At 59.4% G+C, this 43,720-nt stretch carries 34 protein-coding genes and 2 tRNA genes; 17 read left to right on the top strand and 19 right to left on the bottom strand.

Translation table 11 applies throughout. The annotated features are described in order from the left end of the window. From glmS to Q0J81_RS02820, 5 genes are all read left to right on the top strand, one after another. Positions 1–1,107: glutamine--fructose-6-phosphate transaminase (isomerizing) (gene glmS / locus Q0J81_RS02840; protein WP_294445928.1), on the top strand; the 1,107-nt coding region annotated here is incomplete at its 5' end. Between the two features lie 119 nt (positions 1,108–1,226). Further along, the gene (locus Q0J81_RS02835; RefSeq protein ID WP_294445927.1) at positions 1,227–1,892 is read left to right on the top strand and encodes an outer membrane beta-barrel protein; all 666 of its coding nucleotides are present in this window, start codon (positions 1,227–1,229) and stop codon (positions 1,890–1,892) included. A 66-nt stretch (positions 1,893–1,958) separates the two neighbouring features. Further along, positions 1,959–4,058 (top strand): capsular polysaccharide biosynthesis protein, encoded by a 2,100-nt coding sequence (locus tag Q0J81_RS02830; RefSeq protein ID WP_294445926.1) that lies wholly within the window; start codon positions 1,959–1,961, stop codon positions 4,056–4,058. Then, on the top strand, positions 4,058–5,296 hold the full coding sequence (locus Q0J81_RS02825) for a capsular biosynthesis protein (RefSeq protein WP_294445925.1): 1,239 nt from the start codon (positions 4,058–4,060) through the stop codon (positions 5,294–5,296). Before Q0J81_RS02830 ends, Q0J81_RS02825 begins: the two co-directional genes overlap by 1 nt. Before the next feature lie 72 nt (positions 5,297–5,368). Further along, positions 5,369–6,076 (top strand): outer membrane protein, encoded by a 708-nt coding sequence (locus Q0J81_RS02820; RefSeq protein WP_294445924.1) that lies wholly within the window; start codon positions 5,369–5,371, stop codon positions 6,074–6,076. A 367-nt stretch (positions 6,077–6,443) separates the two neighbouring features. Here the strand turns inward: Q0J81_RS02820 and Q0J81_RS02815 are convergent. Continuing rightward, positions 6,444–6,519, bottom strand: a tRNA-Val gene (locus Q0J81_RS02815). 327 nt (positions 6,520–6,846) lie between these two features. Between Q0J81_RS02815 and hutW the strand changes: the two genes are divergently transcribed. The 10 genes from hutW (at position 6,847) to Q0J81_RS02765 (ending at position 16,663) form a co-directional block, all read left to right on the top strand. Beyond that, complete coding sequence (gene hutW, locus Q0J81_RS02810) at positions 6,847–8,265, top strand: heme anaerobic degradation radical SAM methyltransferase ChuW/HutW (RefSeq protein ID WP_294445923.1); 1,419 nt, start codon at positions 6,847–6,849, stop codon at positions 8,263–8,265. A 215-nt stretch (positions 8,266–8,480) separates the two neighbouring features. Further along, positions 8,481–10,676, top strand: coding sequence for a TonB-dependent receptor (locus tag Q0J81_RS02805; RefSeq protein ID WP_294445922.1), 2,196 nt, complete (start codon positions 8,481–8,483; stop codon positions 10,674–10,676). 60 nt (positions 10,677–10,736) lie between these two features. Then, entirely contained in the window at positions 10,737–11,279 is a 543-nt protein-coding gene (locus Q0J81_RS02800) for an MptD family putative ECF transporter S component (protein WP_294445921.1), read from the top strand. Then, positions 11,257–12,060 carry an energy-coupling factor transporter transmembrane protein EcfT gene (locus tag Q0J81_RS02795; RefSeq protein WP_294445920.1) on the top strand — a complete coding sequence of 268 codons (804 nt, stop codon included), beginning with the start codon at positions 11,257–11,259 and terminating at the stop codon, positions 12,058–12,060. The genes Q0J81_RS02800 and Q0J81_RS02795 overlap by 23 nt, the downstream gene beginning before the upstream one ends. A gap of 29 nt (positions 12,061–12,089) precedes the next feature. Then, complete coding sequence (locus Q0J81_RS02790; RefSeq protein WP_294445919.1) at positions 12,090–13,580, top strand: ABC transporter ATP-binding protein; 1,491 nt, start codon at positions 12,090–12,092, stop codon at positions 13,578–13,580. Further along, positions 13,577–14,095 carry a heme utilization cystosolic carrier protein HutX gene (hutX, locus tag Q0J81_RS02785; RefSeq protein WP_294445918.1) on the top strand — a complete coding sequence of 173 codons (519 nt, stop codon included), beginning with the start codon at positions 13,577–13,579 and terminating at the stop codon, positions 14,093–14,095. Before Q0J81_RS02790 ends, hutX begins: the two co-directional genes overlap by 4 nt. Positions 14,096–14,184: 89 nt before the next feature. Next, positions 14,185–14,697 (top strand): flavodoxin family protein, encoded by a 513-nt coding sequence (locus tag Q0J81_RS02780; protein ID WP_294445917.1) that lies wholly within the window; start codon positions 14,185–14,187, stop codon positions 14,695–14,697. A gap of 113 nt (positions 14,698–14,810) precedes the next feature. Continuing rightward, positions 14,811–15,437 (top strand): MotA/TolQ/ExbB proton channel family protein, encoded by a 627-nt coding sequence (locus Q0J81_RS02775; protein WP_294445916.1) that lies wholly within the window; start codon positions 14,811–14,813, stop codon positions 15,435–15,437. Next, positions 15,424–15,822, top strand: a complete 399-nt coding sequence (locus Q0J81_RS02770; RefSeq protein WP_294445915.1) for a biopolymer transporter ExbD — start codon at positions 15,424–15,426, stop codon at positions 15,820–15,822. The genes Q0J81_RS02775 and Q0J81_RS02770 overlap by 14 nt, the downstream gene beginning before the upstream one ends. Positions 15,823–16,042: 220 nt before the next feature. Next, complete coding sequence (locus Q0J81_RS02765; protein ID WP_294445914.1) at positions 16,043–16,663, top strand: energy transducer TonB; 621 nt, start codon at positions 16,043–16,045, stop codon at positions 16,661–16,663. A gap of 174 nt (positions 16,664–16,837) precedes the next feature. On the opposite strand, the gene Q0J81_RS02760 is transcribed toward Q0J81_RS02765, so the two are convergent. From Q0J81_RS02760 to Q0J81_RS02685, 16 genes are all read right to left on the bottom strand, one after another. Next, on the bottom strand, positions 16,838–17,386 hold the full coding sequence (locus tag Q0J81_RS02760) for a metal-dependent transcriptional regulator (RefSeq protein ID WP_294445913.1): 549 nt from the start codon (positions 17,384–17,386) through the stop codon (positions 16,838–16,840). A 16-nt stretch (positions 17,387–17,402) separates the two neighbouring features. Further along, on the bottom strand, positions 17,403–18,791 hold the full coding sequence (locus Q0J81_RS02755) for an MATE family efflux transporter (RefSeq protein WP_294445912.1): 1,389 nt from the start codon (positions 18,789–18,791) through the stop codon (positions 17,403–17,405). Positions 18,792–18,909: 118 nt separating this feature from the next. Beyond that, on the bottom strand, positions 18,910–20,256 hold the full coding sequence (locus Q0J81_RS02750) for a replication-associated recombination protein A (RefSeq protein ID WP_294445911.1): 1,347 nt from the start codon (positions 20,254–20,256) through the stop codon (positions 18,910–18,912). 211 nt (positions 20,257–20,467) lie between these two features. After that, a complete protein-coding gene (locus Q0J81_RS02745; protein ID WP_294445910.1) occupies positions 20,468–22,156 on the bottom strand; it encodes an L-lactate permease in 1,689 nt (562 codons plus the stop codon). A gap of 248 nt (positions 22,157–22,404) precedes the next feature. Continuing rightward, positions 22,405–24,555, bottom strand: a complete 2,151-nt coding sequence (ldhH, locus tag Q0J81_RS02740; RefSeq protein WP_294445909.1) for an L-lactate dehydrogenase (quinone) large subunit LdhH — start codon at positions 24,553–24,555, stop codon at positions 22,405–22,407. Between the two features lie 2 nt (positions 24,556–24,557). Then, entirely contained in the window at positions 24,558–25,184 is a 627-nt protein-coding gene (locus Q0J81_RS02735; RefSeq protein ID WP_294445908.1) for a lactate utilization protein, read from the bottom strand. 227 nt (positions 25,185–25,411) lie between these two features. Then, on the bottom strand, positions 25,412–26,722 hold the full coding sequence (locus Q0J81_RS02730; RefSeq protein WP_294445907.1) for a (Fe-S)-binding protein: 1,311 nt from the start codon (positions 26,720–26,722) through the stop codon (positions 25,412–25,414). Between the two features lie 2 nt (positions 26,723–26,724). Further along, positions 26,725–28,110: an FAD-linked oxidase C-terminal domain-containing protein gene (locus tag Q0J81_RS02725; protein ID WP_294445906.1), complete on the bottom strand. Its 1,386-nt coding sequence runs from the start codon at positions 28,108–28,110 to the stop codon at positions 26,725–26,727. A gap of 366 nt (positions 28,111–28,476) precedes the next feature. Then, on the bottom strand, positions 28,477–28,785 hold the full coding sequence (locus tag Q0J81_RS02720) for a hypothetical protein (RefSeq protein WP_294445905.1): 309 nt from the start codon (positions 28,783–28,785) through the stop codon (positions 28,477–28,479). A 204-nt stretch (positions 28,786–28,989) separates the two neighbouring features. Further along, complete coding sequence (locus tag Q0J81_RS02715; protein WP_294445904.1) at positions 28,990–30,285, bottom strand: amidohydrolase; 1,296 nt, start codon at positions 30,283–30,285, stop codon at positions 28,990–28,992. Positions 30,286–30,385: 100 nt separating this feature from the next. Then, on the bottom strand, positions 30,386–31,300 hold the full coding sequence (locus tag Q0J81_RS02710; protein ID WP_294445903.1) for a DUF2333 family protein: 915 nt from the start codon (positions 31,298–31,300) through the stop codon (positions 30,386–30,388). 166 nt (positions 31,301–31,466) lie between these two features. Next, entirely contained in the window at positions 31,467–32,543 is a 1,077-nt protein-coding gene (locus Q0J81_RS02705; RefSeq protein WP_294445902.1) for a Xaa-Pro peptidase family protein, read from the bottom strand. A gap of 69 nt (positions 32,544–32,612) precedes the next feature. Next, entirely contained in the window at positions 32,613–34,094 is a 1,482-nt protein-coding gene (locus tag Q0J81_RS02700) for a helicase HerA-like domain-containing protein (RefSeq protein ID WP_294445901.1), read from the bottom strand. A 250-nt stretch (positions 34,095–34,344) separates the two neighbouring features. Then, positions 34,345–35,484 (bottom strand): glutamine-hydrolyzing carbamoyl-phosphate synthase small subunit, encoded by a 1,140-nt coding sequence (gene carA, locus Q0J81_RS02695; protein WP_294445900.1) that lies wholly within the window; start codon positions 35,482–35,484, stop codon positions 34,345–34,347. Next, positions 35,481–38,738, bottom strand: coding sequence for a carbamoyl-phosphate synthase large subunit (gene carB / locus Q0J81_RS02690; protein ID WP_294445899.1), 3,258 nt, complete (start codon positions 38,736–38,738; stop codon positions 35,481–35,483). The genes carA and carB overlap by 4 nt, the downstream gene beginning before the upstream one ends. Before the next feature lie 282 nt (positions 38,739–39,020). Beyond that, on the bottom strand, positions 39,021–39,839 hold the full coding sequence (locus Q0J81_RS02685) for a hemolysin family protein (RefSeq protein ID WP_294445898.1): 819 nt from the start codon (positions 39,837–39,839) through the stop codon (positions 39,021–39,023). A 430-nt stretch (positions 39,840–40,269) separates the two neighbouring features. Here Q0J81_RS02685 and Q0J81_RS02680 point away from each other — a divergent pair. Both Q0J81_RS02680 and Q0J81_RS02675 read left to right on the top strand, forming a co-directional pair. Next, a tRNA-Leu gene (locus tag Q0J81_RS02680) sits at positions 40,270–40,356 on the top strand. Between the two features lie 296 nt (positions 40,357–40,652). Then, entirely contained in the window at positions 40,653–41,399 is a 747-nt protein-coding gene (locus Q0J81_RS02675; protein ID WP_294445897.1) for a hypothetical protein, read from the top strand. A 162-nt stretch (positions 41,400–41,561) separates the two neighbouring features. Here the strand turns inward: Q0J81_RS02675 and Q0J81_RS02670 are convergent, their stop codons facing one another. Both Q0J81_RS02670 and Q0J81_RS02665 read right to left on the bottom strand, forming a co-directional pair. After that, positions 41,562–42,893, bottom strand: a complete 1,332-nt coding sequence (locus tag Q0J81_RS02670) for an outer membrane protein transport protein (RefSeq protein WP_294445896.1) — start codon at positions 42,891–42,893, stop codon at positions 41,562–41,564. An 83-nt stretch (positions 42,894–42,976) separates the two neighbouring features. Next, positions 42,977–43,489: a transposase gene (locus tag Q0J81_RS02665; RefSeq protein WP_294445895.1), complete on the bottom strand. Its 513-nt coding sequence runs from the start codon at positions 43,487–43,489 to the stop codon at positions 42,977–42,979. Between the last annotated feature and the right edge of the window lie 231 nt (positions 43,490–43,720).

Genomic DNA, 43,720 nt, shown 5'->3' with positions numbered 1-43,720 from the left:
GCCGCGGCCAAGGGCGGCTACAAGCACTTCATGCTCAAGGAAATCATGGAGCAGCCGCGGGTCATCACCGACTGTCTCACCGGCCGCGTGACCGAAGAGCCTGACGGGAGTCTTTCCGTGCATCTTCAGGAGCTCGACGGCATTCCCGTGCCTTCGCGTCTGCACATCGTGGCCTGCGGTACGTCGTACAACGCCGGGCTGTGGGGTCAGCAGCTTCTGGAAAACGTGGGCGGCATTCCCACCGATCTCGACATAGCCTCGGAGTTCCGCTACCGCGATCCTATCATTCTGCCGGGCGAGGCGGTCATGGTCATCAGTCAGTCCGGCGAAACGGCGGACACGCTCGCCGCGCTGCGTCTGGCTAAAGAGAAGGGCGCAAAGGTGATAGGTCTGTGCAACGTGGTGGGGTCCTCCATCGCGAGAGAGGCCGACGTCGTGCTCTACACTCAGGCCGGACCGGAAATAAGCGTGGCCTCCACCAAGGCCATGTGCAGTCAGATGGTGCTCATCGCGCTCATGGCGCTCTATTACGGGCAGCGCCGCAGCCCGGCCGTGTTCGACAGGAATCTTCTTGTGGCGCTGCGCGAGCTTCCCGAAAAGCTTGCCGCCGCGCTTCCCGCCATGCAGAAGCGGGCAGAGCAGCTCGCCCTGCGCTTTGCCTCCTCGCGCAGCTTCTTCTATCTCGGCCGCGGGCAATATAATGCGCTGGCGCTGGAAGGTGCGCTCAAGCTCAAGGAGCTTTCTTATATTCACGCCGAAGGATACGCTGCAGGTGAAATGAAACACGGCCCCATTGCGCTCATCGACCCGCAGTTCCCCACCTTCGCTTTGGCGATGGATGATGATGTGTTTTTTCCTAAAGTGAAGTCCAACATTCAGGAAGTGTTGGCCAGACAGGGGCGTGTTATTGCTCTTGTTCAGGAAAAAGGACGTTCACTGTCTTCCCTTGGAGTTGAAGACATATGGCGTCTTCCTGACTCTTATCCAGTCATTTCCTGCTTTTTTGCGTTATCCGCTCTTCAATTGTTCAGCTACTGCATGGCTGATGTTCTTGGTAAGGATGTGGATCAGCCACGAAATCTTGCAAAGAGTGTAACCGTAGAATGACTTTAATAATTATTTCTCAATATATAGTATTAATATAATATAAATAATCATTAGTATCATTGTTCTCTCAAAGAAGTATGCCATGTTTTTGACAGACATGCTTTCTTTGGGAGGATGATGTGAAAAACGTTATAGTTATTATTTTTGTATGGACAGGTATAATGATGTCTTCCTCTTTAGTTTATGCTGCGGATAACAGTAATTACGGCGTCTATCTTGCGCCGAAGTTTGCCGTGTCCGTGCTGCATACCAGGGGAACTCTTGATCTGACTGCTTCCACATGGGGGCCGCGCAGAGTATTCGGGGCCAGAGCGGGAGGCGCTCTGGCTCTTGGATACGATTTCTGGCGAAAGTGTCGGGTGCCGTTCCGTCTGGAGCTGGAGTATGGGACTTCCGAAAGTGTGTCGAAAACGGCGTCCGTCAAGGTGTTCAGGATGCGTTTTCCTTTTCGGGCAAATATAGGCGTGCAGACGCTGTTCATGAACGCCTATGTGGATATGCCGAACAGCAGCGGATTTACTCCCTATATCGGGGCTGGCGCAGGCATGGCTTTCATTGATGTTGAAGGGCGCAGCATGGGAATGTCGGCTTCCGGCCATGCGAGGGTTCCCGCGGGACAGCTTGGCTTGGGATGTTCCTATGCCTTCAACAGGAACGTTTCGGTGGATATCGGATATCGCTTTGTGATTATGCGCAACACCGATGCTTCATGTAATTCCATGCGTCTGAATCTCCAGAAGAACTACATGCATCAGGCCATGCTTGGTCTGCGAATTACCTTTTAATAATCGGCTCTGAGGCTGAAACTTTTTGGTGGCGCTGTCATGGATACTTTGAACGGGAAGAACGGAATGAAGACAAAGCTGATGCATGCTGAAGGGCATGAGCATTTTCTTGCTTTCTCCCGTACGTTTTCCCGTATTCCTCACCTTTCAATTTTTCTCGGTGGTGAGGTGAGTCTTGCCGGATTGAGAAGAAGAGTAATATGTACGGCCGTAGCAGGATGGGGGCACAAGCCCAGAGCCGACAAAGCCCGGCGTTATGCCGCGAAACGCGGCCTGCCCTACGTTGCCGTGGAAGACGGCTTTCTGCGTTCCCTGCGTCTCGGCTGCGAGGGGGCGGAGCCGCTTTCCCTGGTGGTGGATCGTACCGGCATTTACTACGACGCCACCGGTCCTTCGGATCTGGAGAACCTTTTGAATTCAGGCGGCTGGGAAGCGCCTGCGCTCATGGCCTCGGCGGAAAAGGCTCTTGCCGCTATCATTCACCATGGTCTCAGCAAGTACAATCATGCACCGGATGCTTCGCCGCATCTCTTGGGAGAGGCGGCCCCGGATTCTCCCCGCGTACTCATTATCGACCAGACAGTGGGGGACGCCTCGGTCTCCCTCGGACTGGCGGATGCTTCATCTTTTGCCGCCATGCTGGCCGATGCGAAAACCCGTTTCCCCGGAGCGCGGATCTTCGTAAAAACGCATCCCGACGTTCTGGCCGGAAAAAAGCAGGGCTATCTTACGGCGCAGGCGAAAGCGGAGGGCGCAACGCTCATTGCCGAGGACGTGTCTCCGCTGTCTCTTCTTGCTCAGGCGGATGAAGTGTATACGGTGACTTCTCAGATGGGCTTTGAGGCGCTCATGCTGGGCAGGCGCGTACACTGCTTCGGCATGCCGTTTTATGCAGGCTGGGGACTTACGGAAGACGCCGTTTCCTGTTCCCGCAGAACGAAGAAGCGTACGCTTCTGGAAGTGTTTGCGGCGGCCTATCTTTTGTATGCCCGCTATGTGAATCCCGTGACCGGCAGGCGCTGCGACATCCACGACACTATCGAGAGGCTTGCCGTGCAGCGGGAGAAGAACGAACAGAACCGCGGGTTCCATGCCTGTTTCGGTTATTCTTCCTGGAAACATCCGCACGCTCGGGCTTATCTGCAGAGTACGGGAGGGTCTTTTCGTTTTTTCAAATACTTCCACGGTGAAGAGCATGCCGTAACCTGTGCGGCGTGCCACGGCGGCGACGTGGTAGCGTGGTCGTCGAAGTGCGCGGACGGGAGGCTTGAAGAGCTCTGCCGACGTGCGGGCGTTCCGCTTGTGCGCATGGAAGACGGCTTCATCCGTTCCGTGGGTCTCGGTTCGGAATTTCAGTGGCCGTATTCTCTGGTGCTGGACCGGCGGGGCATTTACTACGACCCTACGCAGCCGAGCGATCTTGAGGTCATGTTGCAGGGCATGCCGGAGAGGGAAGGGCACGACGTTTTATGCGCCCGTGCCCGGGCGCTTCGTGAATATATCGTGGCCAAGGGACTCACCAAGTACAACGTAGGGCAGCGCACGCTTTCCCGGGATAACTGGCCTTCGGATCGCCGTGTGCTGCTGGTTCCCGGTCAGGTGGAGGATGATGCTTCGGTGCGTCGCGGCGGCTGTGGCATCCGGGGAAATCTGGAACTGCTCAGAGAGGTGCGCCGGCGCAATCCCGGGTCTTTCATCATCTACAAGCCGCATCCTGACGTGGAAGTGAAGAACCGCAAAGGCAGGATAGACGATGCCGAGGCGCTTCGCGTGGCCGACGAGGTGGTGCGCGACGTGCGCATGGACGCGCTTCTTGCCGTGGTGGACGAAGTGCATACGCTCACGTCCCTGACCGGCTTTGAAGCTCTTTTGCGTGGCGTGAAAGTGTGTACCTACGGCGGCCCGTTCTATGCCGGGTGGGGACTGACGGAAGACTGTGCGGAGGAGCGAGCCTTTCTTGCACGGCGCACGGCGCGCCTTACGCTGGATGAGCTTACGGCGGGAGTGCTTCTGCTGTACCCGAGTTATTACGACTGGCAGACGGCGAGCTTCTGCACGGCGGAAGACGTGTGCAACCGACTGCTGCAGCCGGGCGGCCAGATGCACGGCAAGTATATGGTGCGAGTGTTTGCCGCGCTGCGCGCATGGGTAAGGAAGGTGTTCTGATGGCGAGTTTCCTTTTTCTTCAGGGGCCGCACGGACCGTTCTTCCGGCTTCTCGGCGAAGAGTTGCGCTCCCGCGGGCACGAGGTGATGCGGGTGAATCTCTGCGGCGGCGATGTGCTGGACTGGCCGCACGGCGCGCTTTGCTATCACGGCCGCACATCGGACTGGAGTGCCTGGGTGCACAGGCTCATGATGCGCAGGAAGGTGACGGATCTTATGGTGTTCGGAGACTGGAGGCCGCATCATCGTGAGGCGGTACATATTGCGCGGCTGAACGGCATACGGGTGTGGGCTTTCGATGAAGGGTATCTTCGCCCGCACTGGATAACCATGGAGCGGGGAGGGGTGAACGGCAACTCCACGTTGCCGCATACGCCGGAAGAGGTGCGGGCAGAAAGCCGCCGCTATGCCGAGCCGTCACGCCCTGAATCGTCTCCCAATCCCATTGCGAGCCGTCAGCTTCAGGCCGTGCTCTATGCCGGGGCGTCCATTCTGTCCATGCCGTTTTTTCCGTTCTACCGCACGCATCGTCCGTATGGCCATTTGAAGGAGCTTTTCAGCGGCTGGGTCCCGCACTTTTTTACGCGTCGCCGTCGCATGAAGCTGTCGGAAAAGGCGCTGTCCCATATCAATGATGCGCCGTTCTTTCTTTTTCCGCTTCAGCTCGATTCCGATTCGCAGGTGCGGCGTTATTCGCCGTTCAGCGGCATGAAGGAGGCCATAGCCTGGGTGATGACGTCCTTTGCCAAAGACGCGCCCAAAGAGACGCATCTTGTCATCCGCAACCATCCTCTGGACAGCGGACTTATCCGCTACGACCGTTTTATCCGCAGCTTCAGCGAGGCGTGCGGCATAGCGGATCGCGTGATTTTTGTGGAGAGCGGCAACGGCATGGACATGATACGAAAAAGCCGTGCCGTGGTGCTTTTGAACAGCACCATGGGCATGCAGGCCTTGGAGCAGGGCAAGGCGGTGTACTGCGTGGGCAAGTCCATCTATGCCATGCCCGGTCTTGCGCAGAGTTCTAAGGAATGCAGTCTTTCCCGGTTCTGGACGGCATACCGCACGCCGGATGCCGGGCTTTTGCATGACTTTGAAAAGCTGCTTCTGTGCCGCGCTCTCGTGAACGGAAACTTTTACTTCGGCAGGGGCCTTGAGCTGGCCGTAAGGGGCTGTGCCGACAGGCTGGAAAAAAGTGCTGCCTCATCGCGGTCTGCTGCCGAAATAATACCCCGGTGAGCGGTTTGCCGGGAAAGAGCAGTTCCGCCCTTCTTTCCGTGGCGGATAACCTTCAACACGAGGAGACTCGTTATGAAAAAGTTTTGTTTGAGTGCCATTCTGGCCGCTGTTCTCATGTTGCCCTGCGCACAGGCCGCGTCCGCTGCTGAAGATACCATGGGCGTGTATGTCGCTCCCCGCGTCACGCTGAACGTTCAGCACTTCCGCGGCAACGTGTACGGCGATCAGGGCCTTGCCTACACCCATTCCACGCACGACGTGAGCGTGGGCGGCGGTCTGGCCGTGGGTTACGACTTCAGCCGCAACCTCGACATGCCCTTCCGCATGGAACTCGAATACGCCGCCTACGGCTCCGTGTCCGACAACTTCCATGACGACGGCCATACGTCCGCCATCGAGCTGGAAGAAAGCCTGCAGACCGTGCTGTTCAACGTGTACTGGGATCTGCATGACCTCACCTTCTACCAGATCACTCCCTATGTGACCGCCGGCGCCGGTGTGGGTATTCTGAAGAGCGAATACAGCTGGAACAACGGCGTGGAAAACTACGGCGGCGGCGCGAGCGACACCAAGGCCGTGTTTGCCGGTCAGATCGGCCTTGGCTTCTCCTACGCCATCAACGACACCTTTGCCGTTGATCTCGGCTACCGCTTCCTCATGATGGGCGAAGGCTTTGCCCGCGGCAGCCTCTCCGATGCCTCGCAGAGCATCCGCGCCAACCTGAACACCGACCGCAACTTCGCTCATATGGTGAGCCTCGGTCTGCGCGCCACCTTCTAATACCTTCGGGTACAACATCGGCCCCGGGGCGCGTTCTGCGTTCCGGGGCTCTGCCCCGGACACGTGTCGAACTTCGCACGTTCCCGGGGCTTTTTCATGGTGTCAGGCGTCCGACGTTCCGATGGGGATATCTGCGCCGCCTGCGGGCAGCTTCGATGTATAGGGGCAGAGCACGTGATGCCGTCTGCCATGGAGCGTGGCCCGTATCGGAAGGCCTGCTGCCTGTGAAAAGGGAAGTTTTGACGGCGTTTTCCGCCATACGGGGATCATGCCCCGTTACGGAATGGAGCGCTGGGCCGGAAGTCACGAGTGCAACGCAAAAACCCCGCAGTCGGCAACCGACTGCGGGGTTTTCATGAACGTTCTCTGGTGGGCAGTGAGGGACTCGAACCCCCGACAGTCGGTGTGTAAGACCGATACTCTACCAACTGAGCTAACTGCCCGCGCCTTGTTTTTTCTAGGGGAAGCCGCCTGTTCTGTCAAGCATGGAACAGCCATGGTCTGCATTCTGCTTTTCGGCGGGGCGCGGAACAGGGCGATTCCTTCCTTACGGACGGAGGCGATCATATTGCAGGCACGGCGCATTGTTTTTTTACAAGAACATGGCGGCGCTTTGTGCCGAAGCACGGTTAAACATTCTCGGGAGGCAGAGAAATTTCGGGATTTAAGTTGACAATGAATTTCAATTTCTTTATCACCGAGAAAAAGTTTGATGAATAAAACTTTTCTTTCGCCTACCAACCTTGAGCGAGGAATGCATGAGCGCCGTCATGGAACAGAATATTCAGGAACGGCTGGATTCCGAGGCTCCGCGCATGAACGGCATGGCCTTTGCCGTTTCCGGAGCAGGGGAGCGCCGGAGTCTGGAGAAGTATTTTGCAAGGGAAGGGGCAGACCCTCTTTCCCGTGCGTTTGATGGAAAGATAGCGGTGCATCCCGGCGTGGGCGGCTGCATGGTTGCGCCTGACGCCGTGGAGGAAAACCTTGAGCGTCTTCTCGACACGCCGAGGAGCAGAGACAGCGTGGCCTATGTCCACGTGCCGTTCTGCGAGACGCACTGTCTGTACTGCGGCTTCTACAACCGGGGCTACAGCCGGGAGGAGAGCGCCCGCTATGTGGACACGCTGCTTCGGGAACTTCGTCTCTGGGAAAGCCGCGCCGCGCAGCGGCAGGGGCCCGTGCATGCCGTGTACTTCGGCGGAGGCACGCCCACGGCGCTGGAAGCGTCAGACCTGGAGCGTCTTTTGAAGGGCGTGCGCGCGCATCTGCCTCTTGCCAACGACTGTGAGATCACCGTTGAAGGACGCCTGCACAATTTCGGGCCGGAAAAGATGGAAGCCTGTCTTGCCGGAGGAGCCAACCGCTTTTCGTTGGGCGTGCAGAGCTTCAATACGAAGATACGGCAGAGCATGGGGCGTCTGGCCGACCGGGATGAGGTGTTCCGCAGGCTGGAACGGCTGACGGGCTACAATCAGGCGGCCGTCATCGTCGATCTTATTTTCGGTTTTCCCATGCAGAGCATGGATATATGGCTGGACGACATTGCCGCGGCCTGTTCCGCCGGACTCGACGGCATGGACTGCTATCAGCTCAACGTGTACGACCGGACTCCGCTCGGCCGGGCCATACGGGAAGGCAGGCTTCCTCCCGCAGCGGACATTCCCATGCAGTCGGCCATGTTTGCCGCCGGAGTGCAGGCGCTGGAAAAGGCCTTTTATCGTCGGCTTTCGCTCACGCACTGGGCGCGCACCAGCCGGGAGCGCAATCTTTACAATCTCAAGGTGAAGGGCAGCGCGAACTGTCTGGCCTTCGGGCCCGGAGCGGGCGGCAATCTGGGCGGCTGGTTCTACATGAATGAGGGCAGCTATCCGAAGTGGATCGAGAGCGTGAACGCCGGCCGCAAGGCCGTGACGGCACTCGTGCGTCCGGACCGGCATTTTTATTTCTTCCGTGCCGTGGCGGCGGCCATGGAGCAGGGCTGGATGGATCTTGCGGCCCTGGAGAAGGACCACGGCGTTGCGCTCCAGGCTTTGCTTGAGCCGCTCCTTGAGCAGTGGAGCCGCGCGGGTCTTGTGGAAATGCGTGAAGGCGTGATGGTGCTTACCCTTGCCGGTCAGTTCTGGCAGGTGAATCTTTCCCAGCTCATGCAGGATTTTCTCAAGCATGAACTGGACGGATCGGGCAGATGAGAGAAGGAAGATCCCTCTTGCCGTCGGGGGCAGGGCGGCGGAGGGAGCGCCTTCAGAGGAACGTCCGGAGAGCTTCGGCAGAGCAGCCGGCTGGCCGGGTGACGCTTTGGCCTCTCCGAAAGGTTTTGCAGCGCGGATGCGGCGTTTTTCGGAACGGACGTTTCTGAGGCGGTAAACGACGTTTCCCGCAGGAAACGCAAAGAAAGGAATGGACGATGAAGAAGACGATGATGACGTGGGCAGGCTTTTCGACGGTACTGCTTGCCTGCGCCCTGCTCCCCGCCCCTTTTGCCCTTGCGGAGGAGACCGTAAGGGCCGGAGACGTATATGTGACGGCGACCAGAGTGGAAAAGGAATTGCAGCAGGTGCCCATGAGCGTGACCGTGATGACCGCGGATGACGTGAGAAAATCCGGTGCGCGCACGGTGGGCGAGCTTCTGGAGGATGTGCCCGGCGTACAGGTGCAGAATGACGGCTCCCAGGGGCTCAAGCGCATTTCCATACGAGGAGAAGACGCCTTTCGCACGCTGGTGCTCATAGACGGACAGAAGATTTCCGAGCACAAGTCCATGTCCGGATCCCCCATGCTTATCGACGCCTCGCGCATTGAGCGCATCGAGGTGATCAAGGGTCCGGCATCCGTGCTCTACGGTTCCGACGCCATAGGCGGCGTGGTGAACATCATTACGAAGAAGGGCGGCGAAAAGCCCGTGGAAGGCGAAGTCTGGACGGGCTTTTCCGGCGCGTCCCGGGGCTTTTCCGAAGGGGCGGCCGTGCGCGGCAACATTGACGGCTTCAAGTACAGTCTGTCCGGTTCCCACTCGGATCAGGGCGATATTCATACCCCCGAAGGAAAGCTCGACAACACGAATTTCCGTCAGACCGACGCTTCGGCCTTTCTGAGCTACGACTTTTCCGAGCATTTCACCCTCGGCGCGGGACTGGACTACTACAAGGGCGCGTTCAACTCCACGTCCATGAATGACAACGGAAACGGCAACCGTTTCTTTGTCAGAGTGCCCAAGTGGGCGCGCACCAAATATTATATGTTTGCGGAAGGCAGAGACATAAGCGAGTACCTGAGCCGCGTGCGCTTTGACGCCTGGTATCAGAAGAACGAAAAGGACATGAGAAATTACGTGGGGCAGGCGAGCGGGCCGGGCTCTACGAGCATGAACGGCATGCCGGTGTCCTACATGGCCGCCGACGTGGTCATGGACAACTTTGCCCACAACATCATACGAAGCCGCGGCCTCTCGCTGCAGACGGACTGGCAGCTCGGTGCGAATCACTACCTCATAGCCGGGTATGAGCTGAACTACGACAGACTCAATTCCGAAGGCAGAACGTATCTGGACAATAAGATATCCATGTCTCCGGCCATGAGCATTCTCATCAACAAGGTGACCGACAAGTATTACGACGGCAATCAGCTCAATCAGTCGCTGTTTGCCTCCATGGAAAGCCAGCTTCCGTGGAATCTGGCCCTCACCTACGGCGTTCGCTGGACGCACGTGAACACCGAACTTACGCGCGGCGAGGAAATTGCCGATCCCTATACCGGAAAGATGCAGATGGGCGGCATGACCCGTCCCATGTTCGACTATTCCGGCGCCGTGGATAAAAAGGCTCTCGGCGACGATACCGATTCCCGTCCCGTGTTCAACGTGGGGCTCGTATGGACCGGCATAGAGGATCTGGCTCTTCGCGCGAGCTGGGCGCAGGGATTCCGCGTGCCGAACCTTACGGAAAAGTACATAGGCACGGCCATGGGGGGCGGCACCATTTACGGCAATCCGAATCTCGATCCGGAAACCTCCAACAACTTTGAAGTGGGCGCGCGTTACAATCACGGGGCTCTGGACGTCGATCTGGCCTTCTTCTACTCCCTGGCCGACAACTACATCGCTTCCGTGCCGGTAAGCACGGGCAGCTCCGTGTATACCTACACCAACGTGGCCGACGCCACCACCTTCGGTTCGGAGCTTGCGGCAAGCTATCGTTTTGCCACTGCCTTCGGTGACGTTACGCCCTACGCCACGCTCACCTGGATGCGCCGTCAGTACGACGACGGCAACGGCTGGAAGACCTGGGACACCGCCACGCCCGAATGGGTGGGACGCTACGGCGTGCGCTATGCGAAGGCTCTTGCCGAAGATCTGGATTTTCGTGCCGACGTGTACGGCCGCAGCCAGTCTGCCACGGTGTACCGTTCCTCCTCCGGCAGCAGCGATTACGATCTCGGCGGATTCACCACGGCCAACATCGCGCTCGGCTTCGACTTCGGTTCGGAAAAGCAGTTTTCGCTTCTTGCGGAAGTGCTGAACCTCTTTGACAAGCGCTATCAGTATAATACGGCCATTCTTGAGCCCGGCCTTCATGCCAATGTGAAGCTGAGCTACCGGTTCTAGTGACTTCGGGCCGGGGCAAATCCCGGCCCCTGTCCTCCGTACGCATGCAGGAGATCCTTCATGACTCGTCTTTTTCCCCGCTGGAGCGCCCAGGAACTTGTGGTCGTCGGCGTGTTCGCCGCCGCTTCCAAGGTATCCACGCTGCTTATCGCCCTTGCCGGGGGCGGCATGAATCCCGTGAGTCTCATGGGCAAGAACCTTGTGTTCACCACGCTTCTCGTGGTCATGCTGTGCAAGGTGCGCAGGCCCGGCACCCTTTTTCTTTTTACGGTCATCAACATCATCGTGAGCATGCTTCTGCTCGGGGCGAGCGTTACGCTCATTCCGCCCATGCTCATGGCTGCGCTGGTCGCCGAGGCGGCCATCTGGCCGCGACGTCACGCGTCAGGCGCGGCAAATGCGCTCATCGGCGCGGCGGTGTTCGACTTTGTGAGCAAGGCGCTCTCGCTCGGCGTGTCCTGGCTTTTCATGCGCGAGAATCCGGCGCTCATGGTCATGGTCGTTCCTTTTGTGGTCATCGGCTATTTCGGTTCTCTGGGGGGACTTTTTTCGGGCGTGAGGGCCGTCAGGGAGCTGCGTCATGCGGGCATCATTCGTGAATAGAGAATGGACCGGAAAGGCGGGTCAGGGGTCGGCGGATACGGGGAACGTCGTGGGGCTCGACGTGCGTTCCAGAATGTTCGTCACGCTTCTTGCCTCGGTCGTTACGGTAATCATTTCCTCCTTCGAGGGGCAGGCCGTGCTTTTTGTCGCCTCGCTCATCTACGCGCTTTCCGTGCGCCGTTTCCGGGCTCTGGCCGCGGCCTACGCCGTCATGGCGATCATGATGCTTGTGGCCGCGCTCTGCTCGTGGGGCATTTCCCGCGCCGTTCCTTCCATGCCGTTTTCGCCGGAATCTCTGGCCGTGCCCTTCATGCGCGGCGCGGTCATGCTCAACGTCGTGCTGCCTCTGGCGCTTACCTGCCGGGTTCAGGCGCTGCTTACCGCGCTCAAGGGATTGCGTCTTCCCTTCTGCATCTATCTTCCCGGCGCCGTAATGATCCGTTTCATCCCCACCTTCATGAACGACGTGAAGCAGGTGGCGGAGACCTTGAAGATCCGCGGCTGTCGCCTTGGGCCGGGGGAGATGTTCCGGCATCCTCTCATGATGCTGCGTCTTCTTTTCACGCCGCTGCTTTTCCGCTCGCTCCGTACCTCCGAAGAGCTCGGCATTGCGGCGGAACTCAAGGGCCTTGAGGCGGGAGGGAAATTCGTGCCGTTCCGAGTCTCTTCCTGGACGGCAAGGGACACGCAGCTTGTCGTTCTGGCCATTGTCGTTGCCGTGTCCGCATTCGCCTGCCATCTGATGTGGGGCGATGCTTCTTCCATGTCCGCCATGCGCTGAGCCTTGCAGCAATCAGATGGAGAAACGACATGATACGCTTTGAAAACGTTACCTACTCCTATCCCTTTGCCCAGGCTCCGGCAGTGCGCGACATCAGCTTTTGCGTGAGCCCCGGAGAACTGGTGCTTGTTTCCGGGCAGAGCGGCTGCGGAAAGAGCACGCTCATGCGTCTCGCCAACGGATTGTGCCCGGGATACTTCAGGGGCACGCTGAAGGGACGTGTGCTGGTGGAGGGAAGAGAGACGACGACCATGTCGCCCGGAGAGATTTCCCGCACGGTGGGCACGCTTTTTCAGGATCCGGAGCAGCAGTTTTTTGCCCTCGGCGTGGAGGACGAGCTTGCCTTTGTGCATGAATGGCGCGGGCTGCCTGCCGCCGTCACGCGGGAAAAGGTGAGCCGGGCGGCGGAAGCCTTCGATCTGACTGAAGTGCTGCATCATTCCATCCATGAGCTTTCCGAGGGACAGAAGCAGAAGGTGGGACTTGCCTCCATTCTTTCGCATGGGATACGTGCGCTCGTACTCGATGAGCCGACGGCCAATCTGGATCCGGAATCCACGATTGAACTTGCGCAGCGGCTTCGCAGTCTCAAGGAAAGCGGCATGGCCGTGCTGGTGGTGGATCACAGGCTCTACTGGCTCGAGGGCGTGGCCGATCGTGTGCTCGTCATGAAGAACGGCGAGATATGCGCCATGGGGCCTTTTGCCATGCTGCAGGACGAGAGTCTCAGGCACAGCTGCGGGCTGCGCGACTGCCTTGTGGAGGACGTGCGGAGCACGCTGCCCGACATTGTCATACCTGAGCGCAGTGATGACGAACGGGGCCTGAGAGTGGAAGGGCTGCGCTTTGCCTACAAGGGAGACAGGCGGATTTTCGACGACGCGGATTTTTTCCTCGGTCCCGGCGTGACGGCGCTTCTGGGGAACAACGGGGCGGGAAAGACCACGCTCGCCCGTCTTGTGACCGGTCTAAACAGGGCGGATGCCGGGCGTTTTTTCATGCACGGCAGGGAAGTGCCGCAACGGGAACTTCTCGGCAGGGTAGGCGTGGTGCTTCAGAATGCCGATCACCAGCTTCACATGAAGAGCGTGACGCAGGAACTTGAGGTGAGCCTGCGTCTGGCCGAAGAGCGGACAAAGAGGTTCTTGCGGGCATCGGGGCCAAAGGAACGCTTTTCCGTGTTCGAGCTTCTGGAGATGTTCGGACTGACGGCGTTGTCCGACAGGCATCCGCAGTCGCTTTCCGGCGGAGAAAAACAGCGGCTTGTCATTGCCTGTGCTTTTGCCGGAAATCCCGACGTGCTCATTCTCGATGAGCCGACCAGCGGGCTGGACGGCGGCAACATGATGCGCATGGCCTGTGCGCTGGAGATTCTGGCCCGTCGCGGAACCTGCGTGGTCGTCATCACGCATGATTTGGAACTCATGAGGTTGTCCTGCAAAAGTGCGCTGCGTCTGCCCATGAAAGGGAGAGAGGGCAAAGCGTACGCGGAAAAAACTGTCGATGGAGATATGACATGATGAAAAATACGGCCTCTTCCCGCCTGACGCAGGGACTTGTTTCGGCGCTTGAACAGAAAAAGCCCTGGATGCTCGAGTCTCTGGCACGCGAGTTCAACGTGACGGAAAAGGACGTGGCGCTGGCGCTTCCCGAGGGCATGTGCGCGTTCACGTCCGGAGACAATTTCGTGAAGGTATGGGAAGGGCTCGGCGCATGGGAAAAGGCGGTGTTCATCGTGCAGCACGAGGGACACGTCATGGAAATTGCCTGCCGCATCCCTGCGGGAACCATGGGGCGCGGATTCTACAACCTGAGATCCGGGGAAGCCCTCGGCGGGCATCTGCGGGCCGACGCCGTTTCGGACATTGCCTTTCTTTCCATGCCGTTCATGGGACTGGAAAGTCACTCCGTGCAGTTTTTTCATGCCGGAGGACGCGTGGCCTTTGCCGTGTACGCAGGGCGCGAGAATCACCGCATCATCCCGTCGGTGAAGGCTTCCTTTCTGAACTTGCGCAGGGAGATGACGGGGGCGTGACGGCCCCGGCATGAGGCGCTGCGGAAAGGACGCTTTTTTGCCTGCGGCAGAAGAGCAGACACAGAAAACCTTTGATCAGGAGAACAGTCATGAAAACGCTGGTCGTTTATTCCTCACTTACCGGCAACACGAAGAAGGTGGCACAGGCCATGGCCGAGGTTATGCCGGAATGTACGCTTGTTTCCGTGGAGGAAGCGCCCTCCCGTGTGGACGGATACGATCTTGTGGCCGTGGGCTACTGGGTCGACAGAGGCATGCCGGACGGCAGAACCCGGGCGTGGCTTGCGGGCGTGGAGAGAGCAAGGCTGATTTTTTTCGGCACGCTGGGAGCGTGGCCCGATTCCGAGCACGCAAAGGAATGCATGGCCCGGGGTGAAGCCATGGCCATGGAACCTTCCCGAGGCAACACGGTGCTCGGCTCCTGGCTCTGCCAGGGAAAAATTGACCCGAAGGTGCTGGAGGTCATGGCTCGTGTGGCGGGCGGCGCGCATCCCATGACCGAAGAGCGCCGGGCCCGCATACAGGAAGCGGCAAAGCACCCCGACGATGATGATTGCCGGCGGGCGCAGGATTTTGCCCGTCTCGCGCTTGAGCGCATCTGAGCGCATCTTCCGTCCCGTCCGAATGACGGGCGGAAGCATCGGAAGCATTGGCCACGAAACACTCAACGACGAACGGGTCGCTCCGGATGGAGCAAAACACCAGGGGTGCAGAAATGAACTGGTCGGAGATTTACGGAACCATAGGACCGGCGGGAGCCGTGCTTGTGGTGGTGGCCTGCGCGGGCGTGTATCTCGCGCTGAAAAGCTACCTGTTTCTTTTTCTGGTATGGCGTGATTTTCGGCGGACTTTTCCCGAACTGGAAAGGGAGGGCGTGTCCGGTGAATGCATGAGCTATGACGGTGACAATCCCCTCATATGCATAGTGCGCGACATCGTGCAGACGCACTCCGGCCATTCCGAGGACATACGCGCGGAGATAGCCTATCTCTTTCATCGCAACTTTGAAGGACTGACCCGCGAGATATGCTATTTGCGGCTCATTTCCGTGCTTTCTCCGCTTCTCGGGCTTCTTGGCACCATTCTCGGCATGGTCACGGTGTTCCGAACCATAGGAGAGAACGTCGCGCCTGATACGGCCATGCTGGCCAACGGCATATGGGAAGCGCTCATCACCACCATCATGGGACTGTGCGTGGCCATACCTGCGCTCATGGTCTATTATTTCCTGATGCTGCGTTTCAAGGGATTCCATATTGAAGTGGTGGAGTACAGCTATCGTGCGCTGGATTTCTGCCGGAAGCGAAACAACGGAACGGGGCTGGACCATGAAGAGCTTTGATTTCGGGCCGGACGAGGAGCCGGGCATCGACCTGACGCCGCTTATCGACACCATTTTCATGCTGCTCATCTTTTTCATCATGACGACGACGTTCAGTCGCCCTGTGCTCGACATTATTTTGCCTTCGTCTTCAGAGGCAGAGGCCTCTGCCGAGAGAAAGGAACAGCTCATCTCCATCAGGGCCGACGGTACGCTGCACTATGAAGGACGGCAGATTGCACGGGAAGAGCTCGACGTCGTGCTTTCGGAACGGCCGGAAGCGCTGCTCAATCTGTATGTGGACAAAAATGCCCCGTTTGAAGCGTTCGTGGGCGTGGTGGACGTGGCAAGAGTGAAGAAAGGAGGTCATTTTGTCATCAGCACGGAGCCTGCCGAAGACCGTTGACTTCTGTCCTGTGCGCGGACGTTACGGCATGACGCAGCAGCGGCGCAGCCGCAACGCTGCGGCCGCAGGCATGCTTTGCGTCATGACGCTGACGGTTGTCTGTGCGCTTGCCCTTCAGGTGGAGAGCTTGTTGTCGCCGCCAGCCATGCAGGTACGCAGCATGGCGCGCGTCTATGCGCAGTTTCGCCAGATGCCGCAGAAGACGCGTCCGCAGCCGGAAATGAAGAAGCTGCTTGCCGAGGAATCGACAGTGACGGTTCCCGAGACTCTTAGGCAGAAAGAAAAGCCGCAGCCTGTTGTGGAGCGGAAGATTGAGCCGAAGGCGAAAGCGGTGAAGCCGAAACAGGAGCCGAGTCGAAAAGTCATGCCGAAAGCGAAGCCGGCGTCTGCTCCGAAGCCGAAGGCGGTGAAGGCTCCTTCCGCCGTGCAGGCGAAGCCGGCGGAAAAGATGCCCCCGACTGATGCAGCGCCTTTGGGGAAAGACGTGATCGGGCCGTCGTCCGGCAATGCCGCAGTGTCCGTACCTGCAGCGGCCGACAGCGGGAAAGCTGCGGAGGATCGCAGAAACGAGGCACTTGCTGCCGTACTTCAGGCGGTGGAACGGTACAAGCAGTATCCGCGACAGGCTCGTCGTTCAGGTGCGGAAGGAACCTGCACGCTGCGGGTTCACATAGCTGCCGACGGGCGCGTGGATGTGTGCGTACTGACCGAACATTCGGGGCGTTCCGTGCTTGATGCCGCGGCGAAACGACTGGGAGATAAGCTTATTGGACTGAAGACGGGCTCATCCGGCGGATTCAGCATTCTTGTGCCTGTGCATTATCGGCTTTCAGACCGGTAGGAGGCAGAGTACGGACTCTGTCCGGGCGCGGCCCGACGGGTACGTTGCCCGGAAGGGGGCGTTTTTTTCTGAAAGGCAGAAAGGACGTTTTGAGGACAGTCCTTTTTCTGAAACGCAGACGGCCGCGGCGGAAAACGCATCGCGGCCGTCAGGCATTTAATGTTCATCCGCTTTTCAGCGGTACTTGCGGGCGAGTTCCTTCACTTCCTCCTGATTGTCGAGAGCTCCCATGTTGCGGAAGGTTTCGGCCATGGAGCCGATGAGCTCTTTCCGTTCGTTCCGGTAGTCCTCCTGCCAGTTTTTCCAGAAGTCCCGGTTGCGCATGTAGAGAACGAACTGTCCCAGACGGCGGATGACCTGGGGCGGCACCACGTGTTCAAGCTCGCAGGCCACGGCGTCGGCTTCCTCGTGATCAAGCTGAAGTACCTGCTCGAAGAACTCCCGGAAAATGACGTGCCTGTGCGTGATGTCGCGACCGATGACGCGGCCTTTCTGCGTGAGATGAATGAGGCTGTAGGGCTCGTATTCCACAAGTCCCATGGCCTTGAGGGTCTTGAGCGTGCTCGTTACGGTGGAGCGGCTCACTTTGGCGGCATCGGCTATGGAACTGGCTCTGGCTGCGCCGTCTCTGGATTCTTCAAGAAAGATGATTTCAAGGTAGTTTTCCAGCGCAGGAGAAAGCGTTTTCTCCTGCTCCGGATCATGACCGGAACATTCCGTCATGGAGACCTCCATGTTTTCAGGCAGTTTGACGCTTTCTCATGCCGTATTCAAGCCATTTTTTCCCGTGGAAGATGCGCAGCGTCCAGAGAAAGGCGGCTGTCTGCCCGGCCGCTCCCGCAGCAAAGACGCCGGGAGCCCCCAGATTCAGCGAGACTCCCAGAAGAAGTGCCAGCGGGATGCCTACCATCCAGCAGGTAACGGCGCCTACGCGGCAGGACAGCATGGTGGCTCCAGCTCCGGAGAAAAGGGCGTTCATCATGCCTGTCATGCCTGTAAGGGGAACCGTGAGGCAGGAGAAGAACAGAAAGGCGGACGCCTGTCTCAGGACGGCCGCGTCGCTGGAAAAGAGCGCGGCGGCCTGTTCGCGCAGAAGCCAGAGCACGAGGCTCGGCACGACGAGTGTCAGGCCCAGACGAAGGGCCGCGCGACGTCCGAAATGATATAGTCCCAGTCTCTCCCCCCCGCCGAGAAGATGGCCGCTCACAATGACCATGGACATGTTGAGCGCGCCCAGAGGAAAAAGCAGCACGGCGTGCACCCTGCCGCCCACGCTCATGCCGGCAAGAGCGCTGGTGCTCTCCGGCAGAAGGCCTACAATGGCGAGCGTGGCGAGGCTGCCCAGATGCGTGATGATGTGTCCGGCGGCTGCGGGCATGCCTACGCGGAAGAGATAGGGCATGGCACGGCGGTTCCAGCGCCAGGGCGCGAAGGTGCGACGGTGAAGCAGACCGTAGCGGGCTGCCAGCAGAAGATTGCAGACAAGGCCGAGCACGGCGCAGGCAAACGTCGTCCAGGCGATGCCCGCCGCGCCGAAGAAGGGAAGAGAAAAGCGGCCGAGCCCGAAACCGAGATCTCCGACGAGATTGGCAACGGTCATGATGATCAGCGTGAGCAGCGGGAAGAGCACCTTCTTGTAGGCTCGGAAAATGGAATTCACCATGATGAGCACATAGTAGAAGGGAAGCTGGCAGCAGTAGGCGGTAAAGAACGTGGAGAGCGCGGGGCGCAGCGATTCGGAAATGCCCATGGCCCGGAAGATCGCAGGCTCGAACAGCACGGCGGCTGCGGCCACGAGCGTGCCCATGGATGCGGAAAGCATGATGATGAGGCCCGCGTAGCGGTTGGCCCGCGTCGTGAGCCCTGCGCCGAGAGACTGGCTCACTGTGGCCATGCATCCGCTGGCTACAAGGGAGGTGAGCAGCATGAGCAGAGAGAATATCTGCGCCACCACGCCGACGGCGGCCTGCACGTCCGGCCCGAGTCTTCCGGCACACCACACGTCGGTCATGGAAATGGCCAGATGACAGAGCATGAGTCCCATCTGAGGCAGCGTGAGCTGAAAGAGCTCAGCTCGCGAGGGCAGGGCGCGGACGGAGGCGGCAGAGGACTGAGCTGTGACGGGCAACGGAACCTCCCGGGCTTGACGTGAAGCGGCGAGTTCAGCCTAGGGGGAATAGTACTGTTTGTCAAATAAAGTTTTATATATAAAACTTATGACCGGTCAGGAGCTTTCCCCGTTCGATTCAGGCGCTGTTTTTTTCGCCTGAGCTTACCTGCTCGTGCGTTCTCTTCCATGCCTTGATGGCTTCGAGCCGCTGCCTGCAGCGAGCCTCAAGTCCCTGCTCTGTGGGAACGTAATAGGTTCTGTCGAGCAGGGAGTCGGGCAGGCAGCGCATGGTGGTCAGCTTGTCTTTCGTGTCGTGCGCGTATTGATAGCCCTTGCCGTAGTCGAGTTCCTTCATGAGCTTTGTGGGGGCGTTGCGTATCTGCAGGGGCACGGGTTCGTCAAGCATGGAAAGTGCGTCCTTTCTGGCACGGCTGTAGGCGACGTCGAGGCTGTTGGATTTGGGCGCAAGGGAAAGATAGACGACCGCCTGTGTGAGGTGAACGGAACATTCCGGCATACCGATGAAGTGACAGGCCTGATAGGCGGCAATGGTCATGTCGAGTGCATGCGGATCGGCCAGTCCTACGTCTTCGCTGGCGAACCTTGTGACGCGTCTGGCGATGTAGAGCGGATCTTCCCCGGCCTCCAGCATTCTGGCGAGCCAGTACACGGCGGCATCGGGATCGGAATTTCGCATGGACTTGTGCAGGGCGGAAATGAGGTTGTAGTGTTCTTCTCCCTTCTTGTCGTAGAGCAGCGACTTTCTGGAGGTGCACTCTTCCAGGATTTCTTTGGATATGCTGACTCTCTCGCCTTCCGTTTCGCCGTTGAGCACGATCATTTCCAGCGTGGAGAGCGCGGAGCGGGCGTCGCCGTTGGAAAAGGCGGCAATGATTTCCAGCATGTCCGGCGGCATGGAAACATGAAGACTGCCGAAGCCCCGGGGATCGCGAAGGGCTCGTTCGAGCAGGGCGGTCATGTCCTTTTCGGAAAGCTGATGAAGCACGAACACCTTGCAGCGGGAGAGCAGGGCGCTGTTTACTTCAAAGGACGGATTTTCCGTGGTCGCGCCTATGAGAATGATGCTGCCTTTTTCCACAAAGGGCAGAAAGGCGTCCTGCTGCGCCTTGTTGAAGCGGTGGATCTCGTCAACGAAGAGCATGGTGCGTCTGCCGTACTGGAGGTCTTTTTCCGCCTGCTGCATGACGGCCCGTATTTCCCTGATGCCGCTCGTGACTGCAGAAAAGTCTATGAAGTTTGATTTCGTGCGCCCGGCAATGATGCGCGCCAGCGTGGTTTTGCCCACGCCCGGAGGGCCCCAGAATATCATGGAGGAGATCTGATCGCTTTCTATGAGTCTGCGCAGAACCTTGCCTTTGCCGAGCAGATGTTCCTGTCCGAAGAATTCGTCGAGGTTTCTCGGGCGAAGGCGCGCGGCCAGCGGCTGGGAGGATTCGTTGTCGAAAAGGGAATGCTGTTTCATGAAGACTCCTCGCGGACGCAGGAACGGGTCCGGAACGGAGATGAGACGCGGACGGTAACGGGCCGGATTATCGTGCTTTCAGGGAAAAGGCCGTCGTGTGCCGCATCATGGTATTCTTTTCCTTTCGGGGAGAAAAGAGAGGAAGAGCGGCCTCCGCTGCGAAAAAAAAGGCCGCCCGAAGGCGGCCTTTTTCAAGTGGGGCAGGCAGCGCTTACATCAGAATGAAGGCCACGATGCCAACGGCGATGCCGTAGATGACGAAGGGAATGACGGTACGACGGAGGATGTCGCCTTCCTTGCCGATGAGGCCGAGCACGGCGCAGGCGGCCACGATGTTATGGATGCAGATCATGTTGCCCATGGCGCCGCCGACGCCCTGAGCAGCCACGATGATGAAGTGCTGAGGCACGGTGTAGTCGAGGGTTCTGGCCATATCCCACTGGAAGTTGGCGAAGAGCATGTCGGACACGGTGTTGGAACCGGTGATGAACGCGCCGAGGCCGCCGACGTAGGAGGCGAGGGCAGGCCAGGCGCCGCCGGCGAGGTCGGCGAGGCACTGGGCCAGAGCCATGGGCATGGAAACGTGGTTGGTGGCTTCGCTCACGCCCGTGCCCTTGAAGATGGACACGAGAGCCACGGCGGCGAGCAGGGAGATGGTGGGGGCCTTCATCTTGGCAAAGGCGGTAGACCAGGCCTTGCTGACCTTGTTGCTGCCGATGGCGTCGTCACGCAGCATGCCGTGCAGGAAGATGGTGATGATGGAAACGAGGATGAAGGGCACGGTGCCGGGCAGGTTCATGAGCGCGATGTAGGAGGTCACGCCTTCCTGACCGAGAATGTTGGAAGCGCCGATGTTGAACATGGGGTCGGTGACCAGAGCCTTCAGATGGAAGGCGGGCACGCGGGTGACGACGAGGATGAGACCGCACAGCACATAGGGAAGCCACGCCATGAACTGGCTCATATGTTCCTTGTATTCGGTGACGTCGGAAGGCTTGATTTCACCGATCCAGGCAGGATCCCACTTGTCGCTGGTATCGAAGTCCCAGGTGCCTTCGGGAACGCAGACGCCCTTCTGCGTGAGCTTCACGAGCACGCCGAGGCCGATGATGCCGCCGAGCAGGGAGGGCAGTTCGGGACCGACGGCCCAGGCGAGGATGAAGTAGGGAACGCCGAAGCAGACGGAGGCGAGCAGGCAGTACTTCCACGCGGCGAAGCCTTCGGACCAGGACTTGTTCTTGCCGTAGTAGCGGGTCATGAAGCCCAAGAGGAAGATGGGCAGGATGAAGAGCATGGGCAGGTGCATGAGGGTGACGTATTCGCCGATGGTCTTGTAGACGACGGCGGGATCGCCGACGCCGAGGGCGGTCATGGCAAGAGCTTCAATGGACTTGAAGCCCTGAAGCACAGGGGTGCCCACGGCGCCGAAGGTCACGGGGATGCTGTTGAAGGCAAGGCAGATGACGGCGGCGCAGAGGGGAGGGAAGCCGAGGCCGAGCAGCAGCGGGGCGGCAAGAGCGGCGGGGGTACCGAAGCCGGCCGCGCCTTCGATGAAGGCCGCGAACATGAAGCCTATGATGATGGTCTGCACGCGGCGGTCAGGACTGATTTTCTTCATGCCGGCCTGGATGGTTTCCATGGCGCCGCTGTAGGTGAGCGTGTAGTAGATGAGCAGAGCACCGAAAACGATGATCAGCACGCCGGCGGCCGTGATGAAGCCTTCGAGCGTGAGGGCTATCACCCGGATGAGGGGCAGCTGCCAAACGATGATGGCAAGCAGGGCGCCGGTGGCCCAGGCCAGGGGCATGGCGCGCATGGACGACCAGCGCAGGCCGACCATGAGAATCAGCGCCACAAGAAGCGGCGCGACGGCGAACAATGCCAAGAGTTCAATGTTCATAGTGCTCTCCTCTACTGTCTGTAAGAAGGTAAACGGGATTATGCAGGAAAAGCGTAATGCCTGTGTCCTGGTTTGAGCATTTTTGCCCCGCAGGGCGGGAACATTTGGCCGCAGGCCGCCGGAGTGGCGGAGAGGCCGCGAGATATCATGGCGTGTTTTTAGGCTGCGGAATGGGGTGTTCTCCTGAAGACCGGGGAAAATTCCGCAGCGTCGGTGACAAGGAGGCCCCGGACGGGGCCTCCTTGCATTTACTTCATCTGACGGGCGAGCAGTTCGGAGATATGCTCAACCTTGATGGGCGAATCGCTGGCCGTAGCCACGCCGCGGATCTGCATGACGCAGCCGGGGCAGTCGGTCACCACCAGAGAAGCGCCGGTGTCTTCACTGTTCTTCAGCTTCTTTTTGCCGATTTCGGCGGAGAGTTCGGGGAACTTCACGGAGAAGGTGCCGCCGAAGCCGCAGCAGGTGTCTTCCTCGGCTGCAGGCACATAGTCGGCAACCATGTTCAGAAGTGCGCGGGGTTCTTCGGTCACGCCCATGTTGCGCATATGGCAGGGCGAATGGTAGGTCACCTTTTCGTTCGACTTTACGAAGTTTTCGGCGCGCAGGCCGAGCTTGTTGTAGACGAAGGAGGTGAAGTCCATGACCTTGGAGGCAAAGATATCGGTCCGGTAGTGGTCCGGGGTATCTTTCAGCAGGTCGGGATAGGCGTGCTTGAGGTGACCGGCGCAGGAGGCACACAGCGTGATGATGGCATCGTACTTGCCGGGCTCGAAGGCGTTCACGTTCTGCGAGCTGACCTGCAGGCTGGTTTCGCGCTGGCCCATCATTTCCAGAGGCAGACCGCAGCAGGTCTGCTTGAGGGGAAATTCCACGTGCACGCCGTGTCTGTTGAGCAGACGGACGGCAGCCACGAGCTGTTCAGGATAGATGAAGTCCTGAGCGCAGCCGGAGAAGATGGCCACGCGGAACTTGGGCTGGGCGGGGTTGTTCACCACGCTCTTGAAGAGCTGGCGGAACGACTTGGGTGCAAGCGCGGGCAGCTGGCGGAAGCTCTGATCGCCGCCCATGAGCACGGCGGGCAGATGGCGGATGAACTTGCCGCCCTTCACGGTGAGGGGCTTCTGCGAGAACTTGATGAACTTGAGCAGGCTGTGGAAGCGGTCGCGGTCTTTCATCACCATGCTCATCACGGAACCGGCGGCGTTGTTGCCGTCGGCCTTGACGAGGCGCGAGCGGATTTCCATGGTAATGCGCGGCAGGTCGATGCCGGCGGAGCACACGTTCTTGCAGGACTCGCAGCCTATGCAGTTCTGCACCAGCGCGCGGGCCTTGTCCGCGCCGTGATACAGATAGGTGAGCGCAAGCCCCACGGCGCCGATGTACACGTAGCCCATCTTATGACCGCCGATGAGACGGTACACGGGGCAGACGTTGGCGCAGGCGCCGCAGCGCACGCAGCGCAGGATGTCCTTGAAGGCGGGATCCTGAGCGATCTTGAGGCGGCCGTTGTCGAGGAAGACGATGTGCATTTCCTTGCGGCCGTCGGGACCGACGGCGCATTCGTTGGCGCCTGCGATCCAGGTGATGTAGGAGGTGATGGCCTGAGCAGTGGCGTTTCTGGGCAGAACCTGCAGCACCTTGAGAGCGTCGGCCACGGTGGGAATGAGCTTTTCAAGGCCGGCGAGCACCACGTGCACGCGGGGCAGCGTGGTCACGAGGCGCAGGTTGCCTTCGTTGGTCACCGTACCGATGAGACCGGCTTCGGCCACGGCGAAGTTGGCGCCGGAAATGCCCATGTCGGCCTTTACATACTCGCTGCGCAGTTCCTTGCGGGCCACCTTCACGAGCTTCTGGATGTCTTCCCGGTCCTGCTGCACCTTGGTCACGTCGGTGAACAGGTCGGCGACCTGATAGCGGGACAGGTGAATGGCGGGCATGACCATATGGGAAGGACCTTCATGGCGCAGCTGGATGATCCATTCGCCGAGGTCGGATTCCACCACGCGGCAGCCTTCCTTTTCGAGGGCGTCGTTCAGGTGGATTTCTTCCGCCGTCATGGACTTGGACTTGATGATGTTGTGGCAGTTGTTTTCCTTGGCGATCTTGGCGATGATGCGGTTGGCTTCCGCGCCGGTGGAGGCGAGATGCACGTGCACGCCGCGCTTTTCCGCTTCAGCCTTGAACTGGGCAAAGAGCTCCATCATGTGCTGAGCGGCGTTGTCCTTGATGTCGGCCACTTCTTTAATGAGGCCGTCCACGTCCATGCCGCCGAAGATGCGGGTGCGGTTGGCCTTGTATTCGACGGCGAACTTGTCCAGCGTGGCGCGGAGGAACTTGTCGTCCAGCGCTTCCTGAATCTGACCGTGATATTCCTTCATGTTCTTGGCGTCGGCCATGTCTAGTCCTCCAGCAGCACGATATGAAGTTCGAGGGGACCGTGCACGCCGAGGGCGCCCACGCGTTCAATGTCTGCCGTACGGCTGGGGCCGGTGATGAAGGCCGTGTAGGAAGCGCCGCCGCGGTTGACGAGATCGAGCAGAAGATTGTTGGCGTCCTCCACCTTTTCCAGCAGAGTGCCCTTGCGCACCAGCATGATGGACACTTCGGCCACCATGCTGCCGAGACGCACTTCCTCGCTGTTGGAGTTGACCACGCACGTCACGGTGTCGGCCACGAGGCCGTCTGCCCAGGTGATGCTGGTGTCGAAGCCGCCCAGATGATCGCGCAGGCCGGAGCGCAGCAGCGTGATGTCGGTATCGGCGGCCTTTTCTTCCAGAACGGCGTATTCCTCCTCGGAAAGGCCGGGAGCGGCGATGAAGCGTTCAAGAAGCGTGGGGAAGCCGTTTTCGCTGGCAGGGCCGTAATGTTCGCCTTCCACGGGCAGCAGCATTTCGCAGTGACGTTTCTTTTCCGTCACGTCCACGGCGTACTGCATGGCGTCCGCAAAGTCCTTGGCCTCATAGAAGGTAACAGGAACCGAAGACGCCTTGGCTTTCACCACTTCGACAAGTTGATCCTGAGTCATTGTTACTCCTTGGAGCGTTTTACGTTGCTGAAGTCCTGTCGGCCGGAACAGGCCGGACGGACTCAGGACTTGCAGGTTCGGGGCTGTGCCGTGCATTGCGGCAGAGCCCTTGTTCCCCGACGACAGGAAGTCCTGCGGGGAAGATAAGAGAGGCGCGCCGTTTTCAGTTCTGCGCGCACCGGAGAAAGGAAGAGCGGCTCGGCAAGGGCCGCTCTTCCCCAATAGAATCAGTCGGGAAGCGTTTCCGCATAGATTTCGATGGGATGCTTGACAACCACCTCATCCTTGTTCTGCGAGAGCATGTCGGAAATCTGCAGCATGCAGGCGGGGCAGCCCGTGGCCACGGCGGTGGCGCCGGTGTTCACGATGTTGTCGCGCTTACGCTGGCCGATTTCTTTGGACAGGTCGTAATGGAACAGGGTGAAGCTGCCGCCGCAGCCGCAGCAGCGGTCGGCCTCGGCCATTTCCACAAGCTCGTAATCGGGATTCATGCGGATGAGCTTGCGGGGCTGCTCGGATACGCCCACGCTCTTTTTAAGATGGCAGGAGTCGTGGAAGGTCACGCGCGTGACCTTGCCGGGATGGCGTTCACCGGGATCCATCTGATCCACGTGCAGCACGTCCACGAGGAAGGCGTTGATGTCCATGACGCGTTCTGCCACGGACTTGATGGTCTTCTGATGTTCAGGAGAGAAATCCTGAATGAAGTAGGGCCACCATTCCTTCAGCGTGGCGGTGCAGGAACCGCAGGGCGTGACCACGTAGTCGATGCCGCCGCCGATAAGCTCACGGCCGATGACGTTAAGGTTCTTCTGCGTTTCCAGCACGAAGCCCTTGCGGTCGCCGGAGGCCAGCGCGGGAATGCCGCAGCAGGTGAGATCGGAAGGCATGACTATGCCCACGCCGTGATGCTTCAGTACCTTGAGGCAGGCTTCGCCGAGCTGGGTGTAGTATTTGTCGGCCATGCAGCCGGCAAAGAACAGTACCTTTATGCCTATCTGGCCTTCGGTATGCAGACTGCCGTACTTGGCATGGAGAGACTTCGCGGGCAGCTTTGCGATGTGGCGGGAGCCCACGAGCTTGCTGAGAAGCGGCATGTCGTAGGTCTTCGCGCCCTTCTGGCGCATGACGAGTCCCTGAAAGGGAGCCGCGGTGCGCATCATGGCGCTGAACAGCTGCGGATGAGTGAGCAGCTCGCGGAACACCAGTTTCTTTATGGGGTTGAGTCCGCGGTAGTCCACAAGGGCCTGACGGGCCTCCATGAAGATTTCCAGAATGGACACGCCGGAGGGGCAGTTTGCCTGGCAGGAACCGCACAGAAGGCAGCGGTTCAGCTTTTCTTCTACGGCGTCGGGATCTTCGATGATCTTGTGGGCAAGATTGTCGAGAAGAGCAAGCTTGCCGCGGCTCACGTCGGCTTCCTTATGGGTGACGCCAAACACCGGGCAGACAGCCTGGCACAGACCGCAGCGCATGCAGTCGGCCAGCTTGTCGTCCAGCTTCATCAGAGTTCTGGCAAGACGGGATATGTCGCTCATGATTACATCCCCGTAATCTTGCAGGCGTTGAAGAGGCCCTTGGGGTCAATGGCGCGACGCATGCGCTGAGAGAAGAGAATGGTGCCCTTGCTGGTTTCCTTTTCCATCCACTTGGCCTTGGCCGTGCCGATGCCGTGTTCGCCGGAAAGCGTGCCGCCCAGCTTGAGCGCCACGTCGAAGATTTCGTCGACGGCGGCTTCAACGCGGGAGAATTCTTCCTTGTCGCGCTTGTCGCACAGAATGGTGGGATGCAGGTTGCCGTCACCGGCATGACCGAAGGTGCCCATGTCGAGCTTGTACTTGGCCGCGATCTCGTTGAGGTTCTTGATCATGGCAGGAATCTTGGAGCGGGGCACGGTGGCGTCTTCAAGCACGCAGGTGGGACGGGCGCGGGCAAGCGCGGGCAGCGCGTTGCGGCGGGCGGCCCAGAGCTTGTTCTTTTCTTCGGCGTCCTTGGGAATGTGGATGCCCGTGGCGTTGCACTTCCTGAGCACTTCTTCCACGATGGCCGCTTCGTCGGCAACCTGACCGGGATGGCCGTCCACTTCGATGAGCAGCATGGCGGCGGCCTCCACGGGAAGACCGATCTTCTGGTCGGCTTCCACATACTTCAGCGTTGCCTGATCGAGCAGTTCCAGCGTGCAGGGCACGACATGGGCGGCGATCATGGCAGCCACGGCGTCGGCGGCATCCTGCACGTCGGCAAATTCGGCGGTGATGGCGCGGGAGGCGCGGGGCGGCGGCACGAGCTTGAGAATGGCCTTGCTGATGACGCCCATGGTGCCTTCGGAACCGACCATGAGACCAGCCAGGTTGAATCCGGTCACGCATTTTACGGTGCGGGAGCCGGTCTTCACCAGGTTGCCTTCATAGTCATAGAATTCCAGACCCATGACATAGTCCTTGGTCACGCCGTACTTGAGACCGCGCAGACCGCCGGCGTTTTCGGCGATGTTGCCGGCCAGGGTGGACACGGACATGGAACCCGGATCGGGCGGATAGAAGAGACCCTTGGCTTCCACGGCGGCGGCGAACTGGGCGGTGACCACGCCGGGCTGCACTACGGCATACAGATCCTCGGTGTTGATTTCGAGAATTTTCTGCAGGCTGTTGGTGAGAATGACGGCGCTTTCCACGGTGTCGGGCACGGTGCCGCCGGAAAGATTGGAGCCTGCACCACGCACGGTGATGGCAAGGCCGGCCTCATAGCACAGGCGGACGACTTCTCCTATCTGCTCCGTCTGCGTGGGACGAAGAACCAGCGCCGGCACCTTGGGAGGCAGCACGGCGCTGTCGTAGGAATAGCACTGCCTGTCGGCTTCGCTGGTGAATACGTTTTCTTCGCCCAGCAGAGCACTCAGGTCTTTGATGAGATTGGGACTGATCATGACATACCCTCCCCGAAGGGTTATAAAGTCAACGAACTGAATACCATTTTTACCCTACTAAGATAATGGGAAACCCCCAAATAAGGCAAGGGGTTTTTGATATTAAAGGCGAATCTTTGGCGTGTAGTTTTTTTCTCAAGGAAAGTCTCGGGCAAGTATTTCATAGCCCTTTGATATAAAAAAAAATAAAATTTGCACAAAGTGAAGCTTTAGAGATAGAGAGAAAATTTCCGTCCGAAAAGGCCTGAAGGCGTTGCTTCGGACAAAAGATGTGCCGACCATTGTGAAAACCCTCGAAGACCTGGCATTTTTGGGTGTTTTCGGGTCGGACGAACGTATGTTCGGGACAGGAGGGAAAAGTCCGTTTTACGCGTCGCTCAGGATAGGAAATTTTTGCAGAATGCGCGGTGCGACGTTGCGTTTGGAAAGGGGGGGAATTTTCGTTTCGCGGGCGGAGACGGTGAAGCCGCCCGTCTTCATGTTGTCGACCGTCAGGGTGGCAGGATCCCTGGCAGGAAGAGGAGCATGCGTCACGGCAATGCTCACCGCCCCCGTGCCGTCGGGGTACTGGACAATGGCGATCACCGTGCCATTTGCGCTCTGTGCCGGTTTGGGCTGCGTCCACCCGTTGGAGAGAATGAGGGGGAAGCAGCCGGTCTTCACTTCATCGGCCAAGGCGACAGCGGCAGGCCTAACCATGCTGACGAGGCAGGCAGTCGGGAAAGAAGGAAATTTTTTATGGATCCTCCGTGCGGTGGAAGATCTCGACGGCTTCCGAATGAAAAAAGATACCTTGATAAAAACATGGCGGATTTGCTTGTGTCAAGACAATAAGCTCTGTAATTATACACTGTTGCATGAATCGCCGTTATGATCGGTTCATGCCTCGTCGAGGGCAAGGACGATATTTTTGAGAAGCTGCACGGAAGGCAGCAGCACGTCTTCGTTGAAGTCGAAGTCAGGGGCGTGGTGTCCTGCGGCAAGGCGGCTTCCCAGCATGAGATAGACGGCGTCGCCGCCCATCTTCTGCACGGCGGCCATGGGCACGCAGGCGTCGTCGCTGCCGTAGCCGGACGCCGTATCCAGTATGAGTTCATCATGGAACCAGGGCACGGACCGGGCCGCTTCGCGGACGACGCGGATCAGGGTGTCGTCGCTGTCTGCACTGTCGGAACCGCCCATGAGCCGGAGGCGGCAGTGCTGTTCGTACATGGCGGCGGTGTGTTCGATGATGGAGCGGCAGTGCTCGAACATGTAGTCGTTGATTGCCGTGGTGGCTCCGCGCGTTTCGCAGGTCATGAGCGCGTGGTCGGCAATGACGTTGCGGCCGCTGCCCGCGTTGAGCGTTCCCACGGTGACGCGGGAGTCGCCATCCCCGTGCCGGGGCAGGGCGTGCATGTTGAGGGCGGCGCTGGCTGCGGCGAGCAGGGAGTTCGCGCCCTTCTGCGGTTCGGCCCCGGCGTGGGCGGCGCGTCCGGTGAATTCCACGTCGAACTTGGTGGTGGCCAGAAAGCCGCGTGCGCCGCATACGAGGGCGTGATCGTTGTCGGCATGCATGCCGATGTGTGCGGCAATAAAGTGTCTTGCTCCGGCAAGCCATCCCGCGGCTGTCATGGCGCGGGCTCCGCGGCATCCTTCTTCGCCGGGCTGAAAGAGAAGCCGGACGTTGTGCCTGAGCCTGTCTCGTACGGTTGCGAGCTCCCGGGCGAGCCCCAGCCCTATGGCGATGTGTCCGTCGTGTCCGCAGGCATGGCACAGCCCCTCGTGCAGGGAGGCAAAGCCTTCCCGTGCCGGGCGGTGCTCCGGGGCATGGCTTTCCTGTACGTTGAGGGCGTCGATGTCGAAACGCAGCACGGTATGAACAGGAAGATCCGGGCGGATATCCGCCACAAGTCCGGTGACGCCGTTCATGCGCGCAAGCCATGCCTGCGGGGCGCCTTCCTCGGCGGCCTGAGCTTCAGCCGCACGCAGCACGTCGTCGTCCGGCATGCCCATGCGGGCTTCTGGCAGGGAGACCGTTTCCCCGACGACGGGCGAGAGCCCGAGGGCTTCCAGTTCTTCCGCGATGCGTGCGGTGGTCCAGAATTCCGCCATGCCGGCTTCGGCATGGCGGTGAAACAGCCTGCGCAGGGCCGTCAGCCTTTCCTGAGTAATGGGAGAATGGGGTTCCGTCATGGCAGTTTCAGATAAGGAAAAGGGGAAGGAACAGACTTCCTTCCCCCGTTAAAGGTTTACGGACGGGCTGCGGCATCGGCCGGGCGCATCCGGTGCGTCGTCAGATTCTCAGACTGTCGCGGATGTCGGTGAGGCGGTTGCGGGCAAAGAGCAGGTAGGAAATGATGAGCTCGCCCGAGTTGAACGACGAGGTGATGTACATGGGATCGTAATTGCAGATGAGATCCATGTAGCGCATGGCCTCGGTCATGTTCTGTTCGTTGTTTTTGGTGCCGATTTCCGGGTACAGTTCATACATGGCCTTGAGGTAGTCGCGTACCACCATGATGACGCCCTGCGCCTCGTAAATGCGGTTGTCGAGGGTGTAGAAGGGCAGATCCTGACTGTCGTTGAGCAGACCGAGCGCGTAGCCGAACACCGTTTCGCCGAGGATGAGGTTGAAGGCGGAATAGATGTCGTCGGTACGGCAGTTGTAGACGGCCTTGCCCGCCAGAAGATCCTTCTTGTACTGTTCGGTCATGGAAAGCGCCTTTTTGAAGGAGCTCTCTGCCGAGGGGATGAACAGCATGCCCCAGCGCTGAGGGCTGATGGCGAAGTAGTTGAGACGGGCGTTGTAGAGAAGGTCGTTTTCCCGGTCGTTGTTGCCGAGCTTGGCGATGACCGTGGAGTAGTGGTCGAAGAGCATCTTGGTGGCCACGTAGGTGCCGAACTGCCGGTAGGCGCGGTTGTCCATGATCCAGCGGTTGAACAGAATGTCGTTGGCCGTCCAGCCGAAGGTGGAATCCAGTTCCGCTTCCATGCGGTGCGTGAGGGCAGAGAGCAGCGCCGCTCCCTTTTCCTGATCCGTCATGTTTTCCTTGATTTCCGTCTGATAGACGGGGAATTTGACGGGATCAATGAGCGTGTAGAGCTTCTGCGAGCCCCATACGGTGAACAGTATGCCGACAAACAGCAGAATCTGAATGCCGAGCGTCTTGGCTACAATGATGAAGTGCCGCTTTTCGGGGTGAATCATGCGAGTCTCCTGAAGAGTGGTTGGTTCCGCCGGGCAATGCGTACGCAATTTTGCCCGACAGAAAAAAGATAATCATGCTCTTTTTTTCGTCCAGCGCTTTTTGGAAATCCGTCCACAGGGGGAAGGACGGAGAAGAACGCCAGCAGGAACGAAAGAAGCGGCAGCGTCAGAACACCCGGCAGCCGTCTTCCGTGATGACGGCCATGTACTCCCAGCGCGCGCCGCCCCAGCCGGGGAAGTAGAGCCCGGGCTCGATGGTGACGATCATGCCCGGCTGAAGGGGCCTGATGCTGGTCGGGCTGAGGCGCGGCCCTTCGTGGGTTTCCAGTCCCACGCCGTGCCCGAGAGAATGGGTGAAGTATTTGTCCATGCCGCAGGAGGCAAAGTAGTCCACGGCGATCTGATGTACCTCCCTGCCCGTGATGCCTGGGCGCAGGGCGGCAATGGCGCGGCGCTGCGCCTCCTGAACACGGTTCAGCATTTCCGTGAAGCGCGGGGAGGGATTGTTTCCTATCCAGTATGTCCTTGTCTGATCGGAGCAGTAGCGGTTCAGGCGGCAGCCCTCGTCCACGAGCACCATGCAGTCGTCCGTGAACACGGCGGGAGCGTCCGGGGCGTAGTGGGGCAGCGCCGCGTTGGCGTTCATGGCCACGATGGACGGAAAGCTCAGCTCCGAAGCTCCGTGCTCCCGGTAGTATTTTTCAATGGCCCAGGCCGCTCCCGCTTCGTCCTGTCCGGGCACGAGCACGGAGGGCAGCCATTCCAGCATTCTGTGATTGAGCGCCACGGATTCGGCAATGAGGCGTATTTCCTCCTCGTCCTTCACTTCGCGCAGTCTCTCTACCAGACCGTCGGCGGCCTTGAGCGAGAGTCCCGGCTCAAGACGCTGCACATAGTTCCAGGAAAGGTGTTCGGCTTCCATGCCGACGGTTCCCGTGCCGCACAGGTTCTTGAGCAGGCCGTTGAGCGCTTCGGAAGACGCTCCGCGATAGATGAACACCCTCTCCCGCTCCCAGAGATTTGCCGCGGCTTCTTCGTAGCGGGAGTCGGTGCACAGCCAGTCTCTGCCGTCCTTCATGATGATGAGGCAGCCTGAGCTTTCGTTGCACTGACAGTCGTGAAGCTCGAATCCGGACAGATAGAAGCGGTTGGCCGGCTGGGAGACGATGAGGGCGTCGAGGCCTTCCTCGTGCATGAGACGGCGCAGCCTATCCCGGCGCGCCTCAAAGGTTTCCTTGTTCATGATGTCCTCGTATGTGCGCCCTTCGGCGCGGAAAAAGGAGCAACGCTCCATGCTGTTGAAATCTGGTCACTAACGCCTTTTGCCGAAGATGCCGCCGAGAAGTCCCCGCATGACGGCGCGCCCCAGCTCTCTGCCCACGGTACTGCCGATGGTGCGTCCCGCCTGCTTCACCACGGAACCGAGCATGTCTTCCCACGGGCTTCGGTAATCGTTCTCTTCGCTGCTTTCGGAAGATGGATGCTCAGCCTCCAGCACCTCGCAGGCGGACTCACGATCCACGGGCGTACCGTACAGTCGCTGCATGGGAGAGCTGTCCATGACGGCTTTGCGTTCCTCGTCGCTTATGGCGCCGATGCCGCCTTCCGGCGGCAGAATGAGCGCGCGTTCCACCATGGAGGGAGCGCCTTCGGCATCAAGAAACGACACGAGAGCCTCGCCCGTGCGCAGGGAGGAAATGACGGCTGCGGTGTCCATGGCGGGATTGAGACGAAAGGTTTCGGCGGCGGCCCGAACGGCTTTCTGATCTTTCGGCGTGAAGGCGCGCAGCGCGTGCTGTATGCGGTTGCCGAGCTGCGAGAGCACGGTATCGGGAATGTCCGACGGGCGCTGTGTCACGAAGTACACGCCCACGCCGCGCGAGCGGATGAGACGGACCACCTGCTCAACCTTTTCGAGCAGCACGTCCGGAATGTCCTTGAACATGAGGTGCGCCTCGTCGAACATGAGCACAAGACGAGGCCTGTCGGCATCGCCCTGTTCCGGGAGCCGTTCATAAAGTTCCGAGAGCAGCCAGAGCAGCACCGAAGCGTAGAGACGCGGCTTTTGCATGATCTCGTCCGCAGCAAGAACGTTGATGACGCCGCGGCCGGCAATGTCGGTTGCAAAAAGGTCTTCCACTCTGAGCGCAGGTTCGCCGAAGAAGCGTTCCGCGCCTTCGTCGGTCAGTCGAAGCAGGCTTCTTTGGATGGCGCCCAGACTGGCGGGAGACACGTGTCCGTATCGTGAGGCGAGAAGCGCACGGTTTTCCGCCGTCCATGCAGCCATGGCGCGCAGATCCTTGAGGTCGAGCAGCAGAAGGCCGCGGTCGTCCGCTGCATGAAACATGATGTTGAGAATGCCCGTCTGCACGTCGTTCAGTTCCAGAAGGCGCGCAAGAAGCACGGGGCCCATGTCGCTTACGGTGGTGCGCAGCGGCGTGCCCTTTTTCCCCGCGACATCCCAGAAGCGTACCGGATAGCCGCGATTCTCGTAGCCGAGCGTCTTCAGGCCGAGCTCGTCGATGCGCGCGGCGACGCTTCCGCCGGGAGCTCCGGGGCGATACATGGCGGCAAGGTCGCCCTTCACGTCGGTGAGAAAGACGGGAACGCCCATGGCGCTGAAGCTCTCGGCCATGGTCTGGAGCGTGATGGTCTTGCCCGTGCCCGTGGCTCCGGTGATGAGCCCGTGCCTGTTTGCCATGCGCGCTTCCATGCACAGCCTGCGGCCGTCGGGGGTGAGGGATGCGGGATTTTCAGCAGCGGCAATGAAAAGTCGGTTGTCGGAAGTAAGCATCGTTGGTCCTTTGCGGGCAGAGCCGGGAGGCGGGGCGGAAAAGGACAGCTTTCCCTTTTCTGGCCCTGCAGATGAGACCATAAGGCTTTTTCTGAAAAAAGCAAAAGGACGTGGCGGTGTTGTGCGTACTGCGCAAGACTGAAGGCGCGTTTTGTGCGGCACGTTGCAAAAAAGGCTCCCCCGGTGTCGGGGGAGCCTTCGGGAGCGGAATGAACGGGTGCAGCGTACCGCCTCAAGGCTGCACGGAGACTTACTTCTTGTTCTTTTCTTTCAGCACCATGGCCTTGTAATCGGCGAAGAAGGTACGGCTGTCGGTGGGGCCGGCGGCTGCTTCGGGGTGATGCTGAACGGTCATGATGGGCTTCGTGGGATGGCGGAAGCCTTCCAGCGTGCCGTCGTTGAGGTTCACGTACACCTTTTCCACGCCTTCGGGCGGAATGACGCAGAAGCCGTGGTTCTGGGACGATATTTCAATGCGGCCGGTGAGCAGATTCTTGACCGGATGGTTCACGCCGTGGTGGCCGAATTTCAGCTTGGTGGTGGTGCCGCCGAGGGCGTGGCCGAGAAGCTGATGGCCGAGGCAGATGGCGCCGATGGGGAAGATTTTCGCCATCCTGGCGATTTCCGCAATCTCCGGCTTCAGCGTAGCGGGGTCGCCGGGCCCGTTGGAAAGGAACACGCCGTCGGGATTGACGGCCTTGACCTCTTCGCAGGTAAAGGACGGGGGAACCACGAGAAGTTCCATGTCCTGCATGCTGAGAAGGCGCAGAATGTTCCACTTGATGCCGAAGTCGTACACCACGATGTTGAGAGCCTTTCCGGCAGGCCAGTCGTAGGAGCCGTCGGCATTGAGGGTCACGGGCGCGGGGCGTCCGACCGTCTCATCCCAGCGGTAGGGCTTGTCGGGAGCCACGCGGGTGACGAGGTTCTGTCCTTCCATGGAAGGAAGCTCCTGCGCCTTCTTCACGAGTTCTCCGGCGTCGAGAATGCTGGTGGAAATGCAGCCGCGCATGGCGCCGTTCTTGCGAAGGTGCAGCGTGAGAGCGCGGGTGTCGATGGCTTCGATGCCGGGCACGCCCTGACGCATGAGAAAGTCGGGCAGACTTTCGGTGGCGCGCCAGTTGGAAGGCTCCTTGCAGCATTCCTTGACGATGAGGGCAGACATGTGAACCTTTTCGGATTCCATGTCTTCGGGATTGATGCCGTAGTTGCCGATGAGCGGATAGGTGAGGCACACCATCTGGCCCGCGTAGGACGGGTCGGTGAGCAGTTCCTGATATCCGGCCATGGCGGTATTGAAAATGACTTCGCCGCCGGTCAGTTCAATGGGGCCGGTGAAGGATTCCCCTTCAAGGACGAAGCCGTCTTCGAGGGCGAGCAGAGCTTTCATGCGCGTTCTCCTTTGGGCGATCCCGCATAGTAGTCCTGGAGGCACTCGACGTTGAGAGCCTTGTTCTGCTGATGCTGGATGGCGCGGGCAATGGCGCGGGCGCCGGAAATCGTGGTGGTAAAGGGCACGCCGTAGTGCAGCGTGGTCTGACGGATGGCGCGGGAATCATGGTTGGTGCGCTTGCCGGACGCCGTGTTGATGACCATGGCGACTTCGCCGTTCTTGATCATGTCCACGATGTTCGGGCGGCCTTCATGCACCTTGAGCACGGGCTGCACGTCCAGCCCGGAGTCCTTGAGGAGCTTTGCCGTGCCGCGCGTGGCGAGCAGCTCAAAGCCGAGGTCGGCGTAGGACTTCGCAATGGGCACCACGAATTCCTTGTCGCGGTCGTTCACGGAAATGAACACCTTGCCGTAGGTGGGCAGGGACTGGCCTGCGCCGAGCTGGCTCTTGAGGAAGGCTTCGTCGAAGGTGCGGGCCACGCCCATGACTTCGCCGGTGGAGCGCATTTCAGGTCCGAGCAGAATGTCCACGCCGGGGAAGCGCTTGAAGGGAAACACCGCTTCCTTCACGCACACGTAGCCGGTCTTGCGCATGGACCAGGGGTCGAGTTCCTTCAGCGTCTTGCCGAGCATGATCTGCGTGGCAAGGCGGGGCAGCGGAACGCCGGTGGCCTTGGACACGAAGGGCGCGGTGCGGGAGGCTCTGGGGTTTACTTCAAGGATGTAGATTTTCCCGTCCTTGACGGCGAACTGGATGTTCATGAGGCCGACGACGCGCAGTTCCTTGGCAAGTTCCACGGTCTGACGGCTGATTTCGCTGACGATGGTATCCGGCAGGGAGTAGGGAGGCAGCGAGCAGGCCGAGTCGCCGGAGTGAATGCCGGCGGCTTCGATGTGCTCCATGATGCCCGCCACATACACGTCCTTGCCGTCGGCCAGGGCGTCCACGTCCACTTCGATGGCGTTCTCAAGGAACTGGTCGATGAGGATGGGATGTTCGGGGGTGTCCGTGCCCACCACGTTGCGGAAGTAGTCGTCGAGGTCGTCGGGGCCGTAGCAGACCATCATGGCGCGGCCGCCGAGCACGTAGCTCGGGCGCACGATGATGGGATAGCCGATACGGGCGGCTTCTTCCTTGGCCACGTCCAGCGAGATGCAGGTGCCGTTCTGAGGCTGGAGAAGATGCAGCTTCTGGATGAGAGCCTGGAAGCGTTCGCGGTCTTCGGCGCGGTCGATGGCGTCGGGGCTGGTGCCGAGAATCGGCACGCCCGCGCGCTGCAGCGGCACGGCGAGATTCAGCGGGGTCTGGCCGCCGAACTGCACGATGACGCCGTCGGGCTGCTCGGTCTTCACGATGTGCATGACGTCTTCAAAGGTGAGCGGCTCGAAGTACAGACGGTCGGAGGTGTCGTAGTCGGTGGACACGGTTTCGGGGTTCGAGTTCACCATGATGGCTTCCACGCCCTCGTCGCGCAGGGCGAAGGAGGCATGGCAGCAGCAGTAGTCGAACTCGATGCCCTGGCCGATGCGGTTGGGGCCGCCGCCGAGAATGATGACCTTCTTGCGGTCGTGAACGTCAAGCTCGCGACCGGTCTCGTAGGTGGAGTAGAAATAGGGGGTGTAGGCCTCGAATTCCGCAGCGCAGGTATCCACGAGGTAGTACACGGGCTCGGTGTTCGTGGCCTTGCGCAGGGCGGCCACGTCGCTTTCGGGGCGCTTCCACATTTCGGCAAGCTGCCTGTCGGAGAAGCCGAATTCCTTGGCGCGGCGCAGAAGGCGCACGAGCTCGGGATTGTCCGGCGTCATGGAGTTGCCGAGAGCGAAGTCGCGAAGGTCGCCTTCCATCTTCACGATGTCGCGGATCTGGCGCAGGAACCACAGGTCGATGGTGGTGACAGCGTGGATTTCCTCCACGCTCATGCCCGCGAGAATGGCATGACGCAGGGCAAAGATGCGCTTGGAGTTCGGCGTGCGCAGCCTGGCCATGATTTCGTCCATGGAAGGCAGAGGATCGCGGAAATGGCTGCCGAGACCGGGAGCGCCCACTTCCAGAGAACGCAGGCCCTTCTGCAGCGCTTCCTTGAAGGTGCGGCCGATGGCCATGGTTTCGCCCACGCTCTTCATGGAGGTGGTGAGCTCGTCCTTGGCTCCGGCGAACTTTTCAAAGGTGAAGCGGGGAATCTTGACCACGCAGTAGTCGATGGCGGGCTCGAAGCTGGCCATGGTCTCGCGGGTGATGTCGTTGGGAATTTCGTCGAGAGTGTAGCCTATGGCGAGCTTGGCGGCAATCTTGGCGATGGGGAAGCCCGTGGCCTTGGAGGCCAGAGCGGAAGAGCGGGACACGCGGGGGTTCATTTCGATGACCACGAGCTCGCCGTTTTCGGGATTGAGGCCGAACTGCACGTTGGAACCGCCGGTTTCCACGCCGATTTCGCGCATGATGGCGATGGAGGCGTCGCGGATCTTCTGGTATTCCACGTCGGTGAGCGTCTGCACCGGGGCGACGGTAATGGAGTCGCCGGTATGCACGCCCATGGGATCAAGGTTTTCGATGGAGCACACGATAACGCAGTTGTCCTTGCGGTCGCGCATGACTTCCATTTCGATTTCCTTCCAGCCGAGCACGGACTGCTCGATGAGCACTTCGCTCGTGAGGGAGGCATCGAGACCGCCGGCGGCGATTTCTTCCAGGTCTTCCTGGTTGTAGGCCACGCCGCCGCCCGAGCCGCCCAGCGTGAAGGCGGGACGGATGATGAGCGGGAAGGGCATTTCCGCGGCGATGCGGCGCACGTCTTCCATGTTGCGGGCGATTTCGCTGCGGGGCACCTTGATGCCGATGTTTTCCATGGCGGCGCGGAACAGCTCGCGGCTTTCGGCCTTTTCAATGACCTCGGCGTTGGCGCCGATGAGCTCGACGCCGCATTCCTTGAGCACTCCCATCTTTTCCAGAGCCAGGGCGGTGTTCAGGCCGGTCTGACCGCCGAGGGTGGGCAGAATGGCGTCGGGCCTTTCCTTGCGGACAATGGCGGCCACGGTTTCGGGTTCGATGGGTTCAATATAAGTCCGGTCGGCAAGACCGGGATCGGTCATGATGGTAGCCGGGTTGGAATTGACAAGGATGACTTCGTACCCTTCTTCCTTGAGGGCCTTTACGGCCTGGGTACCGGAATAGTCGAATTCACAGGCCTGGCCGATGACAATCGGACCCGAGCCTATGACCATAATGCGCTTAAGGTCTGTACGCTTAGGCATATTCCGCTCCTAAAGTAGGTTTAAACTTGCGTATGATTACACGTTGTCCTGAGATAATCAAGCGTCGTGCCCGGGCTTCGGGCGGAAAGCGGCTCAGGGGCCTCGTTGCGCCTGCAGGCGGAGGCAGGAGGAGGGCTGATGACATCGGCAGGGCGGGGCGTTTCAGACTTCCTTTTCGTCGCGCCGGAAGCATGACGGTGGCGCTTTGAGGAAGGCGTGGGGAGGCGCGTTCCATCCGCATACAAAAAGAGCCATGAGCGTGTGCCCATGGCCCTGAAAGCGCTATTCCTCGCGTGTCGCGATGACGGTATGTATCTGTTTGGCGTCCGCGTCGGCTATGGTGAACAGCCATCCTCCTATGCGGAATTCCTCGTCCTTCTGCGGCACGTGCCCGGCATCGAGGCTGAGGTATCCGCCGATGGTGTCCACCTCGTCGGATTCAAGGTGTATGCCCAGTTCTTCCAGCTCTTCAAGATAGGCGCGGCCGGACAGCTCGTACCTGCCTTCCCCGAGGGGACGGATGTCTTCTTCCTTGGGAGCGTCGTGTTCGTCCTCTATGTCGCCGACGATGACTTCGAGCAGGTCTTCGATGGTGGCGAGGCCGGACGTTCCGCCGTATTCGTCCACCACGATGGCGAGATGATTCTTGCGGCTGCGGAATTCCTGAAGAAGCTCGCTGGCAATCTTGGTTTCCGGCACGAAGAAGGGCTGACTCATGATGCTGTCGACGGGAGTGGCCTGCAGATCGGCCCGCATGAGGGAGCTCAGCATGTCCTTGGCGTGAACGATGCCTATGATGTTGTCGCGCGTGTCCTTATAAATGGGCAGACGGGAGTGGCCGGTTTCCACGATGGCTCCAGCCGCCTCAAGAATGGTCGTTCCGGAGGGAAGGCAGTCGATGTCGGTGCGGGGAGTCATGATGTCCTGCACCTGCAGTTCATCCAGGGACAGGATGGAAAGCAGCATGGAACCTTCTTCCGCCTTGAGCTCGCCGTCTTCGCGGGCTTCGCGTATTGCCTGTTCCAGATGATCTTCCGAAGACTTGCCGGAAAAGAAAGCGCCGAGTTTCGACCACACGGTACTGTGGGATTCGCCGTCCAAGACGATACTCCTTCAAATAGGGTTCAGGCCGGAAAAAAGACCATGCCACATCGGCAAGCGTCGGCAGAAGCCGGCTCCGGCACGGGAAAGGCCCGTATATCGGGCGAAAAGACGGGGGAGACGAGGCAACCGCAGGAGACGCGGAGCCCGGAAAGAATGAACGTGCCTGCCTTCGCAAAACTTCCGAGAGGAACGTCGGAAGACTGGCAGCCGGATTCTTCCATGTCGGAAAAAAGGCTGTCGCCGTTGTGAGTTGTGGTTTGGCAGGTATCGTTCATGTCAGATCCATATTTTGCATCGAGACTAGCTTGTTCGATGCAAAAAGGCAAGCTCGGAGCGACGCAAAGGGCCTTTTTATCGTTTTTTTGCGTCGCCGCTTCGGGAAATGACGGTTGACCTCGCGCCGTGAAATCTATATAGAAGCAACTGTGCCGGAATGGTGGAACTGGTAAACGCAGCGGACTCAAAATCCGCCGGCAGCAATGCCTTGAGGGTTCAAGTCCCTCTTCCGGTACCAGAAAAAACGTGCTGAAAGCCCTGTGGAACGTCGAGTTTCGCGGGGCTTTTCGTTTTTCCGCCTGCCGTGCGGGGGAAAAACGGGAAACGGATGCCGCGAGCGCATGATGTTTTCGCTTTTTTGTCTTTGTGCTCCAGAGGCTTTTGAGATGTGAGTTCGGAAGACAGACGCCGTGAGACCTCCGGATAAGGGCGGCAGCCGCGTCGGGCATGAACGCAACGCCTTTTCTCGTCAGGGAAAATCCTGTAAGTACGCCGTACGGGGCATCCATGAATTTTTGAACGGCAGGAGGGAACATGGCATTTACCGGATGGGAGAACGTGAAGGAAGGCGAAGAGTTTTCCGTAGAGGAAATTGCCGCATTCTACGGCAAGGTGGGGGCGTATGCGCTGCTTGAACCCATGAGAAACAGCCTGTGGGGGCGTTTTCCCCTGATGGTTCGCGCCATGACGACGGAGCGGGTGGAAGGTCTTTTTGAGCCGAAGGAACGCGTGCGGCTTTTCCTTCGGGAGGATGGCGACGGATACGCGCTCAAGGCCTTTCCCGAAAATGTGTTCGACAGAGAGGAAAGCTATTTTCCCTTTATCGGCATGGCGGAAGAAAAGGCCGTGCAGAGCTCTTCGCCTTCCGGCAGCGAGCCGTGGACGGACATGTTCTGCGCAAGAGACTATTATCTGCCGTACTGTGACTCCCTGCTGGCGCTCAGACCTCCGTACACCGACGAGCAGATGGAAAAACTGTATCATGACTTTGCGGAGAACTATGCGGAATACGACGACCGTTGCGCCATGATTTCCGGGCCGTATCGCACTGGGGCCGGAAAATTTTCCGCCTTCTGCTTTGCGCTGGCCCGGGAGGGGCTCAACATGCCCGACGGTTCGCGCTGCTTTGCCCCGTGGGACGTGGTGCTTTTGTTTCTTGAGCTGAAGGAACAGGGGGAGATCGGCGAAGTGGCCACGGTACCGCTTCGCATGGTCAATTTCTACGACGGCGACAAGCTCCGGGCCTTTGCCGAAATTCTGGAGAGGCAGTCGGACGCCTGACGATTTGAACGGACAGGGAATACGCGGACTCGTTTTTTATATGGAAATGCCCCGGTGAAGCTTTTCCGTTTCCATCAGGAAAAGGAGAGACTTCATCGGGGCATTCTTGAAAGGTGCGTGCTCGGCGCAGGGGAGCCTTCGGACGCTCCTTGTACCGGCGTATTAGAACTTGTAGCCTATGCCTATGCCGAAGTTGTGGGCATGGGGATGGGTGGTATGGCCGGCCACCACGCCACTTGCAGGATTCAGGCGAGCGGCGTCCGTGTAGTCGAGCACATGGTTGTGGATGTACATGTACGCGAGGTCGATGGTCCAGTTCTTGTAGAAGAAGCCCACGCCCGCGGTATAGTAGTTGCGGCCGTTGGAGGGCACCATGTAGTCGGCGTTGCCGAGGTTCATGGGCGAGGTCTCATACATGAAGCCGAGGCGCAGCGCCATCCAGTCCACGGGCTTGTATTCCGCAGAAATGCCGAGCGTCCAGCTGTTTCTCCAGTGCCTGTCGGTATTCTGCCATTCGTTGACAGGATCCTTCATATAGATGTTGAAGTCGCGGAAGCGGCTCCAGAGCGTGTATACGGCATCGGCTTCAAAGCTGAGGTTTTCCACAGGCTTGTAGGCTACGCCGAATCCGATGGAGTCGGGCAGATGCAGGGTTCCGCGCAGGCGGGAATTCTGGAGTCTGAGGATCTCGGGAGAGAGTGCGCCGAGCGGCGTCTTGCCGAGCTGATTGTCGTAGCGGGTCTTGCCGCTGACCTTGAGGCTCATGGGCGCGCGATAGGTGAGACCCATGGACCATTGATCGTTGACCTTCAAATGCAGGGCCGCGTTGCCGCCGAAGGAAACGCCGTGACCGTTCAGGTTGAGGTCGCCGGGTTCGCCGAAGCCGAGCCCCTGAGATATGGCGGCCAGACTTCCCTGACCGTACTGATTGAGGTTCTTTCTCATCTGCATTGAGGCGGTCATCATTTCCACGCCCACGGCCAGGGAAAGATGGTCGTTGAACTTGTAGGCAATGCTGGGGTTGAGCGAGTTTGTGATGAGCTGCACGCTCTGCAGATTGTACCCGCCCGGCCATTCGTTGGGATACTTCACGCCGAGGCCGAAGCGCGTGTAGGAAGCCAGACCGAACCACACGCTGTCGTTGATCTGATGCGTCACGTAGAAGGAAGGAATGGGCCAGGTCTGATGGGCGCTGTGATAGTTGCCCGTGTCGTTGCCTGCGGCGTCTCTCGTGTCCACGCCCCAGTAGAACTGGGACACGGCAAGGTTGGCCTGCATCTGCGTTCCATCAAGGAGCGTCATGGCGGCAGGGTTGTAGGCAAGCGTGGAAGGATCGCCGCCACGGGCGATGAGTCCGCCGGCCAGGCCCATGCCTCGGGCACTGTTTTCCATGATGGCGAACCCTTCCGCCTGAGCGCGGGTCGCGGGGAAAAGAAGAGTAAGAGAAACAAGAAGCGCACCGAAAAGGCGTGCGCCGGTAGAAAGACAGTTCATTGCACAACTCCTGCTGCCGCTGGGAAAGAGGACAGGCCGACAAAAGCCATGCAATGAACTATAGGACTTCCTGATAAATTAAATCAAGATTTGAATTTATCCGTAAATAACGCGGTAGCCTTGTCACAGAATTCTTTTGCGCGTTCCCGGCTTCTGCGGCTGATGACCGGCCGCCAGATGCGGCATTCTTCCGGGGCGTCGGCCTCGTCATCGCCGTCGGCCACCTTGCCCGCGTTGGCGGTTGCAGCCTTGGCGCTGCGTGTGGTGTCGAGGGTCCATTCCCAGGCAATGCCCTTCATTTCTTCAAACTCTGCAAGACCTTTTTTCCAGAGCTCGCTGAACAGTCCCTGAGCTTCCCATTTTTTGAAGTAGGCGTGAATGGAACTCGGGCTGCCGTAGAATTCCTTGGGAAGAGACTTCCACTGCGTGCCTGTTTTCAGCACGTACACGATGGCGGAAAAGACTTTGCGGTAGTCAAGCGGTTTGCGTCCGCCGCCGGCGATGCGCTGGTAAACCTTTTCAGGATCACGAACGGTTTCCGGAATGAGCGGCTTGACGGCTTCCCAGAAGGAATCGGAAATTTCCCAGAATTTCATGATGTTAAACCTGTATGGGTGTTGAGGTGGTGAAAAGTTTAGCATAAAAGGCAAAGGAAGTCAGCAGTTGCTTATTTACGGATAAAAATTATCAAAAAAAATTTTAAAAATTTCTTTCGGAAAGTGTTGACAGTGTGAGGGTGTCAGGCTATATATAGCGAACACGACGCGGGGTGGAGCAGCTTGGTAGCTCGTCGGGCTCATAACCCGAAGGTCATTGGTTCAAATCCT

It is taken from the genome of uncultured Mailhella sp. (assembly GCF_944324575.1).
Classification (GTDB): Bacteria; Desulfobacterota; Desulfovibrionia; order Desulfovibrionales; family Desulfovibrionaceae; genus Mailhella.
This window is presented reverse-complemented; position numbering and strand designations above follow the sequence as displayed.

What these genes read in the sequence shown, in the direction of transcription:
- Q0J81_RS02830 (WP_294445926.1), top strand. Translation starts at nt 1,959, where the DNA reads ATGAAGACAAAGCTGATGCATGCTGAAGGGCATGAGCATTTTCTTGCT.
- Q0J81_RS02825 (WP_294445925.1), top strand. Translation starts at nt 4,058, where the DNA reads ATGGCGAGTTTCCTTTTTCTTCAGGGGCCGCACGGACCGTTCTTCCGG.
- Q0J81_RS02820 (WP_294445924.1), top strand. Translation starts at nt 5,369, where the DNA reads ATGAAAAAGTTTTGTTTGAGTGCCATTCTGGCCGCTGTTCTCATGTTG.
- hutW (WP_294445923.1), top strand. Translation starts at nt 6,847, where the DNA reads ATGGAACAGAATATTCAGGAACGGCTGGATTCCGAGGCTCCGCGCATG.
- Q0J81_RS02805 (WP_294445922.1), top strand. Translation starts at nt 8,481, where the DNA reads ATGAAGAAGACGATGATGACGTGGGCAGGCTTTTCGACGGTACTGCTT.
- Q0J81_RS02800 (WP_294445921.1), top strand. Translation starts at nt 10,737, where the DNA reads ATGACTCGTCTTTTTCCCCGCTGGAGCGCCCAGGAACTTGTGGTCGTC.
- Q0J81_RS02795 (WP_294445920.1), top strand. Translation starts at nt 11,257, where the DNA reads ATGCGGGCATCATTCGTGAATAGAGAATGGACCGGAAAGGCGGGTCAG.
- Q0J81_RS02790 (WP_294445919.1), top strand. Translation starts at nt 12,090, where the DNA reads ATGATACGCTTTGAAAACGTTACCTACTCCTATCCCTTTGCCCAGGCT.
- hutX (WP_294445918.1), top strand. Translation starts at nt 13,577, where the DNA reads ATGATGAAAAATACGGCCTCTTCCCGCCTGACGCAGGGACTTGTTTCG.
- Q0J81_RS02780 (WP_294445917.1), top strand. Translation starts at nt 14,185, where the DNA reads ATGAAAACGCTGGTCGTTTATTCCTCACTTACCGGCAACACGAAGAAG.
- Q0J81_RS02775 (WP_294445916.1), top strand. Translation starts at nt 14,811, where the DNA reads ATGAACTGGTCGGAGATTTACGGAACCATAGGACCGGCGGGAGCCGTG.
- Q0J81_RS02770 (WP_294445915.1), top strand. Translation starts at nt 15,424, where the DNA reads ATGAAGAGCTTTGATTTCGGGCCGGACGAGGAGCCGGGCATCGACCTG.
- Q0J81_RS02765 (WP_294445914.1), top strand. Translation starts at nt 16,043, where the DNA reads ATGAAGAAGCTGCTTGCCGAGGAATCGACAGTGACGGTTCCCGAGACT.
- Q0J81_RS02760 (WP_294445913.1), bottom strand. Translation starts at nt 17,386, where the DNA reads ATGACGGAATGTTCCGGTCATGATCCGGAGCAGGAGAAAACGCTTTCT.
- Q0J81_RS02750 (WP_294445911.1), bottom strand. Translation starts at nt 20,256, where the DNA reads ATGAAACAGCATTCCCTTTTCGACAACGAATCCTCCCAGCCGCTGGCC.
- Q0J81_RS02745 (WP_294445910.1), bottom strand. Translation starts at nt 22,156, where the DNA reads ATGAACATTGAACTCTTGGCATTGTTCGCCGTCGCGCCGCTTCTTGTG.
- ldhH (WP_294445909.1), bottom strand. Translation starts at nt 24,555, where the DNA reads ATGGCCGACGCCAAGAACATGAAGGAATATCACGGTCAGATTCAGGAA.
- Q0J81_RS02735 (WP_294445908.1), bottom strand. Translation starts at nt 25,184, where the DNA reads ATGACTCAGGATCAACTTGTCGAAGTGGTGAAAGCCAAGGCGTCTTCG.
- Q0J81_RS02730 (WP_294445907.1), bottom strand. Translation starts at nt 26,722, where the DNA reads ATGAGCGACATATCCCGTCTTGCCAGAACTCTGATGAAGCTGGACGAC.
- Q0J81_RS02725 (WP_294445906.1), bottom strand. Translation starts at nt 28,110, where the DNA reads ATGATCAGTCCCAATCTCATCAAAGACCTGAGTGCTCTGCTGGGCGAA.
- Q0J81_RS02715 (WP_294445904.1), bottom strand. Translation starts at nt 30,285, where the DNA reads ATGACGGAACCCCATTCTCCCATTACTCAGGAAAGGCTGACGGCCCTG.
- Q0J81_RS02710 (WP_294445903.1), bottom strand. Translation starts at nt 31,300, where the DNA reads ATGATTCACCCCGAAAAGCGGCACTTCATCATTGTAGCCAAGACGCTC.
- Q0J81_RS02705 (WP_294445902.1), bottom strand. Translation starts at nt 32,543, where the DNA reads ATGAACAAGGAAACCTTTGAGGCGCGCCGGGATAGGCTGCGCCGTCTC.
- Q0J81_RS02700 (WP_294445901.1), bottom strand. Translation starts at nt 34,094, where the DNA reads ATGCTTACTTCCGACAACCGACTTTTCATTGCCGCTGCTGAAAATCCC.
- carA (WP_294445900.1), bottom strand. Translation starts at nt 35,484, where the DNA reads ATGAAAGCTCTGCTCGCCCTCGAAGACGGCTTCGTCCTTGAAGGGGAA.
- carB (WP_294445899.1), bottom strand. Translation starts at nt 38,738, where the DNA reads ATGCCTAAGCGTACAGACCTTAAGCGCATTATGGTCATAGGCTCGGGT.
- Q0J81_RS02675 (WP_294445897.1), top strand. Translation starts at nt 40,653, where the DNA reads ATGGCATTTACCGGATGGGAGAACGTGAAGGAAGGCGAAGAGTTTTCC.
- Q0J81_RS02670 (WP_294445896.1), bottom strand. Translation starts at nt 42,893, where the DNA reads ATGAACTGTCTTTCTACCGGCGCACGCCTTTTCGGTGCGCTTCTTGTT.
- Q0J81_RS02665 (WP_294445895.1), bottom strand. Translation starts at nt 43,489, where the DNA reads ATGAAATTCTGGGAAATTTCCGATTCCTTCTGGGAAGCCGTCAAGCCG.